This window comes from Nonomuraea sp. NPDC050680 (assembly GCF_040654555.1).
Lineage (GTDB): Bacteria > Actinomycetota > Actinomycetes > Streptosporangiales > Streptosporangiaceae > Nonomuraea.
In genome coordinates, this window is sequence record NZ_JBFAIF010000010.1 from 284,016 (window position 1) to 341,094 (window position 57,079).

52 protein-coding genes and 1 pseudogene (2 of these 53 only partly in view) are annotated in these 57,079 nt (G+C 70.5%); 27 read left to right on the top strand and 26 right to left on the bottom strand.

Annotated features, from left to right (window positions below):
• Positions 1-561 carry the 5' portion of a nucleoside hydrolase gene (locus tag AB0H88_RS30665; protein ID WP_357650518.1) on the bottom strand. 321 nt of this gene lie to the left of the window's left edge, so only the first 561 of its 882 coding nucleotides appear in the window; its start codon is at positions 559-561; its stop codon lies off the left edge, out of view.
• A 151-nt stretch (positions 562-712) separates the two neighbouring features.
• Between AB0H88_RS30665 and AB0H88_RS30670 the strand changes: the two genes are divergently transcribed.
• Positions 713-1,450 carry a haloacid dehalogenase type II gene (locus tag AB0H88_RS30670; RefSeq protein ID WP_357650520.1) on the top strand — a complete coding sequence of 246 codons (738 nt, stop codon included), beginning with the start codon at positions 713-715 and terminating at the stop codon, positions 1,448-1,450.
• Between the two features lie 85 nt (positions 1,451-1,535).
• Positions 1,536-2,717, top strand: a complete 1,182-nt coding sequence (locus AB0H88_RS30675; RefSeq protein WP_357650523.1) for an erythromycin esterase family protein — start codon at positions 1,536-1,538, stop codon at positions 2,715-2,717.
• Positions 2,718-2,769: 52 nt separating this feature from the next.
• On the opposite strand, the gene AB0H88_RS30680 is transcribed toward AB0H88_RS30675, so the two are convergent.
• From AB0H88_RS30680 to AB0H88_RS30695, 4 genes are all read right to left on the bottom strand, one after another.
• Positions 2,770-3,204 carry a TetR-like C-terminal domain-containing protein gene (locus tag AB0H88_RS30680; protein WP_357650525.1) on the bottom strand — a complete coding sequence of 145 codons (435 nt, stop codon included), beginning with the start codon at positions 3,202-3,204 and terminating at the stop codon, positions 2,770-2,772.
• Positions 3,162-3,695, bottom strand: a complete 534-nt coding sequence (locus AB0H88_RS30685) for a MarR family transcriptional regulator (protein ID WP_357650527.1) — start codon at positions 3,693-3,695, stop codon at positions 3,162-3,164. The genes AB0H88_RS30680 and AB0H88_RS30685 overlap by 43 nt, the downstream gene beginning before the upstream one ends.
• A 96-nt stretch (positions 3,696-3,791) precedes the next feature.
• The gene (locus AB0H88_RS30690) at positions 3,792-6,752 is read right to left on the bottom strand and encodes a glycosyl hydrolase (RefSeq protein ID WP_357650529.1); all 2,961 of its coding nucleotides are present in this window, start codon (positions 6,750-6,752) and stop codon (positions 3,792-3,794) included.
• A 280-nt stretch (positions 6,753-7,032) separates the two neighbouring features.
• The gene (locus AB0H88_RS30695; RefSeq protein ID WP_357650531.1) at positions 7,033-7,422 is read right to left on the bottom strand and encodes a RidA family protein; all 390 of its coding nucleotides are present in this window, start codon (positions 7,420-7,422) and stop codon (positions 7,033-7,035) included.
• Positions 7,423-7,489: 67 nt separating this feature from the next.
• Here AB0H88_RS30695 and AB0H88_RS30700 point away from each other — a divergent pair, with 67 nt between their 5' ends.
• Positions 7,490-8,161 (top strand): CGNR zinc finger domain-containing protein, encoded by a 672-nt coding sequence (locus AB0H88_RS30700; RefSeq protein ID WP_357650533.1) that lies wholly within the window; start codon positions 7,490-7,492, stop codon positions 8,159-8,161.
• Between the two features lie 60 nt (positions 8,162-8,221).
• Here the strand turns inward: AB0H88_RS30700 and AB0H88_RS30705 are convergent, their stop codons facing one another.
• Both AB0H88_RS30705 and AB0H88_RS30710 read right to left on the bottom strand, forming a co-directional pair.
• Complete coding sequence (locus tag AB0H88_RS30705; RefSeq protein ID WP_357650535.1) at positions 8,222-9,877, bottom strand: phospholipase A2; 1,656 nt, start codon at positions 9,875-9,877, stop codon at positions 8,222-8,224.
• A gap of 449 nt (positions 9,878-10,326) precedes the next feature.
• Positions 10,327-11,229, bottom strand: a complete 903-nt coding sequence (locus tag AB0H88_RS30710) for a LysR substrate-binding domain-containing protein (protein WP_357650537.1) — start codon at positions 11,227-11,229, stop codon at positions 10,327-10,329.
• Between the two features lie 79 nt (positions 11,230-11,308).
• Between AB0H88_RS30710 and AB0H88_RS30715 the strand changes: the two genes are divergently transcribed.
• The 3 genes from AB0H88_RS30715 (at position 11,309) to AB0H88_RS30725 (ending at position 15,548) form a co-directional block, all read left to right on the top strand.
• Positions 11,309-12,574 (top strand): MFS transporter, encoded by a 1,266-nt coding sequence (locus AB0H88_RS30715; protein ID WP_357650539.1) that lies wholly within the window; start codon positions 11,309-11,311, stop codon positions 12,572-12,574.
• 2 nt (positions 12,575-12,576) lie between these two features.
• The gene (locus AB0H88_RS30720; RefSeq protein WP_357650541.1) at positions 12,577-13,455 is read left to right on the top strand and encodes an SDR family oxidoreductase; all 879 of its coding nucleotides are present in this window, start codon (positions 12,577-12,579) and stop codon (positions 13,453-13,455) included.
• A gap of 65 nt (positions 13,456-13,520) precedes the next feature.
• Complete coding sequence (locus AB0H88_RS30725; protein WP_357650543.1) at positions 13,521-15,548, top strand: hypothetical protein; 2,028 nt, start codon at positions 13,521-13,523, stop codon at positions 15,546-15,548.
• 59 nt (positions 15,549-15,607) lie between these two features.
• On the opposite strand, the gene ftrA is transcribed toward AB0H88_RS30725, so the two are convergent.
• Complete coding sequence (gene ftrA / locus AB0H88_RS30730) at positions 15,608-16,576, bottom strand: transcriptional regulator FtrA (protein WP_357650545.1); 969 nt, start codon at positions 16,574-16,576, stop codon at positions 15,608-15,610.
• Positions 16,577-16,674: 98 nt separating this feature from the next.
• Here ftrA and AB0H88_RS30735 point away from each other — a divergent pair, with 98 nt between their 5' ends.
• Positions 16,675-17,133, top strand: coding sequence for a rhodanese-like domain-containing protein (locus AB0H88_RS30735; RefSeq protein ID WP_357650547.1), 459 nt, complete (start codon positions 16,675-16,677; stop codon positions 17,131-17,133).
• Positions 17,134-17,142: 9 nt separating this feature from the next.
• On the opposite strand, the gene AB0H88_RS30740 is transcribed toward AB0H88_RS30735, so the two are convergent.
• From AB0H88_RS30740 to AB0H88_RS30755, 4 genes are read right to left on the bottom strand one after another with little or no spacing between them, the layout of a single operon-like run.
• A complete protein-coding gene (locus tag AB0H88_RS30740; RefSeq protein WP_357650549.1) occupies positions 17,143-18,360 on the bottom strand; it encodes an SGNH/GDSL hydrolase family protein in 1,218 nt (405 codons plus the stop codon).
• A gap of 16 nt (positions 18,361-18,376) precedes the next feature.
• A complete protein-coding gene (locus AB0H88_RS30745; RefSeq protein ID WP_357650551.1) occupies positions 18,377-19,681 on the bottom strand; it encodes an FAD-dependent oxidoreductase in 1,305 nt (434 codons plus the stop codon).
• Between the two features lie 40 nt (positions 19,682-19,721).
• Positions 19,722-20,426, bottom strand: coding sequence for an SDR family oxidoreductase (locus tag AB0H88_RS30750; protein WP_357650553.1), 705 nt, complete (start codon positions 20,424-20,426; stop codon positions 19,722-19,724).
• Entirely contained in the window at positions 20,420-20,872 is a 453-nt protein-coding gene (locus AB0H88_RS30755) for a carboxymuconolactone decarboxylase family protein (protein WP_357650555.1), read from the bottom strand. Before AB0H88_RS30755 ends, AB0H88_RS30750 begins: the two co-directional genes overlap by 7 nt.
• A 157-nt stretch (positions 20,873-21,029) precedes the next feature.
• On the opposite strand from AB0H88_RS30755, the gene AB0H88_RS30760 reads away from it, so the two are divergent.
• Together AB0H88_RS30760 and AB0H88_RS30765 are read left to right on the top strand one after the other, a co-directional pair.
• Entirely contained in the window at positions 21,030-23,834 is a 2,805-nt protein-coding gene (locus tag AB0H88_RS30760; RefSeq protein WP_357650557.1) for a tetratricopeptide repeat protein, read from the top strand.
• Between the two features lie 202 nt (positions 23,835-24,036).
• Positions 24,037-24,423 carry a pyridoxamine 5'-phosphate oxidase family protein gene (locus AB0H88_RS30765; protein ID WP_357650559.1) on the top strand — a complete coding sequence of 129 codons (387 nt, stop codon included), beginning with the start codon at positions 24,037-24,039 and terminating at the stop codon, positions 24,421-24,423.
• Positions 24,424-24,559: 136 nt separating this feature from the next.
• Here AB0H88_RS30765 and AB0H88_RS30770 read toward each other — a convergent pair whose 3' ends face one another.
• Complete coding sequence (locus AB0H88_RS30770; protein ID WP_357650561.1) at positions 24,560-26,053, bottom strand: phosphoesterase; 1,494 nt, start codon at positions 26,051-26,053, stop codon at positions 24,560-24,562.
• 332 nt (positions 26,054-26,385) lie between these two features.
• On the opposite strand from AB0H88_RS30770, the gene crcB (AB0H88_RS30775) reads away from it, so the two are divergent.
• The 4 genes from crcB (AB0H88_RS30775) to AB0H88_RS30790 all read left to right on the top strand — a co-directional run bounded on the left by crcB (AB0H88_RS30775) (position 26,386) and on the right by AB0H88_RS30790 (position 28,159).
• Entirely contained in the window at positions 26,386-26,877 is a 492-nt protein-coding gene (gene crcB / locus AB0H88_RS30775; RefSeq protein WP_357650563.1) for a fluoride efflux transporter CrcB, read from the top strand.
• Positions 26,874-27,227, top strand: a complete 354-nt coding sequence (locus AB0H88_RS30780) for a DUF190 domain-containing protein (RefSeq protein WP_357650565.1) — start codon at positions 26,874-26,876, stop codon at positions 27,225-27,227. Before crcB (AB0H88_RS30775) ends, AB0H88_RS30780 begins: the two co-directional genes overlap by 4 nt.
• A gap of 20 nt (positions 27,228-27,247) precedes the next feature.
• Positions 27,248-27,610 carry a fluoride efflux transporter CrcB gene (crcB, locus tag AB0H88_RS30785; protein WP_357650626.1) on the top strand — a complete coding sequence of 121 codons (363 nt, stop codon included), beginning with the start codon at positions 27,248-27,250 and terminating at the stop codon, positions 27,608-27,610.
• 120 nt (positions 27,611-27,730) lie between these two features.
• Positions 27,731-28,159 carry a DUF1232 domain-containing protein gene (locus AB0H88_RS30790; RefSeq protein WP_357650568.1) on the top strand — a complete coding sequence of 143 codons (429 nt, stop codon included), beginning with the start codon at positions 27,731-27,733 and terminating at the stop codon, positions 28,157-28,159.
• A gap of 159 nt (positions 28,160-28,318) precedes the next feature.
• Here the strand turns inward: AB0H88_RS30790 and AB0H88_RS30795 are convergent, their stop codons facing one another.
• The 4 genes from AB0H88_RS30795 to AB0H88_RS30810 form a co-directional block, all read right to left on the bottom strand.
• The gene (locus AB0H88_RS30795) at positions 28,319-29,611 is read right to left on the bottom strand and encodes an ArsB/NhaD family transporter (protein WP_357650570.1); all 1,293 of its coding nucleotides are present in this window, start codon (positions 29,609-29,611) and stop codon (positions 28,319-28,321) included.
• Positions 29,608-30,051 carry a CBS domain-containing protein gene (locus AB0H88_RS30800; protein ID WP_357650572.1) on the bottom strand — a complete coding sequence of 148 codons (444 nt, stop codon included), beginning with the start codon at positions 30,049-30,051 and terminating at the stop codon, positions 29,608-29,610. Before AB0H88_RS30800 ends, AB0H88_RS30795 begins: the two co-directional genes overlap by 4 nt.
• A gap of 83 nt (positions 30,052-30,134) precedes the next feature.
• Positions 30,135-31,121: an adenosine deaminase gene (gene add, locus AB0H88_RS30805; protein WP_357650574.1), complete on the bottom strand. Its 987-nt coding sequence runs from the start codon at positions 31,119-31,121 to the stop codon at positions 30,135-30,137.
• Entirely contained in the window at positions 31,118-32,092 is a 975-nt protein-coding gene (locus AB0H88_RS30810; protein ID WP_357650576.1) for a nucleoside hydrolase, read from the bottom strand. Before AB0H88_RS30810 ends, add begins: the two co-directional genes overlap by 4 nt.
• Before the next feature lie 69 nt (positions 32,093-32,161).
• Here AB0H88_RS30810 and AB0H88_RS30815 point away from each other — a divergent pair, with 69 nt between their 5' ends.
• Positions 32,162-33,157: a LacI family DNA-binding transcriptional regulator gene (locus AB0H88_RS30815; protein ID WP_357650578.1), complete on the top strand. Its 996-nt coding sequence runs from the start codon at positions 32,162-32,164 to the stop codon at positions 33,155-33,157.
• 91 nt (positions 33,158-33,248) lie between these two features.
• Here the strand turns inward: AB0H88_RS30815 and AB0H88_RS30820 are convergent, their stop codons facing one another.
• Positions 33,249-33,818 (bottom strand): hemerythrin domain-containing protein, encoded by a 570-nt coding sequence (locus AB0H88_RS30820; RefSeq protein ID WP_357650580.1) that lies wholly within the window; start codon positions 33,816-33,818, stop codon positions 33,249-33,251.
• A 196-nt stretch (positions 33,819-34,014) separates the two neighbouring features.
• Here AB0H88_RS30820 and AB0H88_RS30825 point away from each other — a divergent pair, with 196 nt between their 5' ends.
• From AB0H88_RS30825 to AB0H88_RS30835, 3 genes are read left to right on the top strand one after another with little or no spacing between them, the layout of a single operon-like run.
• Positions 34,015-34,452 carry a hypothetical protein gene (locus tag AB0H88_RS30825; RefSeq protein WP_357650582.1) on the top strand — a complete coding sequence of 146 codons (438 nt, stop codon included), beginning with the start codon at positions 34,015-34,017 and terminating at the stop codon, positions 34,450-34,452.
• Positions 34,449-35,672 (top strand): divalent metal cation transporter, encoded by a 1,224-nt coding sequence (locus tag AB0H88_RS30830; RefSeq protein ID WP_357650584.1) that lies wholly within the window; start codon positions 34,449-34,451, stop codon positions 35,670-35,672. Before AB0H88_RS30825 ends, AB0H88_RS30830 begins: the two co-directional genes overlap by 4 nt.
• A complete protein-coding gene (locus AB0H88_RS30835; protein WP_357650586.1) occupies positions 35,669-36,481 on the top strand; it encodes a hypothetical protein in 813 nt (270 codons plus the stop codon). The genes AB0H88_RS30830 and AB0H88_RS30835 overlap by 4 nt, the downstream gene beginning before the upstream one ends.
• A 126-nt stretch (positions 36,482-36,607) precedes the next feature.
• Here the strand turns inward: AB0H88_RS30835 and AB0H88_RS30840 are convergent, their stop codons facing one another.
• Positions 36,608-37,195 (bottom strand): helix-turn-helix domain-containing protein, encoded by a 588-nt coding sequence (locus tag AB0H88_RS30840; protein WP_357650588.1) that lies wholly within the window; start codon positions 37,193-37,195, stop codon positions 36,608-36,610.
• Between the two features lie 294 nt (positions 37,196-37,489).
• Between AB0H88_RS30840 and AB0H88_RS30845 the strand changes: the two genes are divergently transcribed.
• Positions 37,490-38,332, top strand: coding sequence for an LLM class flavin-dependent oxidoreductase (locus AB0H88_RS30845; RefSeq protein WP_357650590.1), 843 nt, complete (start codon positions 37,490-37,492; stop codon positions 38,330-38,332).
• A gap of 131 nt (positions 38,333-38,463) precedes the next feature.
• Positions 38,464-39,378 (top strand): alpha/beta fold hydrolase, encoded by a 915-nt coding sequence (locus AB0H88_RS30850; protein WP_357650628.1) that lies wholly within the window; start codon positions 38,464-38,466, stop codon positions 39,376-39,378.
• Positions 39,379-39,398: 20 nt separating this feature from the next.
• On the opposite strand, the gene AB0H88_RS30855 is transcribed toward AB0H88_RS30850, so the two are convergent.
• From AB0H88_RS30855 to AB0H88_RS30880, 6 genes are all read right to left on the bottom strand, one after another.
• Entirely contained in the window at positions 39,399-39,533 is a 135-nt protein-coding gene (locus AB0H88_RS30855) for a hypothetical protein (protein WP_357650592.1), read from the bottom strand.
• A gap of 270 nt (positions 39,534-39,803) precedes the next feature.
• Positions 39,804-41,600, bottom strand: a complete 1,797-nt coding sequence (locus AB0H88_RS30860; RefSeq protein ID WP_357650594.1) for an ABC transporter ATP-binding protein — start codon at positions 41,598-41,600, stop codon at positions 39,804-39,806.
• Positions 41,597-42,085, bottom strand: coding sequence for a hypothetical protein (locus tag AB0H88_RS30865; protein WP_357650596.1), 489 nt, complete (start codon positions 42,083-42,085; stop codon positions 41,597-41,599). The genes AB0H88_RS30860 and AB0H88_RS30865 overlap by 4 nt, the downstream gene beginning before the upstream one ends.
• Positions 42,086-42,157: 72 nt before the next feature.
• The gene (locus AB0H88_RS30870) at positions 42,158-42,352 is read right to left on the bottom strand and encodes a hypothetical protein (protein WP_357650598.1); all 195 of its coding nucleotides are present in this window, start codon (positions 42,350-42,352) and stop codon (positions 42,158-42,160) included.
• Between the two features lie 74 nt (positions 42,353-42,426).
• Positions 42,427-45,369 carry a BTAD domain-containing putative transcriptional regulator gene (locus AB0H88_RS30875; protein WP_357650600.1) on the bottom strand — a complete coding sequence of 981 codons (2,943 nt, stop codon included), beginning with the start codon at positions 45,367-45,369 and terminating at the stop codon, positions 42,427-42,429.
• A 9-nt stretch (positions 45,370-45,378) separates the two neighbouring features.
• Positions 45,379-45,816 carry a S26 family signal peptidase gene (locus AB0H88_RS30880; protein WP_357650602.1) on the bottom strand — a complete coding sequence of 146 codons (438 nt, stop codon included), beginning with the start codon at positions 45,814-45,816 and terminating at the stop codon, positions 45,379-45,381.
• Positions 45,817-45,957: 141 nt separating this feature from the next.
• Here AB0H88_RS30880 and AB0H88_RS30885 point away from each other — a divergent pair, with 141 nt between their 5' ends.
• Entirely contained in the window at positions 45,958-46,566 is a 609-nt protein-coding gene (locus AB0H88_RS30885; RefSeq protein WP_357650604.1) for a universal stress protein, read from the top strand.
• 15 nt (positions 46,567-46,581) lie between these two features.
• Here AB0H88_RS30885 and AB0H88_RS30890 read toward each other — a convergent pair whose 3' ends face one another.
• Complete coding sequence (locus tag AB0H88_RS30890; RefSeq protein ID WP_357650606.1) at positions 46,582-47,223, bottom strand: response regulator transcription factor; 642 nt, start codon at positions 47,221-47,223, stop codon at positions 46,582-46,584.
• Positions 47,224-47,425: 202 nt separating this feature from the next.
• Between AB0H88_RS30890 and AB0H88_RS30895 the strand changes: the two genes are divergently transcribed.
• The 7 genes and pseudogenes from AB0H88_RS30895 to AB0H88_RS30925 form a co-directional block, all read left to right on the top strand.
• Positions 47,426-48,688: an MFS transporter gene (locus AB0H88_RS30895; RefSeq protein WP_357650608.1), complete on the top strand. Its 1,263-nt coding sequence runs from the start codon at positions 47,426-47,428 to the stop codon at positions 48,686-48,688.
• Positions 48,685-49,521, top strand: coding sequence for a polyphosphate kinase 2 (gene ppk2, locus AB0H88_RS30900; RefSeq protein ID WP_357650610.1), 837 nt, complete (start codon positions 48,685-48,687; stop codon positions 49,519-49,521). The genes AB0H88_RS30895 and ppk2 overlap by 4 nt, the downstream gene beginning before the upstream one ends.
• Positions 49,522-49,538: 17 nt before the next feature.
• Positions 49,539-53,192: a nitrate reductase subunit alpha gene (locus AB0H88_RS30905; RefSeq protein ID WP_357650612.1), complete on the top strand. Its 3,654-nt coding sequence runs from the start codon at positions 49,539-49,541 to the stop codon at positions 53,190-53,192.
• Positions 53,192-54,844 carry a nitrate reductase subunit beta gene (gene narH, locus AB0H88_RS30910; protein WP_357650614.1) on the top strand — a complete coding sequence of 551 codons (1,653 nt, stop codon included), beginning with the start codon at positions 53,192-53,194 and terminating at the stop codon, positions 54,842-54,844. Before AB0H88_RS30905 ends, narH begins: the two co-directional genes overlap by 1 nt.
• A complete protein-coding gene (gene narJ, locus AB0H88_RS30915) occupies positions 54,841-55,470 on the top strand; it encodes a nitrate reductase molybdenum cofactor assembly chaperone (RefSeq protein WP_357650616.1) in 630 nt (209 codons plus the stop codon). Before narH ends, narJ begins: the two co-directional genes overlap by 4 nt.
• Positions 55,467-56,183, top strand: coding sequence for a respiratory nitrate reductase subunit gamma (narI, locus tag AB0H88_RS30920; protein ID WP_357650618.1), 717 nt, complete (start codon positions 55,467-55,469; stop codon positions 56,181-56,183). Before narJ ends, narI begins: the two co-directional genes overlap by 4 nt.
• Before the next feature lie 195 nt (positions 56,184-56,378).
• Positions 56,379-57,079, top strand: a pseudogene (locus tag AB0H88_RS30925) (GAF domain-containing protein) (its annotated part continues 730 nt past the right edge of the window); the annotation flags it as partial.

Below are 57,079 nucleotides of genomic sequence, written 5' to 3' on the forward strand. Positions count from 1 at the left end.
CACCGAGACCTTGGTGTAGACGTCTCTGGGCACCTGCCACACGGTCATACCGGAGTCGAACACCACGTTGGCGGCGTGGACGTCGTTGGAGAGGTTGAACTCGATCCGCGTGCCTTCGTCGTAGCCGCGATAGCCGGAGCCGCCGATCCAGATCACGACCAGCGGCCGTCGTACGAGATCGGGGTCCAGGAGGATCGCGGTGGCCATGTCGGTCAGCGGCCCGAGGAAGGCCACATAGAGCGGGTCTTCCTCGCTCGCGAGCTTCGACTCCTCGATGATCAGCCGGGCGCCGGGGGAGTCCACCGCGGTGTACTCGTCCGGCAGCGGCGTCGCCGCGCCGTTCGCGACGGTGACGGAGCCGGTCAGGCCGAGCAGATCCAGCAGGAGGTCGATCTCCGCACGGGACTCCTCCATGCTCCGCTGCGATCGCCAGGTGCCGAAATGGGCAGGGATCAGCCCGCGCATGTCGAGAGTCGGTGACAGCAACCCGTGGACGATGGCGAACTGGTCATCCGCCTCGTTCTTGGCGTCGGTGTTGATGATCACTCTGCGCTTGCGCATAGCAGCTCCCATTGCATAATTATGCACTGCCGCATAATCTTTCGTTACGGTAGGTTGTCTGACCTTCGGGGGCTCTGTCAATGCTGCTGGCCCGCGCACGCCGTCGGCGACGTTCGATCTCGGCCCCTGACTGCCTGTTATACGGTTAACCGTGTCGATTCATATGGTTACGAACTTCAGCGACTTCGATGCCCTCAGCTTCGACTGCTACGGGACCCTCATTGACTGGGAGACCGGCATCGCGGCCGTGCTGCGTAAGTGGGCGGACGCGCACGATCTCCGGATGACTGACGAGCAACTGCTGACGGCGTACGCGCCGCGCGAGGCGCAGGCTGAGGTCGAGCACCCCGGCGACCTCTACCCGCGAATCCTGGCGCGGGCGATGCGTGGCCTGGGCGCCAAGCTCGGCGTGCCGGTCAGTGACGAGGAGGCCGAGCGGCTGGCGGTCTCCGTGCCTGACTGGCCGGCCTTCCCCGACTCGGCGGCGGCGCTCGAGCGGCTCGCGCGCCGGTACAAGCTCATCATCTTGTCCAACGTGGACCGGGCCTCCTTCGCCGGCTCCAACAAGCGCCTCGGCGTCACCTTCACCAGCATCCTCACCGCCGAGGACATCGGCTCCTACAAGCCGTCTCCCCGCAACTTCGAGGCGCTGGCGCGCGAGGTCGAGCGGCTCGGGGTGGCCGAGGGCAGGTTGCTCCACGTAGCGCAGAGCATGTTCCACGACCACGTGCCGGCCAAGGCCGCGGGCCTGCCGACCGTGTGGATCAACCGCCGTCACGGCAACCCGGGCGGGGGAGCGACGCCGGCGCCGTCGGCCGATGTCACCCCGGACTGGACCTTCACGTCCATGGGCGCGTTCGCGGACGCGGTCGACGCCGAGAGCACGTGATCCGCTGTTTGAAGGTACGCCCTCGTGAACAGCCAGAAATGCCGCCAAAGTCTACACAAAAGGTTCAACGATACAGTCGAATGACATGACAGCTTCCAGCTGGGACGCCGCCCGTCCTCTCACCGGCGGCGCCCTCACCGCGCTCCTGTCTCCCACCACCCGCCTGCTCGGCCTCGGGGAGCCCACCCATGGCGTCGAAGCCTTCCTCGAGCTGCGCAACGAGCTCTTCCATCACCTCGTCGAACACGAGGGCTACCGCTCGATCACCCTGGAGAGCGACTGCCTCGCGGCCCTGACCGCCGACGCGTACGTCACCGACGGCACCACGACCCTCGACGACGCGATGAGCCGCGGCTTCAGCCACGGCTTCGGCGCCTCACCCGCCAACCGTGAGCTCCTGCGCTGGATGCGCGCCTGCAACGAGCAGCGTCCCCCGCACGAGCGGCTCCGCTTCTACGGCTTCGACGCCCCCTTGGAGGTGGCCGGCGTCGCCAGTCCCCGCCCGGCCCTGACCGCACTGTACGACTACCTCGCCGCCCACCTCGAGCCGGCGTGGAGTCGCGAGACCCTCGACGAGCTGCTCGGCTCCGACGAGCGCTGGACCGACCGGGGCGTCATGGATCCCACCCAGTCCGTCGGCCGCACCCCCGAGGCCAAGGAACTGCGCCTGATCGCCGACGACCTGCGGGCGCTGCTCACCGCGCACGCCCCCCACCTGACGGCCACCACCTCACCCGACGACTGGTGGCGCGCCGACCTGCACGCTCGCACCGCCGCCGGGCTCCTGCGCTACCACGCCGGCCTGGCCGACACCGCGCCCACCCGCCTCGGTGTGCTCATGTGCCTGCGCGATGCGATGATGGCCGACAACCTCGACGCCATCGTCCGCCGTGAGGCCCGTCGCGGCCCCACGCTCGCGTTCGCCGGCAACCGCCACCTGCAGCGCGACAAGAGTCACTTGTGTTTCGCCGGTCAGCCGCTCCAGTGGTGGAGCGCGGGCGCCATCATCGGCACCCACCTCGGCGACCAGTACGCCTTCGCCGCCGCCACCTTCGGCACCCGCGGCTCCGACGTCCCCCCTTCCGACACTCTCGAAGGGCTCCTGTCGACCCTGCCCCACGCCCGCGCCGTCATCGATCCCGGCCGTCTCCTCGCGACCCTGGAACGGAAGCCGGCGCCCCGCGTGCCGGTCGACTACACCTACCTCTCCCTGGACCCGGCCACCATCGACGAGATCGACGCCATCGTCTTCGTCAAGGAAATCTGACCGCCTCGGCCTGTCCTGGCTGGGTCCCTTCCGGGGGAGATAGCCGACCCCCTCACGCGTGGTGGGTGGGCGTGCCGCCGTCGACGTGGTGGAGAGCGGCGAGCAGGGGCCACGTCGACGCGGCCATCTCGGCCGGTGTCCGCGGGCATCCGCGCTGGAGCCAGTCGGCGGCCACGCCGATGAGCGCGCCGGCGGTGAACGCTGCGGGCACGTCATGCGGGACCTGAGGGGCCGCGACCGGTGACACGCATGTGGCGAGGTGAATGGTCGCGGTGATCCGGCGGCGTACGTGGTCGATGACGCGCGCGCTTCCCTGCGGTCCCAGCAGGCTGCGATAGAGACCCGCGTACTCGGCGAGGTTGGCGAAAAACGCCGCCAGCGACTGGATCGGGTCCGGCGCCTCGTCCGCCGTCTCGCCGACGAGGCCGTGGGGACCAGGAGACCTCAGCCCGACCTGGCGTAGCCCTTCGGCGTGGGCAGCTTCCACGTCGTGTCGCGGGCCAGGCGGGCGAGGAGGCGTTTGAGCGTGTCCACGTCCTCGTCGCTCCAGTCCGCGAGGAGCGATTCAAGATCTTGCTGGACGCACTCCATGATCCGCTCCCCGATCTCCCGGCCGCGGGGGGTGAGGGCGAGCAACACGCCGCGTTCGTCCGATGGCTCGCGAACACGCACGATGAGGCCGGCGTCGTGCAGGCGATGAGCGATCTTGGTGAGATTGGCCCGCCCTGTTCCGAGGGCCAGCGCGAGGTCGCTGGGGCGCATCGCTCCCCGGTAGCTGAGCTGGTTCACGACGAGGAACATCGGCACATCGTTGACGGGGAAATCGACGGCCGTCATGAGCGCCAGCCGTACCGCATGACTGTCCGCCCAGTGGACGATCGAGGAGAGCGAGACGCGCGGATCAAGGAGGTCCGGGGCGATGACGGATGACAGGTCGATGTCCTGATCGTCCAGCTCGTGGCGTTGCGTCCGCGTCACGATGTGCCTCCCCTCGCCCGTTGTATCCCCGGGAACCCTACTGCCGGTCGGGCGGGCGGGCGACCGGATCCAGCGGCCCCCGCCCTCCCGGTCGGCTCAGCCCGCCGTCGCTTCGCGTAGGAGCAGCAGCCGCACCGGTCCGAGCAGGCCGTGATCGTGTACCTCGGTCTGCTGCATCCCGGCGCCTCCAGCGAGTTGGGCGGCGATGTCGGGGACCGAGTCGTAGTAGCCGCGGGCGAGCAGCCGGTTGTTCAGCGAGCTCGACACCCGGACCGTCACCGTGTTCTCCCCAGGCCGCAGGTCGGAGGTGACGTCCACGTTCGGGCGGGAGGTGTCGAAGCCCTTGACCGGGCCCTCATTGACCTGAACAGAGCCGAGAGCACCCGCCGTCGATCCCAGGTCGAGCACGTACCTGGCTTCCGCGACGGGCGCCTCCTCCAGGACGAACGTCGCGTCGTACGCGCCGACGCCGCTGACGTCGGGACCGACCTCAGGGAGGTCCTTCCACGGGCGGAGCGGGCCGCGGCCACCGTCGAGGCGGGTGATCGCGGTGGTGGGCCGTACCTCGCGGGTCTCGTAGCCGAGCCCGCGATCCTCTCTGATCACCTCGAACTCGCCGGCGTCCCAGCTCTCGACCGTGGTCGTCCACTCCGTGATCTCCTGGAGGAGGTACGGCTTGACGGGCTCGGAGCCCGCCGGCTCCCGCACCGAGCGGTCGATCGTGAGCAGCGCGGTCTCGCCGGGTGCCAGGGTCACGGTGATGAGCGTCCGTCCCGCTTCGTGCCGGATGCCGGGGTGGGGGCGGATGTCGCCGGTCCAGGCGTCGATCCGGTGAGCCGTCCCGGTGCCGGGGAGGGCGACCTCGACCGTGGTCGGCTCACCGGTCTCGTACAGGAAGTGGTACAGGTACAGGTGCAGCAGGTCGCCGTCCTCACGCAGGTGACTGAGCAGGCTGCGGTCGTCGCCGGTGAACTCGCCGCGTCCGGCCATGCCGAGCTCGCGCAGCGCCTCGACGGTGCCGGACGGGTCGCTCACCTCGGCGACGGTCGGCAGCTCGCGAAGCCGCGCCATCGTCTGGGCGAGTTCCTCGTCGCGGCCGTCGAGTCCCGGGGTGCGGGCGGCGGCATGGGCGTGGGTGGTGTACTGGCCGGTCATGAGCCACTTGAGCTCGGTGGCACCGTTGACGATGAGCAGCTTCAGGCCCTGCCGCGCCCACTCCAGGAGCTTGACCGCCACGTCCGGGTCGAGCGTGTCCTGGTAGACGACGAGCGCCTGGTAGCCCGGGCCGTGCGGTTGCACGAGCCCGTCCGCGAACGACACCTCCTCGCGCAGCAGCAGCGACCCGTCGAAGAACTCGTAGGTCCACCCGGCGTCCTGCATACCCAGGTCCTGCCACCAGTGGTTGTGCCGGTCGCGCATCCACATGCGCCCGTAGGCGTCCTCGTCCGGGATCCGCCGCCCGTCCGGGTCGAGGAAGACCAGTCCCGAGGTGTTGTCGGTGAAGTGGTCGGTACGGAGGATCCCCACGTCGATCCGCGGCCTGCCCTGCCGCAGGACGCACTGATAGCGGCCGATCGCCTTGTTCCACAGCGGGTAGAACTCCGCCGCGGGCTGGCGCGTGTCGAACCGCTCGGAGAACATCGGCCACATGCCCTCATGTCCGGGCCAATGGGTGACGCCCTCCGCGCCCGCGGTGCTCGCCCAGCCGTGCAGCACGGTCTTGGTGATCCCCGCCGCCAGCTGGGTGGCGATGATCTGGTCGTAGAAGCGGTGGTCGAGGATGTGGTTGCGGGTGGTCGCGCCGGTCTCGGAGGAGTACTGCTTGCCGAACAGGTGAGCCGGCCCGGCCAGCAAGCGATAGGCGTCGATCTGCGCGCCGAACTCCAGCGACTCCGTCTCGATGCCGTCGACCTCCGGTCCCGGGCGGGTGAGCTCGAACGGCAGTCCGTAGCTGATCTCCGCGCGGAGCGAGATCGCGTTGTCGTGCAGGAACGCGGCGAAGGGGCGCAGCATGTTCTCGATGTAGAGGTCGGTGAGCGTACGTACGTAGTCGAAGCGCACCTTCTCGACGGTGACGCGGTGCTCCTCGCGTACGTCGTTGTGGTAGGTCGTGCTGACAGCCATGAAAGGCGCGGACCGGACCAGGAAGGGCAGCCAGCGGGTGAGGTCGTACCCGCGACGGGCGCGGAACTCCCGCGCGACAGTACGCCCCCAGAACATGCCACCGGCGCCGTAGACGGACAGTTCGAGGGAGTCCATGTACATCTGCGCGCGGGGGTTGCGGCTGATCTGCTTGCGCAGCTCCGGTGTGAGGACGACCGAGTCCCAGTAGTCGATGACCGCGTCGACCCCGTCCCGGTCCAGGTAGTTGACGGTGTAGTTGACCGACGCCGAGGGTGAGGCGGTCTGTCCGGTGCCGTGCATCCAGAAGACGAAGAGCCGCCAGTCGCCGTCGGCGGGCGCGCTCCACTCCAGCGCCTCGTCCCGCACCTGGTCGGAGAGGTCGATGATGGAGTCGAGGTCGAGGATCGCGCCCGTCGCGCCGGTCTCCAGCGAGCGGGCGGCCACGACGGCCACCAGGTGCTGCTCGGTGACCTTGCCGCGGTGGCCGGGAATGTGCAGCGTGGGCGGCTCGGCGTCGAGGTCGATGCGCGGCAGCGCCCCGCTGCGCGAGCCCGAAGGGGCGAGGTCCTCGAACACCACGTCGAGCTCCTGGGCCGCGGCCGGGTGGTCGGGGGTGATCGTGGGGAGGTTGGCGTTCGACCAGTTCGTGCCGGAGGTGAAGCTCACCGACATGTTCCGTTTGGTGGTCTCCTCGACGACCACCTGGGAGTCGTGCACCCACTCCTCCGCGCCCCAGCCATAGCGGGAGTGGTCGATGTCGCCCTCGTCCATCGCGAGGAACTCCATCCCGCCGAAACCCAGCCGGTGCGCGCTGTCGATCTCCCGGACCAGCGTCTCGTCGGTGTGCAGGCCCTCCGCCAGCCACCAGCGCAACTCGGGACGGTACTCGATCGAGGGGTCGGCGATCATACGGGCGAGGTCGTCGAGTGACACGCGTTTCTCCCTGAACGTCAACGAGCACCTGGGCCCGCGGCCGGGTGGTCGGCCCGGACCGACACTAGGGTGCGCAGCAGCAGAAAACAATGTCGCCAGGAAACAATAAATTGTCCTGAGGAAACTTACTGCCTCTCGTGTACGCCTCGGATCAACGGACAAGTAGTCGCTTGCCGCCCCACATCACCGCACCCGCCCGGCCTCGTAGTCGACCTGTTCCCGCTGCGGCCGGTCGGTCAGCGCGTGCGGGCGGCGGGTTTTCGGCGTGCCACTCGCGGGCTCACACGACGGCGACGGCGTCGATCTCGACGAGGAAGCCGCGACCCAGACCGGCGACGACGTGGACCGTGATGGCCGGCGGCGGGTCGGCCCGGTTCCACACCTCCTGGAAGGCGGCCACGCCCTCCTCGAAGGTGTGGCCGTCCACCACGGCGATGCGCCAGTGCACGATGTTCGCCAGGCTCGCCCCTTCGCTCTCCAAGATGGCCGCGAGGTTGCGGAACGCCTGCCTGGACTGCTCCCCGACCGTGGGACCGACGACCTTGCCGTCGGCGCCGACGCCGTTCTGCCCGCTGATGTAGATCGTCTTGGCCGGCTGTTCGACCACGACGGCCTGGCTGAAGGCCGGGCTGCGGTGGAGTCCCTCGGGGTTGATGTGCCGTGTGCTCATGTGTCGCCCTCCTCTGACTCGAACACCAGTATTAGTGGTTACGTTCGACACCAGTTATAGTGGTTTCATGCGAGCGAGTGCAACCGGCCGGATGCTGCACGACCCCAAGGGAGGGTCGTTCTCGTTCGACGCCGGCGCCGTCTGCCTGGACTTCGCCCACACGGGCGGTGAGGGCCGTTACGCGGTGTTCGAAACCCTGCACGAGCCTGCCGACCTGGGAGAATGGCTGGCCGAGCCGCCGCTGGCCGCGGTCATGACGGTCCCCGTGACGGCCGGCGAGCTGAGCGCGGCCAAGGCCCTCCGCCTGGCGATCTGGGACGCGGCGCACGCCCAGGCCGCGCGTCGCCCCCTCCCCGCCGGGGCGGTCGCGATCATCAACCGGGCCGCGACCGCGGCGCCGCTGATCCCCGAGTTGGTCGCCGAGCTGGTTCCCGACTTGGGCCCCCAGCTGGGTCCCGAGTTGGGCCCCGAGCTCGTCGCCGGCGGCACGACAGCGGGGTGGGTGCCGCCGGTGCGGGCGACGCAAGCGCTGTCGACGCTGGCGCGGGAGATGATCGAGCTGCTGTCCGGGCCACTCCGCGAGCGCATTCGCGAGTGCGCGAGTGACGACTGCCCGCTCGTGTTCGTCGACTCCTCCCGTCCCGGCGCCCGGCGCTGGTGCGCGATGGAGCGTTGCGGCAACCGCCACAAACTCCGGGCCCACCGCGCCCGGCGGACCACGGAGCCGGATGGCGGCTGATGCCACCATCCGGCCCGAGGAAGGTCACTGCGCAGGTTTCACGGCTTGCTCACGCCGTTATCACGGCATGCCGAAGGCGAGGACTGCCGCGTAGTAGACCGCCGCGATCTTTCGGCAGGCGCCACGGACCAGGAAGAAGTAGCCACCGCACACCTTGTCCTTCAAGGTGATGTAAAAGCGGGTGTCCACGTCGAGCTTTCGCACGGTGTTGCGGTCGAGGTAGTACTTGTAGTGCTTCTTCTGGTTGGTCATCAGGCCGTACCCGTAGTCGTGGGAGTCACAGGCCGGTCGGAAGTCGAACTTGGAGGGGCGGTCCGGAGACTTCGTGCAGTGGTCGTAGACGATGCCCCGGACCTTGAAGCCGCTGGCGGTCCGCTTCCAGTCGGGCTTGCGCCATTTGCCGCCGTGGTAGGCCCAGGCCGAGCAGCCCGACTTGGTGTACCACATCCAGGTTTTAGCAGTGTTGCACTTCTTCGGGTAGGACTGCGGGGGGTCCACGCCGTCCGGCAGGAAGTCGCCGGCCGGCGGCTCGGTGGCGTTGGGGTCGTCGAGGCCGGCCGCGCCCTCGGTCGCTCCGCCGTTGGCGGGCAGGTCGGTGCTGGTGAGGGTCACCTGGGGAGCCGCGGCGCCCGCCGGGAAGGACAGCTGCCAGCCGCCATTGCTGACGGAATCGATCGACGACAGACGTCCCACCGGGTCGTAGGCGTAGGTCGCCTGGGTGGCGCCGACGCTGGGGTCCGTCACGGTCCTTAGCAGGCCGTTCGGGTCGTAGGAGTAGCTCGCCTCGGTTTGCGGTGACTGGGTGCCGTAGGTGACCGTGGCGCTCTTGAGCCGGCCCGCGTAGTCGCCGAAGGAGCTGCCGGTGGCCGTGGTGGTCGTGGCGTAGGTGAACGTGGTGACGGACTCGGGCGACTCGGCGTTTGCCGGTTCCTTGACGCTGCTGACCCGGCCCTGGGCGTCGTAGGCGATCGAGGACCTGCCGAAGGCGGTGGTGCCGACACTGGTCACCCGCCAGGGGTCGGCGCTCGGCGCCCCGGCCGGCCGCGACCAGGTGTAGGTGAGCTTGAGGTCGTTACCGCTGATGGGTGTGCCGTCGGCGTTGGTGAAGGTGTCGTCGTCCGCCTCCTGGGCGCCCAGGTCCGTCACGAACGTCTCGGTCGTCGTGGTGCGCATCGCTCCGACGGCCGCGTCCCACTTGGTGGTTTCGGTGATCTTGGATCCGTCGTCGGCTTCGTACGTCTGGATACCGCCGCCGTCGGGAGTGGAGACGCTGCTCTTCAGCGGGTAGCGGGTCGATGTTCCGTCGTCGAGCTCCGTCACGACAAGGGTGCCGTTCTGGTTCTCGAGCTTCCGGTTGATCTCCCCGCCGGCGAACTCGGCCTGCCAGCTCGCGCCGAAGACGCCCAGCTCAGGGCGGGTGGCCGGAGCCGACTGCGGCCGGGCCAGATCGCCACCGGCCAGGGCCACACCGTGCTTGCGGCTGATCGCGCCCGCCGACACGTCCAGCTCGGTGAGCCTGAAGGTCTGGGTGTCGGAGGAGTACTGGCCGGGGCCGATCTCCTGCACGTCGGCCGGCGGCGGGTCGGCGAGCACGGTGGCGGAGACCTTCTGGGCCGCGGTGGCGGAGACCTTCTGGGCCGCGGCGGCGGAGACCTCTGGGGCGAGGAAGGGGAGGAGCATCGCCGCGACGGCGACGGGGAGCGCTAATCGGCGCAAGTGGTGCCTCCAGGAATAAGAGAAAAAGTGATTTGATCACCTGGAGGATAAGTGCCGATAAATCGATTTGACAAGAGCTTGACGATTTCGCAGAACGATGTTCAAATCGCCCATGGAGCTATAATTTGGAGGTGATTCATTCATGCGTTTGCGCAGTTGGGCGGGCTGTATGGTGAGTTTATGGCGAATTTGTGGCGATGCTGTGGGGGGTTTGATGATAATGACTCGACTTTGGTTATTGGCAATTGTGCCGGCGCTTCTCCGGGGATCGCGACGATGTCGTTCCATCGTCTCGTCATGGGCCGATCGCTGCGGTAGGCCGGGGGGCTCCTGGCCGGACGGGACGAAGTAAGGGGCGAGCTGCCGCAGCCTCTCCTTCGCGCATTCTCCCGATCAGGGCAGGTAAGGAGGAATGCTCGACGCCGAAAGCCGTTGAGCGCTTTCTTGACCTATTCGGCGGGAACCACCGCCGCGGATTCCGCTGCCGAGATGCCGAGCGTGGACAGGAACGCCGTGGCGACGGGGGAGGGAGGGAAGCGACTCCAGATGAGGTGCTCCATGCGGGCGGGAGCGTCGCGGAGTTGGAGGATGGGCAGATCGGGGAGTTCGGCCGCGAAGGCGGCGGGCAGCATCCCGACGCCCAGGCCCTGCCGGATCAGGCGAGCGATGAAGTCCACGGTCGTCACTTCGAAGGCGACCTCGCGCCGCACTCCGGCCGCCGCGAACGCCTCGTCCGACTGGGCCCGCGCGGCGGTGCCCGGAGGGAAGTCGACGAACGGTTCGTCCGACAGTTGCCGCAGGTCCACGCACTGCTCGTCGGCCAGCGGGTGGTCGGGTGCCACCATGGCGACGAGGTCGCCGCGCGCCAGTTCGCGGCCGCGGACTCCCTTGGGGCGTACGCCCAGGGGAAGCCCCAGGAAGGCGGCGTCCAGGGTGCCCTGCTGCACCCGTTCGATGAGATCCTCGCTCGCCCCCGAGCGGAGGCTGATCCGTACCTGCCGATGCCGCAGGTGGAACTGTTTCAGCGCGGCCGGCAGATCGACCGCCGCGACGGTGGGGATGGCGCCGATGGCGAGCCGGCCGCGGATCTCGCCGGCGGCGGCCGACACCTCGGCGCGGGCTCGTTCGGCGGCGTCCAGAGCCTGCCGGGCCGCGGGCAGGAACGCCTCACCGGCGGGGGTCAGCCGGACGCGGCGGCTGGTGCGATCGAACAGCTTGGCACCCAGCTCACGTTCCAGGCGGGCGATCTGGTGGCTCAGCGCGGACTGGACGACCAGGCACTGCTCGGCGGCGCGGGTGAAGTTGCTCGTCTCCGCGACCGCGACGACATAGCGCATCTGCTGCAGTTCCATGGATCAATCGTGATACACGATCGGTTCGATGACAAACATGCGTTGGACTCATTGATCGCCTGTCGCCCAAGGTGGGGGCATGACGGCGATGAGACCTCACAACACGGACGGCGGCCTGTCGCGCGGGCTGCTCTTCCTCATGTCGGTGGCGACCGGGCTGGCCGTCGCGGGCAACTACTTCGCGCAGCCGCTGCTCGACCTGATCGGCCGGGAGCTGGAGATGGGGCCGTCGCGGGCGGCGCTGGTGGTGACGGCCGCACAGATCGGGTACGCACTGGGGCTGATCCTGCTGGTGCCGCTCGGCGACCTGGTGGAGCGGCGGCGGCTCGCCATGTCGCTCTACGCGGCGACCGCGGTGTTTCTACTGGTCTCGGCCAATGCCCCTAACGGCACGGTGCTCTTGGCCAGTACGGCCCTCACCGCGCTGACCTCGGTGGGAGCGCAGGTCGTGGTGCCGTTCGCGGCGACGCTGGCGGCCCCGGCCGAGCGTGGCCGGGTGGTCGGCACGGTGATGACCGGGCTGATGCTCGGCCTGTTGCTGGCGCGTACCGCGTCCGGAGCATTGTCGGAGCTGGGCGGGTGGCGGACGGTCTACTGGGTGAGCGCGGTCCTGATGGCATCGATGGCCGTGCTGCTGCGCATCTTCCTGCCCCGGCTCGGCGGAGACGGCGGAGACGGCGGACACCGGTCTTACGCCGGTCTGCTGCGCTCGACGGTGGCGATGTTCCGGTACGAGCCATTGCTGCGGTGGCGGGCGGGGATCGGCGCGCTGAGCCTCGCCTCGTTCAGCGTGCTGTGGACGGCGCTGACCTTCCTGCTGGCGGGCTCGCCGTACGGCTGGTCGGAGTCGGCCATCGGCCTGCTCGGGCTGGCCGGTGCCGTGGGCGCGCTGACCGCCACGGTGGCCGGGCGGCTGGCCGACCGCGGATACGTACAGATCGTGACCGGCGCCGGGACGGTCCTGCTGGTGGCGTCCTGGTCGGCGATCGCGGCCGGGGCGCACTCGCCGGCCTGGCTGCTCGTCGGCGTGCTCGTGCTGGACCTGGCGCATCAGGCGGTGCTCAACAGCAGCCAGAACGTCCTCTACGCGCTCCGGCCCGAGGCCCGCAACCGGATCAACTCCGCCTTCATGACCGCCCTTTTCGTCGGCGGCGCGGTGGGGTCCGCGCTGGCTTCGGCGGTCTGGGCGCACAGCGGCTGGCCCGGCGTGTGCGTCTTGGGCGCCACCCTCTCGGCCGGGACCGTCGTGCTGTGGGTCCTGGAGCGCATCACCATCGCCCGGGTGACAGGCAAGCCCCCGAAGGTCGTCCGCGACCTCATCCGTACCCCCACCAAAGGAGAATGAGCATGTCGCGTACCGTACTGATCACCGGCGCCACCGGAGCCGTGTCCACCGCACTGATCAACGCGCTGGAAGGGGCCGAGGTGGACCTCCGGGCTCTCGTCCGCGATGGGTCCAAAGCGGCCGGCCCGCGCGAGCGGGGCGCCGAGGTCTTCGTCGGTGACCTCGATGACGCTCGGTCGCTGCCGCCCGCCTTCGAGGGCGTACGGGATGTGTGGCTGCTCACCCCGAACGGCCCGCGCGCTCCGGAGCACAACATGAACGCCGTGTGGGCCGCGCGCCAGGCCGGTGTGGAGCGCGTCGTGCGCCTGTCCGTCGTCGGCGCGGCACACGACGCGCCGAACCGCAGCGGCAGGCTGCACGCGCTGTCCGACCGGGAGACCGAACGGTGCGGCATGCGCTGGACGATCCTGCGTCCCCACTGGTTCATGCGGAACCTGCTGAACGAGGCGGGCGACATCGCCGCCACCGGCACGTTCTCGCTGAACATGGCCGCGGCGCGGATCGGGATGATCGACGTCCGCGACATCGCCGAGTGCGCCGCCCGCGTGCTGCTCGACGACCCGGATCGCCACCACGGCCAGACCTACACCCTCACCGGCCCGCGCTCGCTGACGTTCGACGAGGTCGCCGCCCACTTGAGTCTCGCTCTCGGCAGGCCCATCACGCATGTGCCGGTCAGCGACGACGCCAAGCGCAAGACACTGCTCGGCTACGGCGTTCCGCGATGGATCGCCGACATGCTGGAGGAGTACGCGCAGGCGTACGAATCCGGCTGGGGGGACTTCACCACGGATACGGTCGCCGAGCTTCTCGGCCGCCCGGCGCGCGACATCGCCGACTTCGCCCGCGACCACGCCGCCGCGTTCGTCTCGGCCGACTGACAACTACGGCCCTAGCCGTAATAGGAGTACTTGACCGCCAGCGGCCTATTTCTTAGATTTCGGCCATGACCTTAATCAGGCGAATCCTGGCGGCGGGGCTCAGCGCCGCCATGCTGCTGAGCGTGGCGCCCCCCGCCCACGGCGCGGCCGGCCGGCACCCGACGGGCCGGGTGACCGATCTCGGCGTCCCGCTGCAGGACGTGCTCCTCCTCGGCGGCGTCGTGGCGCCCGGCCCCGACGGCCAGGCGGCGCTCTGGGGCGCCTCCTCCGGCACCCCCGCCCACCTCAACGCCGTCGACCCCGCCACCGGCGCCGAACGCGGCCGGTTCGACCTGCCGGGCGCCGCCGGGGCCTGGGCGGTGGACGCGACGCCCGACGGCAGCCTCTACGCCGGCACGTACGGCGACGGCCGCCTCTACCGCTGGACCCGCCAGGGCGGCGTCTCCGACCTGGGCCGCCCCCTGCCGTCGGAGAACTTCATCTGGTCCGTGGCGGCCGGTGAGAACGCGACCGTCTACGGCGGTACGTCACCGGGCGGCCGGTTGTTCGGCTACGACCCGGCCGGCGGCGTCCGGGACTACGGCCGGCTGTCCCCGTCGCACGCCTACGTCCGCAGCGTCTCCTACGCCAACGGCAAGATCTACGCGGGTACGGAGGCCCCGGCGGCCGTCTTCGAGGTCGACGCCGCCACGGGCGTGGCCGAGCGACTGCCCGCCCCACCGGGACTGGACCTCACCGACAAGTGGGCCTACGACGTCAACGCCGTCGCAGGCTTCCTCTACGTCAGGTTCGGCAGCGCCTTCCCGGGGCCGTTGCACGTCTGGGACATCGCCGCTCATGCCTGGACGGACGCCGTCGAGTCGGCCCACGGCCTCGACGTCTCGCCGCCCGACGACCAGGGCCGCGTCTACTTCGTCAAGGCCGCCGAGCTGGTGTGCTACGACCCGCGCACCCGTACGGTGACCGGGACCGGGATGCCGTTCACGGGGCGGGTGGCGAACACCCGGGGCATCGGCTGGGCGGAGCTGGGCCTGCCCGACTATCCGGGCAAGAGCCTGGTCGGGCTGCTGTGGCGGGGGCTGATGTTCCGCTACAACCCGCAGACCGGCGCGCGCTCGTTCGTCCAGACCGGCATCAAGGGTGAGCCGATCGACATCACCGCTATCGCCGACGGCCCGGACGGCCGCGTCTACACCGGCGGCTTCCTCAACGGCGGGTTCGCCGCGCTCGACCCGAAGACGGGGGAGCGGACCCAATTCCACACCTTCTCCCAGAGCGAGGCCATGACCGCGCACGCCGGCAAGCTGTACATCGGCGCCTACCCCGAGGCCAGGGTCTACGCCTACGACCCCGCGCTGCCGTGGAACAGCACCGAGTACTCGCCCAGCCCGGATCCGGGACCGGCGCCCAACCCGGCCAGGCTGTTCGACCTCGCGGCCGACAAGCAGATCAGGCCGCGCGCCCTGGTGTCGGCGGGAGGCTACCTGGTCGCCGGCACAATGCCCGACCTCGGTCAGCTCGGCGGGGTGCTGGCGGTGTGGGATCCGGAGAAGGGCGAGCTGAAGCACGCCGCGCGCAACGTCGTACAGGACCAGAGCATCGTGTCGCTGGCCTACCGTGACGGCGTCGTCTACGGCGGCACCTCGATCTACGGGGGCCAGTCGGCCACCCCGCCCACCCAGCCCGAGGCCAAGCTGTTCGCCTGGTCGGTGCGCGAGAACCGGCTGCTCTGGGAGATCGTCCCCGCGCCGGGCAAGCCGGCCATCCCGGCGCTCGCCTTCGACCGCCGCGGGCGGCTGTGGGGGATCGCGGGCGGCGAGGTGTTCGCGGTGAACGTGGCGGCCCGCAAGGTGGTCTCCAAGCTCACCCTCTCGTCGAGTAAGAGCGCGAGCGGCGCCCTCTCCCTCAACAGGAGGGACGGCCTGCTGTACGGCGCGCACGCGGGGACGGAGGTGTTCGCGCTGGACCCGGTCTCCGGGCGGCGGATGGTGCTGCGGCAGGGACCTGTGCACCAGCTCGCGGTGCACAGGTCCGGGGACGTCTACTTCGCCGAGGGGCCGCGGCTGTTCAGGTATCAGCCGCAGAGCCGGTAGGTGTAAAAGTTCTCGAAGCGTGACAGGTACATGTGCTGGTCCGGGCCCTTGAGCACGGGTCAGCGGCCGAATGCCTTCCGGTACGCGGAAGGGGAGGTGTGCATCGAGCGGCTGAAGTGGTGGCGGAAGGTCACCGGGCTTTCGAAACCGACAGCGGCCCCGACCTCCTCGACCGGCGCCGTGGCCGACTCCAGCAGCGGCAGGCTGGCCGCGATCCGCTGCGCGATCACCCAGCGCAGCGGGCTGGTCCCGGTCCTGCGGTTGAAATGCCGGACGAAACTGCGCTGCGACATCCCGGCGACACGGGCCAGCGTCGCCACCGTGATCGGGCGGGAGAGATTGGCCAGCGCCCATTCCATCGTCCTGGCCACGGCGTCATCGTCCTCGACGGGGGTGACGGCGGCCTCGATGAACTGCGCCTGGCCGCCCTCCCGGTGCGGCGGCACGACCAGCCTCCTTGCCACCGTGTTGGCCACGCCGGGGCCATGGTCTCGGCGGATGAGGTGGATCAGCAGGTCGATGCCGGCCGCGCTGCCCGCGCTGGTCAGAACATCGCCGTTGTCCACGTACAGCACGCCGGGATCGACGCTGACCTGCGGAAAACGCTCCTGGAGCAACTCGGCGTACCTCCAGTGCGTGGTGGCCGACCGGCCGTCCAGGAGACCGGCCGCCGCGAGGACGAAGACCCCTGAGCAGATCGACACGATGCGGGCGCCCCGCTCGTGCGCCCGTCGTACCGCGCCGATGAGGGCGGGGGAGACCTCGGCGCGGACGTCCGGCACGCCCGGGACGATCACCATCCGCGCCTCGGCGAAGACGTCGAGCCCGTACGTCGCCTGGATGGTGAAGCCGCCGACCGCCCGCAGCGGGCCGTCGTGCTCGGCGCAGACCACGAGGTCGTACCACGGGACGTCCAGCTCCGGCCGGGCAAGCCCGAAGACCTCGACGACGCACCCCAGCTCGAAGGGACTCATACCGTCGAAGGCCAGGACCGAGACGGTGCGGTTGCTGTCATAGCGCTGGAGCATGGCTGGATATTAGCGACATTAGGCATTCATGCCACTCGTGGGGGTGCGGGGGTGCGCTGCACCATTCATGGCAGGAACGAGTTGGAGGTAGTACCGAAATGTCAGCAGTTCTTGCTACTCAGGCCGCCGACCCGGCCGCCGCCGTCGCTCATTTCTCGGCCCGTCTGGCGTTCGAGACGGACGTGTCCGATGTCCATGCCGATCTCAGCGCGGGTGATGCGAGCATCGTCGTGGTCGACTCGCGCAGTGTGGAGAGCTGGCTTCAGGGTCACATCGAAGGCGCGCTTCACCTGCCCACGGCGGAGATCGCCGCACGCGCGCCATCGGTCGTCTCCCGCGACGTGATCGTGGTGACGTACTGCTGGGGGCCCGGGTGCAACGGCGCGACGCGTGCGGCGCTGGAGTTCGCCAAGCTCGGCTATCGCGTCAAGGAGATGATCGGCGGCTTCGAGTACTGGGCGCGCGAGGGCTTCCCCGTCGTGACCGGCTACGGCGTGGAGAGGCGGCCCGCCGACCCGCTGACGGCTCCCGTCCACGCCGACGCATGCGGCTGCTGACTCCCGGTTTTACAGCGCGCGCAGGTCGATGGCGTCGGCCATCGCCTGGTAGCCGGCCGGGTTGGGGTGGAGATGGTCTCCGCTGTCGAAGCCGGGCCGAATCCGGTCGGGGTCGGCGGGGTCGGCCACGGCGCGCTCGAAGTCGACGACCGCGTCGAACGCGCCACTGGTCCGGATCCAGGCGTTGACCGCGTCACGGATCCGCTCGGCCTCATCCGTGAGGTACGCGTACCCCTTGGCGGGCAGGAGGGTGCCGCCGACGATCCGCACGCCGCGTGCGTGGGCGGCGCGGATGAGCTGCCGGTAGCCGCCGATCAGGTCGTCGGCACCGACCTTGACCGCGGGCGTGGTGCAGGGCGTCGGTTCCTGCAGGCCCAGGAGGATGTCGTTGATGCCCTCCAGTACGATCACGCTCTTGACGCGGGGCCGGTCGAGCACGTCCCAGCGGAAGCGTGCCAGTCCCCGCTCGCCCAGGCACGCCGAGTCGTTGAGCAGGCGGTTGCCGGCGATGCCGAGGTTGAGCACCGGTCGCCGGCCGGCCAGCCTGCGGGCCAGCGCGTCCGGGTAGCGGTCATCGGCGTCCAGGGTGGCGCCGTACCCGTCGGTGATGGAGTCGCCGAAGGTCGCCACCGCCGGCGCGCCGCCGTACACGTCCACTTCGGACAGGTAGAACCAGGAGCTGTTGGTCTCGGCGAAGGCGGTCGCGCCGAGGTCGCGGAGGTGATCGCCGCCGGCTCGGAAGGAGGTGGCCTGCGCGAGGTTGTGGTAGGTGGCCGGGCCGGTGGTGCCCTGGAGGTACAGCGTCACGGTCAGCCGCTCGCCCGGCTTGACCGCGAGCCGGACGGGATCGCCGACGGCCTGCCCGCCGGTGGGGATGCTCACGGAGGCGGAGCGCCCGAAGGTCAGCGGCCGGAGGGTGCCCGCCTGCACGGCGGCGCCCGTGCCGGCCTTGCCCACGCTCGCGCCGGTCAGCCGGAGCGGGGTGCTGCCGTAGCGGTTCGACAGCCGGATCCGGAGCTTCGAGCCGCCGGCGGCGACCCGCACCACCTGGCGGACGGAGTGGTCGGCGAAACCTTTCTCCGCCCAGGTGGGATACCAGACGTCGGCCGACGGCTGCTGGACGGCGCTCGCCCATCCAGCTGTCCATGTGCCGGTTTCCGCGTCGGCGGGTGCCGGTAACGCGGTCGATGCGGCGATCAGGGCGGCGGCAGTCGCGATTCTCAACACGTGAGTGCTCTTTCTGTCAATCCAGGACGGGGAAGTTGGCGCGGAAGACGCCATAGGGATCGCGATGGCGCTTGAGCTCGCGCAGCCGGGCCAGGGTGCCGGCCGGGAAGGCTTGGGCGGCGTTCTCCGCCGGCGCGAGGAAGGTGTACGGTTTGCGCCCGCTGACCGCCTGGCCCAGCGCCTCGATCAGGGCCGCCTGCTTGCCCTGCACCGCATCGGACAGGTGGGGCAGCCGCAGGCCGAGCAGATAAAGCATGTAGGGCTCGGCGAGCGCGCCACCCGCGCCGCCGGCGGGATCGGCCTCGGCCAGCGCCCCGCCCAGATGCCGGACCTGCAAGTTCAGCAGCGGCGCGAGGTCGGCGTCGGCGAGCGTCGCCAGCGTCGCCTCGTCCAGGCCGGTCAGCAGTTCGGTGCGGGCCAGCATCGGGCTGGGCTCGATCGGCTCGGCCGCGATCGTGCCCAGGTCGGCCAGGTCCATCAGGCCGCGACTGTCGGAGAGGCTGCCGCCGATCTCGTCGAAGCCGGCCAGCAGCGCCTTGGCCTCCGCCTCGCCGCCGAGGTAGGTCACGTCCACGGTGACCATCGGCGGGGCGGGCGGCGGCGGGGCCACGCGGTTGATCCACACCGACAACTCGCGCGGCGCGTCCGCGGTGATCTGGCGGAAGGCCTCGAACACCGCGGCCGTGCGGGCCGCCGGCCAGACGATCCGTCCGCCGTACACGCTGGGCGCCGGATACAGCGCCAGCTCGATCGAGGTGATCAGCGCGTAGTCGCCGCCACCACCGCGCAGCGCCCAGAACAGCTCGCTGTCGGAGTCGGCGGTGACCCGCACCTGCTCGCCGTCGGCGTCGACGATCTCGAAGGCGCGCACCGAGTCGGCGGCCCAGCCGTACCTGCGGCCGAACCACGAGATCCCGCCGCCGGCGACGAACCCGGCGACCGTCACCGCCGAGCTGCTGCCGGCCGGCCCGGTGAGGCCGTGCTTGCCGGTCTCGGCCAGCACCCGGCCCCACCGCACTCCGGCACCGACCCGGGCGACGCGCGCCTGCGCGTCGACCTCCACCCAGTCCAGGCGGCCGGTACGCAGCAGGATCACACCCTGCACATCGCCCGAGGCGCCATGGCCCGACGGCTGGGCGGTGACCGTCAGCCCGGCTTCGCGGGCGTATCGCGCCAGCGCCGCCACATCAGCGGCGTTCTCGGCCTCCACCACGGCGGCCACCGGCTGGTGGACGCCCACGGCCCACGGCCGGGCCGCCTCGTCGAACCCGTCCTCGCCGGGGAGCAGCACGCGCCCCCGGACGGCATTACGCAGATCCATAGCTGTCGTCTCCTTCAGGGATTACCAGGGAATGCGGGGACTACCAGGGAAGGGGGCCTTCGTGCTGGACGAAGGTGGCGGTGGGGCCGTCGGCTTCCAGCAGGGCCATGGCCACGATCGGTGCGGCGCCTTCTTCAGGGGTTTTGATGCCTGAGTTGTGGTTGATGTCGGTTTTGACCCAGCCCGGGTCGACCGTGTTGACCTTGATCGGGGTGTCCCACAGCTCTTTGGCGTAGGACACGGTGATCATGTTCAGGGCGGCCTTGGAGGAGCAGTAGGCCAGGTTGAGCATCGGCCACAGCGGATGGCTCCGGTCCAGGGTGCGGCCGATCGAACCGCGCTCGCTGGAGACGTTCACGATGCGTCCCGCCGACGAGCGGCGCAGCAGCGGCAGCATCGCGTTGGTGACCTCGATGACGCCGAACACGTTCGTCTCGTAGACCTGGCGGGCCTGCTCGAGCGAGGTCTGGCTGGGCGCCCCGTCGGCGAAGGTGATCCCGGCGTTGTTGACCAGGATGTCGAGCCTGCCGTACTCCTGCTCGATCCACGTGGCCGCGGCTCGGATGCCGGCCGGATCCGTGACATCGAGCCGCACGTACGGCAGGCCGAGCAGTTCGGCCCCGGCACGTCCCCGCTCCTCGTCACGGGCACCGATGATCGCGGTGATGCCCCGGTCGCCGAGCTGACGGGCCACCTCGAAACCGATGCCCTTGTTCGCGCCGGTGACGAGGGCGACCGCTACCATGCCGCGCCCGCGACCTGCCGGGTGGTGGCGTTGAGCCTGTTCCACAGGTTGACGGTGGAGACCGTCATGATCAAAGCGGCGAGCTCGGTCTCGGAGTAGTGGTCGGCGGCCTCGTCCCACACGTCGTCGCCGACCTGGCCGCCGTCGGCGAGCCGGGTGACCGCCTCGGCCAGTGCCAGCGCGGCGCGTTCCGCGTCGGTGAAGTACGGGGCCTCGCGCCAGGCGGCCACGGCGAAGAGCCGCTCGTCGCTCTCGCCCTGCTTGCGCAGGTCCTTGGCGTGCATGTCGACGCAGACACTGCACCCGTTGATCTGGCTGGCCCGCAGCAGCACCAGGTCGGAGGTGACCTTGGGCAGCCCGGCCTGGTCGGTGGCCTTCTGGAGGTTCATGAGCGCCTGCATGGCGCCGGGCAGGATCATGGCGGGGTTCTTCATGCGTGCTTGCATGGTCGTCTCCTGGAGAGTTCTGATCGTTGTCGCTTACCTGACTGAGGCGAGCGGGGAAATGTGACCGCCGCGCCGTACGATCAGCATCTCGGGGGCGATTGATACATCCGCGATGCATCGACGATGTGGTGATTCGCCGTGGATATAGACTCCTGCGGTGCACGGCGGGAATGTACGGTTTGCGGTCCTGGGTGCGGTGGAGCTGTCGGCTGAGGGCCTGGTGCTTCCCTCGCTCGCCCCACGTCACCGTGCGTTCCTGGGGTATTTGCTGCTGCATTCCGGCACGGTGCTGAGCGTCGAACGGCTGAGCGAGGCGATGTGGGGGCCGACGCGGCCGGACACCGCCAGGGCGCAGGTGCACGCCGCGCTGACCGCGATCCGGCGGACGCTGCGCGTGGCGGAGGCGGGCCACCTGGTCCAGACCCGGCCGGCCGGATACGTGATCGCTCCGGAGCCGGGACAGCTCGACCTGCGGGAGTTCACCACGCTCGTGGCCGAGGCGGGGCCTGAGCCGGCCGCGGCCGTACGGACGCTGCGCGGAGCGCTCGCCCTGTGGCGCGGGCCCGCCTTCGCCGACGTCCAGGCCCATTTCGCCGAGAGCGCCAGGGCACGGCTGGAGGATCGGCGGCTGGCCGCGATCGAGCGGCTGGTGGAGCTCGAGCTCGCCGCCGGAAGGCACGAGGAGCTCATCGATCAGCTGACCGCCGAGCTGACCACGCATCCCTTGCGTGAACGACTGGCCGGGCAACTGATGCTGGCCCTGCACCGCGCCGGGCGCCAGACGGACGCGCTGGCCATCGGCCGTGGCTACCGCCGCAGACTGGCCGATGAGCAGGGGCTGGATCCGGGCCCTGCCTTCCTGGCCGTGGAGGAGACCGTCCTGCGCGGTGAGCCGCCCGCGGCCGACCCGATCCGGCGCACGGAGGCCGCTCTGCCCGCCACGGCCAGACCTGAGGAGGCCAGGCCCGAGGCGGCTTTTCTGCCCTACGACATCGCCGACTTCGCCGGCCGCTCCGTCCAGGTGGAGGAGCTGTGCGAGCCTGCCTCCCAGGCGGTGACCATCTCCGCGATCGACGGCATGGCCGGCATCGGCAAGACGGCACTGGCCGTCCATGCCGCGCATCGGCTCGCCGGACGATACCCCGACGGTCAGCTCTTCATCGACCTGCACGCTCACACAGCGGGCCATCGGCCGCTTGAGCCCGGGGAGGCGCTGGAGGCGCTGCTGCGGCAGCTCGGCGTGCCGACCGAGCGCATCCCCGCGTCCATGACGGAGCGGGCCGCGCTGTGGCGAGCCGAGCTGGCCGGCCGCCGGGTCCTGCTGGTGCTGGACAACGCCGCCGACGCCGCCCAGGTCCGGCCCCTGCTGCCGGGCGCTTCACACAGCCTGGTGCTCATCACCAGCCGCCAGCGGCTCACCGACCTGGATGGCGCGCGGGCCCTGTCCATGGACGTGCTGCCCCTGCCCGACGCCTTGGCGCTCTTCACCGGCATCGTGGGTGAGCGCGCGGCTGCCGAGCCCGAGGCGGTCACAGAGGTCCTGCTGCTGTGCGGGTTCCTGCCGTTGGCCGTACGCATCGCCGCCACCCGTCTGCGGCACCGCCCTCGCTGGAGCGTGGACCACCTCGCGGAACGCCTGCGTGATGAGCGCCGTAGGCTCACCGAGCTGGCCAGGTCGGAACGCGGCGTGGCGGCCGCGTTCACCCTGTCCTACCGCCAGCTCACCGCTGACCAGCAGCGGCTCTTCCGCCTGCTCGGGCTGCATCCCGGCCGCGACATCGAACCCTACGCGGCCGCCGCGCTCGCCGACCTGCCCACGGAGCGTACCGAGGACGTACTGGAGGACCTGCTGGACGCGCACATGCTCCAGCAGCGCGCCTTCGGCCGCTACGTCTTCCACGACCTGCTCCGCCGGTACGCCGCGGAGTTGGTGGCCGAGCAGGAACCGCCGCAGGCCAGGCACGCGGCGCTGACCCGGCTGCTCGGCCACCAGCTGACCACGGCGTCGGCCGCCATGGACGTGCTCTACCCCGACAGCGCCCACCGGCGACCGCGCATCGAACCAGCCACGTCCCCATCGGTCCTCCTCCATGACGCGCCGCAGGCGTTGGCCTGGCTGGACGCCGAACGGGCCAACCTCATCCTGGCCGCCGATCGCGACGTGGCGCACACCAGCCTGCTGGCCACCACGCTGTACCGCTATCTCTACGACCACGCCCACCACGACGATGCCCTCGCTCTGTACGGCAAGGCACTGCGGTCCGCCCGACGCCGTAAGGATCCGGCCGACGAAGGGCGGGCGCTGACCGATCTCGGCTGGGTGCATCAGGTGCAGGGGCGCCATGACGTCGCCCGTGACCACTTCGACCGGGCTCTTGCCGCCTGCCGTACATCTGAAGACCGGCGAGGTCAGGCGCGGGCGCTGCTCGGCTTAGGCCGGGTAGGTACGGACGAGGGCGACCACGAGCGGGCCAAGGAGGCCGACCTGCGCGCCCTGGAGCTGTTTCGCGACATCGGCGACCGGTTCGGCGAGGCCGTGACGCTGGATTACCTGGGCATCGTCCACGAGCGGCTGGGCCGGTACGCGCAGGCGGCCGACCTGCATCGCCAGGCGCTGCAGCTGTCCCGGGAGATCGGCAGCCGAGGCGGGGAGGCCGACGCCCTGGACAACCTCGGCGTGGCCTGCACCCGGCTGGGCCGGCCCGCCGAGGCGCGCGATCATCACGAGCAGGCGCTGGAGCTGTATCGACTCTTCGGCTACCGGCGGGGCGAGGCCAAGGCGCTCAACAGCCTGGCCGAGGTCGCGGCGGCCATGGGAGACCTCGCCCAGGCCGTACGCCTGCACAATGCCGCTCTCGACCTGGCCGTGGAGCTGAACAACCGGAGCGAGGAGAAGCGCGCCCGCGAGGCCATCGCCCAGCTCCTCGCCACCCCGGAGACCTCTCGCCGAAAACGATCCTGAACCGGTACCCGTCGGCTGTCGACCACCCCACGGGGCCGGTCGCCGGCGTCTATGACACCCATCGCGCGGCGGCCCAGGCGCGGGTCAGTGCTGCTTTGACCACGTGGCTCCCGCCTCAGCGGTCCGTACGGGGGAGGCGGCGCAGCACTTGATCAGAAGGCCGGCTATACGATATGCCTCCGCAATCCCCTCGAGGAGGCTCGTGAATCTGGTCGAGCAGGGCGCCGCTTTCGCCGCGTTCTGGCAGGAACGGCACCTGTGCACGCTCTCAACGGCGCGTCCAGGCGCGCCGCCGCACGCGGTGCCGGTCGGCGCGACGCTGGATCTGGAGACCGGCATCGCCCGGGTGATCACCTCCGGCACCTCCTACAAAGCCCGGCTCATCGCAGCGGACGGCGCGCTGGTCGCACTCTGCCAGGTGGACGGCCGGCGGTGGTCGACGCTGGAGGGGCGGGCCGTGGTGCGTACCGAGCCGGAGCAGGTGGCCGACGCCGAGCGCCGTTACACCGCCCGCTACAAGCCGCCCCGGCCCAACCCGGCGCGGGTGGTCGTGGAGATCCAGGTGACACGCGTGCTGGGCAACGTGTGATCACCGTCGCCGGCATCGGCGCGGGCCGGCTGGGACAGACTGCCGGAGGAGCCGCGACGCGTACTGGAGGCGGTGCCCGCGCTGCCCGAGAGCGGGCGGTCCCGCGTGGCATGCGGGACCGCCCCAGGTCAGCGGGCTAGCGTACGCGGATGAAAACCGGGTTGGAGTAGAACCACAGGTCCTGCCACGGGCTCTCCTTGCCGTCGGCCGCCGGCTCCATCTCGTCGGTGCTGGTGCCGCGTACCCGCAGGTAGCTGTCGCTCTGTACGTCGCGCAGCGTGTGCCGGATGACGTAGTCCCGGCCCTGCCGGCGCCAGTCGCCCGGGCCGAAGCGCGCCACGACCTTGGTGGTGGGGTTGGTGTCGGCGTCCAGATTGGCGCTCACGCCGCTCACCTGCCCGGTGATGAGGTCGACGCGCCGCACCTCCGGGCGGTCGCCGTTGCCGTTCTTGCCCTCCAGCGGCCGGAACCGGATCTCGACCTCGACGTCGGTGCGGTCGCGCCGGTTGACCACCAGCGTCTCGCCCACGGTGGCCTGGCGGCCCTGGTTGCCGGCGGTGACGTCGAGAGCGGTGATCAGGTCCCCGGTGGCGACGAAGATGCGGCCGTTGCGCAGGGCGTCCATGATGTCGCCGTAGTCCTGGCGCGCCATCACGTACGTCTTGCTGTACTCGCCCGGCCAGAAGTCCGAACCGCCGCGGGTCCAGTGCACGTGCGAGTCGGAGGTGGCCGTGATCCACCAGTGCCGGCCCTCACCCAGCAGAGAGTCCCACAGGCCGCCGACCCGCGCGGTCATCTGGTCGAAGCCGCCGTAGGTGGGGTGGTTGCCGTACCCGCCGCGCGCGCCACCGTTCAGCGGGGCCGCCTGGTGTCCCGGGGCGCCCTCGAATCCCACGTACACGTCGGGGGCGGTGTTGTTGCCGTTGCGGAACTCGCGCGGAGTGTCCTGACCCCACACCCCGAGCCCGGTGGCCGAGCGCGCCGCGTGGTGCGCGATCACCAGCGGCTTGTGCCGCATGTCGCGGGCGGCCTTGAGGAACTCCACCATCTTGGCCTCGGTGTCGCGGCCCGCGTCGGCCGGGAAGGCGTCATGCTTGGCGAAGCGGCTCTCCAGCTCGAACAACTGCTGTGCCTCGTCGGCGTGGTGCGGGATCATCAACGTGTGGTGGTCCAGCGCCGGCGCGTCGAACTCCATGCCCCAGAACTGCAGGACCTCGGGTACGAGCACACGCGAGCGCAGCAGGTCGGGATAGGCCTGTTCCAGGTTCACCTTGGAATGCGTCGGGCCGCCGTGGTCGGTGCACATCGCCCAGGTCAACCCGAAGTACTTGGCCATGATCGCGTTGGTGACGATCGGGTAGACCGCGTCGGCGCCCTTGTGGAAGGTCGGCGGGTTGGTCTTGGTGTCGAACTCACCGCTGTACTCGGAGTGGACATGGTGATCGCCCGCACGCCACATCCGGCCGCTGCCGGCGCCGTTGCCGAAAGAGCGCTCGTCGTCGGCCTGCGCGGCGGTGCCGCCCACCAGGGGTGCCGCGGCGGCCAGCGTCGCGCCGACACCGGCGTACTTGACCAGCCGCCGCCGGGAGAGCCCGGCCGACTCGGCCTGCTCGCCCTTGTTGTTCCTCACGATGAAGCCTTTCGTGGTGCGGATAGGGTGCCGACCCGCAAGCCTCGAAGAGTCCACTGAACGCCGTGTGAACGCCGTTCGGGACGCGCAAGAACAGTGCGTTGATCCCATCCGGAACCCGCCCGAGCCCGGAGCCGCCGGTGCGGGGCGGGCCGAGGTCGCTGCCAGGTCCTGTTGGGGCCGGTCGGTATAGTCGAGGGGAACCTCCCTGGAGGAGGTCGCGGTGGTGGGGCCCACCGCCTCGCCGCCGATCCGGTGGCGGGCAACCGTGGCACCCAGCCGCCAACGGTCCCTACCAGAGGTGACCATGTGCTGCTGGTAGGAGGCTCTTCATGTCCCGTCCTGAAGCGGAGCGTCCCGTGGACGCCGACGTCGACCTGCGCGTGCCCGCCCAGCGTGCCGAGCTGCGCCGGGCACCGTGGGCGACGCTGGGGGTGATCGCGCTCGGCGGCGCGGCGGGTGCGCTGGCCCGCTACGGCCTGGGCGTGGCCTTTCCGCGCCAGGCCGGGGCTTTTCCGTGGACGACACTGGCCATCAACACCGCCGGGTGCCTGCTGATCGGGGTGCTCATGGTGGCCATCACCGAGGTCTGGTCCGCGCCCGGATGGGTGCGTCCGCTGCTGGGCGTCGGCGTGCTGGGCGGGTTCACCACCTTCTCCACCTACATCCTGGAGACCAGCCAGCTGCTGGCGGGCGACGCGGCTCGCACGGCGCTGGCGTACCTGGCGCTGACCCCCGTGCTGGCCCTGACCGCGGTATGGGCCGGCAGCGCCGCGGCCCGCGCGGCGGCCCGCCGGTGCGTGCGAGAGAGCAGGCGAGCGTGAAACTGGCCGGAGCGGCGCTACGGCTGACCATCTTCGTCGGCGACACCGACACCTGGCACCACAAGCCGCTGTATCACGAGATAGTCCACCGCGCGCATGCGGCCGGGCTGGCCGGGGCGAGCGTGTTTCGCGGCATAGAGGGCTACGGCGCCTCCAACCACATCCACACCGCGCGCATCCTGTCGCTGTCGGAGGACCTGCCGGTGTCGATCGTCATCGTCGATGCCGCCGAACGGATCCGGGCCTTCCTGCCGCGGCTCGACGAGCTGATCTCTGAGGGGCTGGTCATCTTGGAGGAGGTCGAGGTGATCCGTTACGTCGGCCGCCCCAGCGGCGAGCAGGCCCGGTGAGCGGCCCGCTGGCCGGGCCGCTGACCGTGGCGCTGGTGGTGCTCGGCGCGGCGATCGGCGCGCCGCTGCGCTACCTGGCCGACCGGCTCGTCCAGGCGCGCCACGATTCCCTGTTCCCGTGGGGCACCTTCGCCGTCAACCTGGCCGGTTCGGCGCTGCTGGGCTTCCTGGCCGGGCTGCCCGCCGACGGCGCGGTGATGGCCTTCGCCGGCGCCGGGTTCTGCGGTGCGCTGACCACCTACTCCACCTTCAGCTATGAGACCCTGCGGCTGGTCCAGGACGGCGCCCGCTTCGTCGCCTGGGCCAATGTGGTGGCCAGCGTGGCCGGCGGCCTGGGCGCGGGCGTGTGCGGGTTCGCGCTGGCCCATGCCGTGACGGGCTGAGCCCGGCGGGTCCCCGTGGTGGCGGCTTTCCGCAGGAAGCTATCGTTGCTGTCACTTGTTACGGCACCCGCCACCCGAGAGCGGTCTCACCGTGGCGGAGCACGGAACGGGGGAGCGGGCATGACCGGCTGGTGGGGATGGGATCTGCTGATCGGGATCGCCGTCGCGCTGCTGGTCACCTGGCTGGCGCTGATCGCGGCGCTGGCCGTCCTCCGGCCGCGCGGCGGGCTGCTGCGCGAGGCGTTGCGGCTGTTGCCCGACGTGCTGCGGCTGGTGCGCCGCCTGGCCGCCGATCGCGAGCTGCCACGCGGGGTGCGGGTACGTCTGGGACTGCTGCTGGCCTACCTGGCCATGCCCCTCGACCTGGTACCCGACTTCATCCCGGTCCTGGGCTACGCCGACGACGCGATCATCGTCACCGCGGTGCTGCGCTCGGTGGTCCGCCGCGCCGGGCTGCGGGCGGTGCGCCGCCACTGGCCCGGCACCGAGGACGGGTTCACCGTGCTGTGCCGGCTGACCGGCCTGGCCGAGCGCGGCTCGGCGTCCTGAGCCTCGCTGAGCCGTTGAGACCGAGCAGGGCGTAGATCTGCCCCTGCTCCACGCGCAGGGTGACGTCTTCGACGGCCGTCACGTCGCGATAGCGCTTTATCCCTCTTGGTTCACCCCAAATAGTGGCGCTTCCGGACATATTTGCGGACTTGGCCCCGGTCACATGAGGTAGCGCAGCCACAGGTAGGGCGCGACCAGCGTGACGGTGACCGCGGTGACGATCAGGCCGTACTTGGTGAACTGCCAGAAGCTGATGGGAGTGCCGTTACGGGCGGCGATGCCGAGCACGACCACGTTGGCGGCGGCACCGACGGCGGTGGCGTTGCCACCCAGGTCGGCGCCGAAGGCCAGCGCCCACCACAGCACCTGTCCGGGCCCGTTGCCACCGCCCGCCTGAACGAGGTCGGACACGATCGGGCTCATCGTCGCCACGTAGGGGATGTTGTCGACGATGGCCGACAGCCCGGCCGAGGCGCCCAGTATGCCCATGGTGGCCAGTCCCAGCTGTCCGCCGGTCGCCGCGACGGCGGCCTGGGACAGCCGGCCGATGACGCCGGTCTCGACCAGCGCGCCGACCATGACGAACAGCCCGGCGAAGAACACCAGCGTGGGCCACTCCACCTCGGCGATGGCCTGCTCGGTGGTCACCTTGGTCGCGGCCACCAGCACGCCCGCGCCGAGCAGCGCGACCACCGACGGCTCGTAGTGCAGCACCGGGTGCAGCACGAACGCCGCCATCACCAGCGCCAGCACGACCAGCGACTGCCACAGCAGCCGGCGGTCGGCGATCGCCTCCCGCTCGTCCAGCGCCATGATCTCACTGGCGCGTTCGGGGTCGTAGCGGAACGAGCGGCCGAACATCAGCCAGCACAGCCCGACGAACACCGCCATCAGCACGATGACCATCGGTGCCATGTGCAGGAGGAAGTCGTTGAAGCTCAGGCCCCCGCGGCTGGCGATGATGATGTTCGGCGGGTCGCCGACCAGAGTGGCCGCGCCGCCGATGTTGGAGGCCATCGCCTCGGCGATCAGGAACGGCACCGGGTTGACGGCGAGCCGCTCGCACACCAGGAAGGTCACCGGCGCGATCAGCAGCACCGTGGTCACGTTGTCGAGCAGCGCGGAGAGGCCGGCGGTGATCAGCACCAGCTGCACCATCAGCCGGAACGGCCGCCCGCGAGCGCGCTTGGCAGCCCAGATCGCCAGGTACTCGAAGACGCCCGTCTCCTTCAGTACGCCGACGATGACCATCATGCCGAGCAGCAGGAAGATGACGTTCCAGTCGATCCCGGTGCGCTCGGAGAAGAACGCCGCCCGCGCGCCGGTGGCGTGGACGGCCAGCATGATCCCGGCACCGCCGAGCGCGGCGGCGACCCGGTGCACCTTCTCGGTGGCGATCAACGTGTACGCGGCCAGGAACACCGCCACGCTCACCCAAGCCGGCACGTTCACGCCGCGAGCACCCGGTCCAGCAGCGCCTGCAGCGTCACCGCGCCCAGCAGGCGCCCATCGGCGACGATCGCGACCAGCGGGCTGTGGGTGCGGGCCATCAACGCGGCCAGCTCCAGGACGGTGGCATCGGGGTCGGTGACCGGCAACTCGCGCTGGTCGCGTGGCAGGACCTCGCGTATGGTGCGGCCCTGCAGCGCGTTCAGGAAGGCGTCGGCGTGCGCCTCGTCCACCACCCGGGCCAGCGCCGGATCGTCCTGGCAATAACGGGGCACGGCCAGCCGCAGCACCTCGGTGCCGGGCAGGATGGTGAACGGCGCGCCGTCGTCATCCACCACGATGATGCCGGGCAGATCCTGCTCGGCGAGCATCCTGGCCGCATCGACCACGGGAGAGTCGAGACCGACCACGGGAAAGGCGGCAAGCAGGTCGTGGGCGCGCACCGGGCACATCCTTCGGGCTCAACGGGATAAGGACCTGCCGACCAGACTTCCCGGCGCACCTGTAGGAAAGGTATCAAGAACCGTCAAGATCGCATAGGCCGGGTCGCCCCGCTCGTGCCGGGACGGGTGGTGGCGAAGGCCGCGCCGGCCGCGTGATCCTGCGCGAGCTTGTCCTGCTCAGCCGTCCACCCGGCCGCCGCGCGCAGACGGTCGAACTCCTGGGACAGGGTGGTCGCCGAAGTGGTACGTGCGTCGGTGCTGATGGTGACGGCCAGCCCGTCGGCCAGGAGCCGGGCCGCGGGATGCGCCCGGAGGCTGGAGACCGCGCCGGTAAGCACATTGCTCGTCGGGCACATCTCCAAGGCGATGCCGTCGCGCCGCAGCCGATCCAGGAGCGCGTGCTCGCCGACGCACCTGACGCCGTGGCCGATCCGGCGCGCGCCGAGCACGTCGATCGCCTCCCACATGCTGTCGGCGCCCGCCGCCTCACCGGCATGGACCGTACACGGGAGTCCGGCCGCGTGGGCGAGATCGAAGGCGGCCCGGTGCGGGGTGGCGGGGTGGAGCCGCTCATCGCCCGCGAGGTCGAGTCCGGCCACCTGGTCGCGATGCCGCAGCGCCGTCTCGGCGACGGCGAGGCTCTCCTCGGGTGTCTGGTGCCGCAGACAGCACAACAGCAGCCCGGTGCGTACGCCGGTGGCCCGCCGCCCCGCCGCCAGCCCCTCGGCGACCGCTTGGACCGCCTCGTCCTGAGTCATGCCGCGACGGCCGTGCAGCTGCGGGGCGAAGCGCGTCTCGCCGTAGACCACGTCGTCGGCGCTCCAGTCTTCGACCAGCTCGCGGGCGGCCCTGCGGAGAGCGTCGGGGGTCTGCAGTACTCGCAGCGGCAGGTCGATGTAGGTGAGGAAGCGGGTCAGGCTGCCGCAGGAGGCGGGTGCCGTGACCAGTCGCTCGACGGGGGCGTTCAAGGCGATGCCCTGGTGGCGTGCCAGGTCGGCGACCGTGCCGGGGCGTACCGATCCGTCGAGATGACAGTGCAGTTCGTGCAGGGGCACGGAAGCGGAGGTCATCGGTGCTCTTTCACGTCATGTCGGCTTTGGCCGACTCCGGCGCAGGTGGTGAACAGCAGGTCCTTGAAGCCGGCCTCGCTGACCCGGCGGACCAGCGTCAGATTGGGCGGCGGGGCCGAGCGTCGGCGGTCGATGATCAACTGGCCGCGGGTCTCGTCGCCCAGGGCGATGTCCACATGAGCGTGCTCCCGTTCGGTGATCAGCTCGGGCCGCAGCGCCACGGCCATGGCGATGGGGTCAGGGAGGTCATAGCCGGCCAGGCCGGTCACGTCGCGGGCCCAGTCGGCGAGCGTACGGTTCACGCGGTGGGCGAAGGTGGCCATCGGAGTGCCGAGCCGCTCCAGCCGGGACTGGTCCGCGGGCGTCATGACGGCGTCCCGGCGGGAGACGTCCCAGCCGATCCAGGTCACCTTGCCGGGCGTGGCGCTGCGCAGCACCACCCGGGCCGCCTCGGGGTCGGCCCAGGCGTTGAACTCGGCGGTGGCCGTGATGTTGCCGCTCAGGTCCGCGGCGCCGGCCATGCAGTACACATGCCGGTACCGGGTCAGCAGCTCGCGGTCGCGGACCAGCGCGGCCGCGAGGTTGGTGAGCGGGCCGAGCGTGACCAGCGTCAGGTCACCGGGGTGCTCGCGCGGGGCGGACAGCAGGACCTCGACGGCGTGCCGCGCCTCGGCGGGCCGCAGCGGGTCGGGCAAGCCGATGTCGCCCATTCCGTCCTGGCCGTGCACCTGCTGGGCGGTGGACAGGGGACGGGTCATCGGGCGTTCGCATCCCAGGTGGACGGGGACGTCGACGCGCCCGGCCACTTGCAGGGAGAAGAGCGCGTTTCGGGTCCCCACCGCCACGGGCACGTTGCCCGCCACCGTGGTCACGGCGCGGATGTCGCCCAGACCGCTGGCGGCGGCCAGCAGCAGCGCCACCGCGTCGTCCGACGCGGTGTCGGTGTCGATGATCAAGGGAAGAGCCGGCACTGCTCACCTTTCATCTAATCGTTTAGATCACGACTATCTAATCGATTAGATGGCAGGATGTAAACCGCTATGACGAAACGCGCAGACAAGCCCATCACGCTCGCCGATGTGGCCCGCCGAGCGGGGACCTCGACGGCGGTGGTCAGCTACGTGATCAACAACGGTCCGCGCCCCGTCGCCGCCGCGACGCGCGAACGCGTCCTGGCGGCCGCGGCCGAGCTGCGCTACCGGCCCAACCGCATCGCCCGGGCGCTGCGCTCGCGTACGACGGGCGTGGTCGGCCTGGTGCTGCCCGACGCGTCCAATCCCTACTTCGGCGCCTTGGCCAGACACATCGAGCAGGCGCTGGAGAAGCGCGACCGGCTCACGCTGGTCGGCAACGCCGGATACTCCGCGGATCGCCAGCGGCATCTCACCGAACGCTTCCTGGCCGCCCAGGTCGACGGGCTGGTGATCGTCGCCGCGGACGGAGGCGGCGATGTGGCGGCCCAGGCCCAAGCGGCAGGCGTGCCGGCCGTGTACGTCCATCACGGGCACCCCGGCGGGCACGCGCAGGTGGTGGCGGCCGACAACCAGGCCGCCGTGCACGAGGCGATCGGGCACCTGCGCCGGCACGGGCACCGCAGCCTCGCCTTCCTTACCGGCCCCTCCGACGAGGGGCCTGTGGGGGTGCGGCGCGCGGCATGGGCCGCGGCCGTGACCGGCGACCCGGACGCCGTACTCCTGCGCTGCGACTACTCACGCGGCGCGGCGGACGCCTTGACCCGCCACCTCGTCGCCGAAGGCGCCATGCCGCGCGCCTTGATCACCGCCACGGACGAGCACGCCATCGGGGTCCTGTCCGGGGCGTGGGCCTGCGGGCTTCCGGTGCCCGACCGGCTGGCGCTGATCAGCCTCGACGGGACGCCGGAGAGCGCCCACACCGCTCCAGCGCTGAGCGTCACCGAACAGCCGCTGCGGGCCATGGCGGAGCAGGCCGTCGAGCTGCTGTTCGGCGACATTTCCGCGGCGCTTGCCGCGCATGCCCCTTTGGTCGTCAGACGCAGCTGCGGCTGTGCGGCTTGATGGACGCCACGCGGTTATGACCACCTACGGGGGGTGCGTCCGGCGATGATGGAAGCCGGCCCGCCCGCGTCGAGGAGGTGCATGAACATTGTCAGTCCTTGCCTCGGCCGGTGATGGCGTCGCGGATGCGGTCGACCAGTCCGGCGCCTGGGGCCAGCAGCTTGTTGGCGGGCGGGGTGTCGGGCGCCGAAGGGTGCGGCCTGGTCGGGGCGACCTTCTTGATCGCGTTGATCTGCGAGCCCAGGTGCCGGAGCTCTTCGGCGTCGGCGTGCTTGGCCAGCTGCGGGAACAGCTCGGACTCTTCCTCGAGGACGTGCTGGCGGATGGCCGCCATGAACGTGGTCAGCAGATTCTCGAACGCGGGGTCGTGGGTGTCGGTGCTTTCCAGGTCCTTCATGAGCTGTTCGGCTTCGGCGTGCTCGGCGATCTCGCGGTCGGCGAGGGCGTCGCCGCCGGGTAGATACTTGCGGGTGGCCGGATACAGGTAGGCCTCCTCCGCCACCGAGTGCTTGACCAGCTCGATGATCACCTTCTCGGTGACGTCGCGGATCTGCTCGTGCTTTCCGGTGCCGCGCAAGGTCTCCAGCTCGGCGAACATCTGCTCGACCTCGCGGTGGTCGGTAGTCAGGATTGTGATGACGTCATCACCATGATCGGCCATGTCAGGCGCCTCCTTCGCTGATGCGCTGCCCCTACCCGGCCGCCCTTGGGCAAACGTCCGTCGCCGGGTGCATGATCGTTGGACCGCTGGGCAGGTGCACGCTCGTGCAAGATGAGGGGTTGGTGTTACTCGCGGCCTGGGGGCAGTTCCTGGTGCTGCTGGTGCTGCTGGGCTATTTCCTGCTGCGGCGCCATACATGAGGGTCTCGTCGCGCGTCGCGCTGATCCTGGCTGTGCTGCTGCTGAGCGGCTGTACGAGTCCTGCCTGGGATGACCACGACTACGGGCTGAAGGCCGCCCAGTCGGCGGAGTCGGCCGCCTCGAGTCTGGAGATCGTACGGCTGGCCGTACGCCATGAGGGCCGCCTGACCACGCCCTACCTCAAGACGCTGTTCACCGAGACGGTCAAGGACCTGGGCAGCGTGAACAGCCAGTTCGGCGGGGTGCAGCCGCCGTCCGCCGCCGCCGATGAGGTGCGCGGGCGGCTGCTCGACCTCACGGGCGAGGCCGAGGACCAGGTGGCGTCGCTGCTCATCCAGCTCAGGCGGGACGGAATCGAGGATCCGGCGGCAGCCGAAAAGGATCTCGAAGGGGTCGCCACGAAGCTGAGAGCCTTCGAGGAGGCACATCAGTGAAGAAGCTCTTCGCGGTGACGCTGGGCATCCTCACCGCCTTCGGAGGGTTCGTCGACATCGGCGACCTGGTCGCGAACTCACTGGTCGGCGCCAGGTTCGGCATGTCGCTCGCCTGGGTGGTCGTGGTCGGCGTCGTCGGGATCTGCCTGTTCGCCGAGATGTCGGGCCGGATCGCGGCCGTCTCGGGGCGGCCGGTGTTCGACCTGGTCAGGGAGCGGATGGGGCCGCGGGCCGGCCTGGTCAACCTGGGGGCGTCGTTCTTCATCAACGTCCTTACTCTGGCCGCCGAGATCGGCGGCGCGTCGCTGGCCCTGGAGCTGGCCACCGGGATCAACTACCTGCTGTGGGTGCCGGGGGTCGCGCTGGTGGCGTGGCTGGTGATGTGGCGGGTCAAGTTCGAGACGATGGAGCGGGTCTTCGGGTTGGCCGGGCTGGCGCTGGTGGCGTTCGCGGTGACGCTGTGGCAACTCGGGCCCGACTGGCACGAGCTGGGCCGCCAGCTCACCCAGCCGCCGGCCGACGAAGGCGCGCCGACGTACTGGTACTACGCGATCGCCCTGCTCGGCGGCGCGATGACGCCGTATGAGGTGTTCTTCTTCTCCTCCGGCGGGGTTGAGGAGAAGTGGACCCGCAAGGACCTGCTCACCTCACGGGCCAACGTGTTCATCGGCTTCCCGCTGGGCGGGTTCCTGTCGCTGGCCATCGCGGGCTGCGCGGCGGTGGTGTTCTTCCCGGTGAAGGCGGAGGTCGACACGCTCGGCCAGATGCTGCTGCCCGCCGGGATCGGGCTGGGGCAGCTCGGCCTGGCGGCGGTGATCTTCGGGGTGTTCGCGGCGACGTTCGGCGCGACTCTGGAGACCGCGCTGTCGTCGGGCTACACCATCAGCCAGTACTTCGGCTGGCAGTGGGGCAAGCTGGTACGCCCCCGTGACGCCGCGCGCTTTCACTCCGTGGTGCTGGTGGTGGTCCTCATCGCGACCGCGCTGATCCTGACGACCATCGATCCGATCATGGTCACCGAGTACTCGCTGGTCTTCTCGGCGGCGGCGCTTCCCCTGACGTACCTGCCGGTGCTCATGATCGCCAACGATGCCGATTACATGGGCGACCAGGTCAACGGCCGGTTCAGCAACACCCTCGGGACCGCGTACATGATCCTCCTGCTGGTGGTGGCCGTGGCGGCCGTCCCGCTGATGATCGCGACGAAGGCGGGGCAATGAAGGCCAGGCACCTGCACGCGAACCTGCACCTGCTCGACCGGCAGGTGATCAGCGCCGACGACGGGCACCCGGTGTGCAAGATCGACGACCTGGAGCTGACCTTCGACGAGCAGGGGCGCCCCTACGTCGTGTCGATCCTGACCGGCCCGCTCGCGCTGGGCCCGCGCCTCGGCGGCCTCGTCGGCCGCCTGATGGTGGCGGTCACCGAGCTGTTCCGTCCCGAGGAGGATCCGGGCCCGCAGCGCCTCCCCATGCGCCTGGTATCCGACATCAACAGCGCTGTCACGGTGGGCGGCACCCCTCAGGAGGCGGCCCTCGAACACTGGGCCCGGGTCAACCTCATCGCCCCGCTGCCGGGCAGCGGCGCCGAGCCGGTCGCCCACGACCGGCGCCCGGCCAGGATCGGCGAGGTCACCGGCGAGCTGCGGATGAGCGCCCTGCTCGGCCGCCGCGTCGTCGATGCCGACGACAGGCCGGTCGGGCAGGTGGCCGACGTACGGCTCCGCCAGGACGGGCCGATGCTCGGCGACGTACAGAACGCTTTTCGCGTCGACGGCCTCATCGTGGTCCCTCGTCACACCGGCCGACTGTTCGGCTACGAACGCGGCCCGCACGGACCCGGGCCGGCACTCGTCCGGGCCCTCATCAGAGGACTGCACCGCGACAGCCGCTACGTCACCTGGGACCAGGTGGACACCCTGGGGCAGGACGTGCGGCTCAGCGCCGGCAAGGACGCGCTCCTGCCGCTCGCCGACCTCTACCGGCCCGGCTCAGCAGATGAGGGGCAGCAGAACGGCCCGACGTCCTGAATCCCTCATCGGCCGCGATCGACAAGGCCCGGGAGCTCGCCGGGGAGCGGACCGAGGATCCGCACACGGTCAACCAGGGCGACGGGGTGCCGCACCTGAGTTTCAAGGTGGGCCGCTAGACCCCAACTAGCGCGGTAGGCGGAGCCCCGCGATGAGGAATGCGACCAGCCGCCGCGCGTCGTAGCGGGGATCGTTCTCCGCGCCGATGCAGAGGTTCCCGACGCCGCGCATGAGCTCCAGGGCGTCGACGTCGGAGCGGATCTCGCCGGCGACGGCCGCGGCTTGGAGCAGTTGGCCGCACACAGGTACCAGCCGGTCGAGGAAGTAGGCGTGCAGGGCCTCGAAGCCGGCCTCGTCGGAGCGGAGTACGGCGGCGAGTCCGTGCTTGGTGACCAGGAAGTCGACGAACAGGTTGATCCATCGCCCCAGCGCGGCGTAAGGACTCGCGACGCCCGCCAGCAGGGCCGGCCCAGCCTCGGCGCAGGCTTCGACCTGGTGCCGGTAGACGGCGATGATGAGATCGGCTCGGGTCGGGAAGTGGCGGTAGATCGTGGCCACCCCGACTCCCGCCCTGGCCGCGATGTCGCGCACCGGCGCCTCGACGCCCGAGGTCACGAAGACGGCCGCGGCGGCGTCGAGCAGCGTCCTCTCGTTGCGCCGGGCGTCGGCCCGCTTGCGGGGCCCCGCGCCTCCGTCGCCGTCGTTCACCGTCACCGTTCCCTCCACTGCTGGGTTGCGAAGCGGAACCGTGTTCCTTATAGTAGTCGGAACAGGATTCCGTTTACCCATGATGCCAGAGCGCCGACCGATGACCAACCCGCGCATCGACATCGCGTTACATCCATGCCCGGGATCGCAGGGGATGCAAGTATGTCGATGCTATGGGCGTCGGCTGCGCATATCGGAAACCTGTTCCGTTTAGCCTTTGGCAGCGCCTAGTCAGCGCGGCCGGTGTCGAAAGGACCAAAGCCCTCAATGTCGCATACCACCCGGCCTAGCTTCGGGATCATGACCGCCCCGTCGCAGGTCGACTACCACGACCTCCTGCGGGTCTGGCGCGAGGCGGACACGATCCCCGAGATCGAACACGCCTGGCTGTTCGACCACCTCCAGCCCATCTTCGGCGACCCGAACGGAACGATCTACGAGGGCTGGACGCTGCTCTCGGCCCTCGCCGCCCAGACCCGACGACTGCGGCTCGGCGTGCTCGTGACCAGCAACCGCATCCGACCGCCCGCGATGCTGGCCAAGATCGCCACGACCGTCGACATCATCTCCGGCGGACGGCTCGACTTCGGCATCGGCGTCGGCTCACGACCCAGCCACCCCTTGGCCCGGCGCGAGTACGAAGCACACGGCCTGCCCTTCCACGACACCGCCCACGCCGTGGGCAGCCTCGCCGAAGCGTGCACGGTGATCAGGCGATTGTGGACCGAGACCGAACCGTTCGACTTCGACGGCACGTACGTCCAGGTCACCAACGCGTTCGGCAACCCCAAGCCGGTCCAGCGCCCCCACCCGCCGATCGTCATCGGCGGACGCTCGTCCGCGACGCTGCGCGTGGTCGCCGAGCACGCCGACCTGTGGAACATCCCCGGCGGCGACATCGACGACGTCGTCAGCCGCAGCGCGCTGCTGGACCGCTACTGCGCCGAGATCGGTCGCGATCCCGCCTCGATCACCCGCTCGATCCACCTGCCCGTCTCCTATGACCAGCCCGGCACCACCCGGGGCGCGATCGGCGAAGCGATCGACGCCGGCTTCCGGCACATCGTCCTGGGGCTGTCGGCGCCCTATCCCGCCGATGTCGCACGGTGGGTCGCCGACCAACTCATCAACGACAATCGCTGAAGGAGCCTCCAATCATGATCGAAACAGACATGGCCGTCACGGTCGCAGGCCGTGGAGAGAGTGCGGGAGGCGACAGTGACATGGCCGTCACGGTCGCAGGCCGTGAAGGGGGTGCGGGAGGCGACGGTGACATGGCCGTCAGCGTGCCCACTCCGGTCGTCTCGGTGAAGCCGGTGGTGCTGTCGGCCCCGGGCCGTGGTGAGGATCTGCGGGTGCGCGTGTCCGCGCCGGCGGTCGGGCGAGAACTGCCGGTCATCGTCTTCTCGCACGGCTTCGGCTGGTCGGCTGACGGCTACGCCCCGTTGGCCGACTTCTGGGCCGCTCACGGCTTCGTGGTGATCCAACCCACCCATCTCGACTCGCGGACGCTGAGCCTGCCGCCGGAAGATCCCCGTACCCCACTGATCTGGCGTTACCGGGTCGAGGACCTGAAGCGCGTCCTCGACCGGCTCGATCTCCTCGAAGCCGCCGTTCCCGGCCTCGGCGGGCGTCTCGACCGCGGCCGCATCGCCGTGGCCGGGCACTCCTGGGGCGGCCAGACGGCGAGCATGCTGCTGGGCGCGCGAGTCCTCGATTCCGAGGGCGAACCGGGGGAGGACATGTCCGACTCCCGGATCAAGGCGGGGGTGCTGCTCGCCACGCCCGGCCGGGGCGGAGCCGAGCTGAGTCCGTTCGCGGCCGAGCACTTCCCCTTCATGAATCCGAGCTTCGCGGACATGACCACGCCGGCCCTCGTGGTCGCGGGGGACCGGGACCAGTCCCACCTGACCGCTCGGGGGCCGGAGTGGTTCACCGATCCCTACTTCCTGAGTCCGGGCGGCAAGAGCCTGCTCACGCTGTTCGGGGCGGAGCACTCGCTCGGCGGAATCTCCGGCTACGACGTCGCGGAGACGACGGACGAGCATCCCGGCCGTGTCGCCCTGATCCAGCGGCTCACGTGGGCCTACCTTCGCCATGTCTTCTATCCTGAAGAGGCCGGCTGGCTCGCGGCGCGCTCCGCCCTGGCGGACGAGCCCGAGCCGCTGGGACGGGTCGAGAGCGACTGAGGCGGCCCGGGGGCGCCGGCCTATCGGTAGACCAGGTGCGCCCGGTAGCCGCCGGTTGCCGCCTGCACCTGAGCGGAAAGGACGGTGTAGCCCTCCTGGACGACGATCTGGTATCTCACCAGCAGGAGCTGGGTGGCGATCAGCTGTGTCGTCACTTGCGAATTCCAGGTGCAGGAGGGGTTGCATATCTGCGGCCGGGCCGAAATCGCGGCCGTGGACGATGCTGCGATGGCTGCTGAGGGTAAGAGCGCTGAGCCGGCGAGACCGCCGAGAATCAACGCCAGCCCGATAGCGGTACGTCTGCTGCGCACGGGACATCCTTTCGCGCGAAGGGATCACTGAAGGATCGGCTCGACTCTATGCGTGAGAAGAACCCTGTCCCAGGGCGCTGGCAGGGCATTCACCGGGCAGATCGGCGGTGAGCGCTACGCCTCGACGCGGTAGCCGCTGGCCTGGGTCTCGAACAGCCGGGCGTAGCCGCTGTCCGCGGCGATGAGATCGCCGTGGGTACCCTGCTCGACGATCCGCCCGTCGCCGAGCACCACGATGAGGTCGGCGTCCCGTACCGCGCCGAGCCGGTGTGAGACGAGCAGGCTGGTACGCCCCGCCCGGTGCTCACGCAGCCGCCGGTGCACCTCGTATTCGGCCTCGGCGTCGAGTCCCGAGCTGGGTTCGTCGAGGATGAGCAGGTCGCGCTGTTCGCGGACGAGCGCGCGGGCCAGGGCCAGCCGTTGCCACTGCCCTCCGGAGAGCACCACTCCGGTGTCGTCCTCCGGTCCGAAGAAGATCCGGCTCAGCATCGTGTCGTACCCGTGAGGCAGGGCCCGTACGGTCTGGTCGGCTCCGGACATCTCGGCGGCGGCCTGGATCCTGGTCCGGTCGGACATCGACTCGATCTCGCCGACGCCGATGTTCTCCGCCGCGGTGAGGTCGTAGCTCATGTAGTCCTGGAAGAGCACGCCCATCCGGGCGCGGAGGTCGGCCGGCGGTACGTCGCGGATGTCCACGCCATCCCAGAGGATCGCCCCGCGGGAGGGATCGTAGAAGCGGCACAGCAGTTTGATCAGCGTGCTCTTGCCGGCTCCGTTGAGCCCGATCAACGCGACCGACGCGCCGTGGGGGATGGTCAGGTCGACGCCGCGCAGCACCCAGGGGTGGCCTTCGGCGTACCGGAACCAGACGTCGCGCAGTTCGATGCCGCGCCGCAGGGCGGGCAGCGCGGCCGGCCGGTGCGGCGGCGGGAGGTCGTCGGACAGCGACATCACCCGCTCGTGGTGGTCGAACAGGAGCAGTGAGTGGCCGGCGTTGGCCGCGTTCTCCACGGTCGCGATGAGGGCGGCCTGGGTGCCGGCCACCGCGGCGGCGAAGGCCGTGACGTCGCCCAGGGTCAGCCGCCCGGCCAGGGCCGAGTACACCGCCCAGACCAAGCCGATGCCGCTGACCAGGGCGGACAGGGTCGCCAGTGACGACTGCGTGAGCGCTTCGCGCCGGTCGAGGCGCCGCTCGGCCGTCTGCATCGTGGTGAGCTCGCCGATGACCCGGCGCCGGAGGAAGTCGCCGAGCCCGAAGAGCCGTACCTCCTTGGCGGCCTCCACGTCGGTCAGCAAGGAGGAGTAGAAGATCTGCCGGCGGGCCGCCGCCGACTGCCCGGCGAGCATCTTGGTCCGCCGCTTCTCCAGGGACATCCTGGCGGCGAGGGTCGGCAGCGCCGCCACCGCCACCAGCCCGGCCATGAGCGGGCTCAGCACGGCCAGAGCGCCGAGGAGCCCGGCCAGGGCGATGACGTTGCGGCAGAGGTCGAACAGGCCCGAGGTGATCGGCCCCATCGCGCCGCCCGTGGCCTGCGTGGCCATCCGCAACTCGTCGAGGAAGGCCGGGTCCTCGAAGCGTGACAGCCCTTGGAACTGGTTCACCCTCGTGTACAGGCGGTCCTGGAGCATCAGGTCGAGCCGGCGGTCCGACTCGCCCCGCAGGTATCCCGTGACGTGCGGCAGCACCCCGGAGGCCAGCCCCAGCGCGACGAGCCCGGCGACCGGGCCCAGCGCCCGTTCCGCGAGGCCCGTCGCCAGCCCGTCGATGAGCAGTTTCGTCGCCCACACGGCGCCCGTGGGCAGCAGCCCGGACAGGACGGTGACCACCAGCTGGGACACCGCCAGCACAGGTCCCGTCCGCCAGCACAGCAACCCCAGGGTGGCGGCCCGCCGCAGCCGGTCCGAGGTCATCCGGCGCTCGCCATGGCGGCGAGTTCCGTGTCCGCGGCCAGCACTTTGCCCTCCTGGTCGGCCCGCAGGAAGGTGGGGAAGGCCTCCACGCCGAGGGCGTGCGCGAGCCGGTCGGCCTCATCGCCCGTGATCACGCTCGACACGCCGCCGACCACGGTGACGAGGTCGGCCACCTTCGCGCCGTCGCCGGTGATGACCGCCAGGGCGGGCTGCTTGCCCGCCTCCTCGGCGAACTGCGGTGCGCGCTCGTGACACGTGCTGCAGCCGACGTCGAAGAAGCCGACCAGCCGCGCGCCCGCCGCGGCCTCGGGCAGCGTGCGACCGACCAGGACGCCGGGATCGTACGGCATGAGCATCGCGTGTCCGGCGAGGCGCTCCAGCTCGGCGGTGTGCTCGCGGAGCCGGCGCAGCACCCCCAGGTTGAGCACCAGGTTGAACAGGCACAGGAGGGCGACGAACACGACAGCGGCAACCAGGAAAGCCATCAGGCAACAACCTCACTTGAGCGAGCCGGGGGTCTGGCGGCGGGTGACCGCCGCCAGACCTGCGTGTCCTACCTAGCCGCCACAGATTCTGAACGCGTAGCAGGCTCCGCATCGGGTCGTGCCGCCGGCGGTGGTGCAGAGCTTGCGGAAGTCGGAGCGCTCCCGGCAGTAGCAGTGGACGTACCACTCGGCGGCTGCCTTCGCGGACGCCTTGGGCACCAGCTTGCCGAGAATCCGGTCGCCGAGCCGGCCAAGAACAGCAGTCATGGACTCGTTCCTTTCGTAGCGATGCGGTTAGCCGAAACCTATTCGGGCGGCATACAGCACCCCATACAGCCGCGCTACAGCCGGGCGGTGAGCAGCCTTTCCAGCACCGGATCGCAGCGCGTCGCGGGATCGGCGAACAGTCCCGCGGCCTTGCCGGCGTCCGCCGCGGCACGCGGGTCGCCGAGGGCCGCGCGTGCTCTGGCGAGCTGGCGGAGGCAGGCGGCGTGGCCGTACGCGTCGCCGATCTTGGTGGTCAGCTCCAGGACGCGGGTCAGGTCGGCCATCGCCGCGGCCGGATCGCCCTGCCGCAGACGGATCTCGGACCTGCTGAGCAGCACCTCCCACTGATCCTCCCGGTTGCCGGTCGCCTCGCAGTGGACCAGTGCTTCCGCCAGTACCGCCAGTGCCTTGTCCCGCTGGTCGAGCAGGCAGTGGGCGCGGCCGAGCGCGGCCAGGGTGATGCTCTCGCCGTACAGGTCGCGATCGGCCCGCCGGATGGTGAGGCACTGCTCGAAGCGGTCCACCGCCTCGGTGTGGCGGCCCAGCCGGAGCAGCACCTCGCCCAGGTTGTGCGAGACCAGCCCGACCCGGTTCGGCCGGTGCGTCTCGAGCAGCAGCAGGCCCGCGCCGATGTGGTCGAGGGCCGCGTCGAGATCCCCGGTCCGCATGCACAGCCAGCCGAGGTTGTGCAGCGCCAGCCCTTCCTCCCCGCGCTCGCCCACGGCACGCCAGAGATCGAGAGCGCGGTGCAGGAGGGCGCGGGCCGCCTCTGGCCGGCCGGACTTCCACTCCAGCAGCCCCAGCGTCGCCAGCGTGGCCGCCTCCGCGACGCGGTCCCCGTCACGCCGCGCGACCTCGATGGCGAGCCGCGCGATGGTCTCGAGCTCGCGCCAGTAGCCGCTCTTCATCGCGATGGCCTTGATCAGGGCCGTCAGCTCGATGACGAAGCCGGCCGGCTTTCCCTTCGCCGCCTGTACGGCCGCCGCCACCAGGCACGGCAGGTCCGTGTCCAGCCACCGTACGGCCGCGGCGAGATCCGGCAAACCCACATCGGAGGCGTTCTCGCCCCCGCCGGCGGGCATCAGATGCGGTTGCAGCAGGGTCTGCAGCCGGCGGAGGCGGTCGAGGTACCACTCCAGGGCCCGTCCGACCGCCCGCGCACGCTCCTGCGGCGTGTCATGGACGGCGGCCAGCTCCGCGGCGAACAGTCGCAGCAGGTCGTGCATGCGGAACCGGCCGTCGCCGACCGGTTCGAGCAGCCGGGCCTCGGTCAGCTCGTCGAGCGCGGCCTCCGCCGTCGTCTGGTCGACGTCGGTCAGCGCGGCGGTGAGTTCGACGCCGACTTCGGGCACCTCCAGCACGCCGAACGCCCGGAAGGCAGCCTTCGCGGTGCTGGTCAGCGTCCCGTACCCGACCTCGAAGCAGGTACGCACCCGCAGGTCGGCGGCCTGGAGCTCGTCCAGCCGCCGTCGCTGGTCGCCCAGTCGCTCGCCGAACCGGGCCAGCGACCAGTCGGGCCGGCCCGCCAGCCGGGCACCGGCGATGCGCAGGGCCAGCGGATGGAAGCCGCACGAGCGCGCGATCTGCGCGGCCGCCTCCGCCTCGGCGCTCACCCGCTCCGGACCGGCCAGCAACCTCAGCAGGCGTACCGACTCCACCTCGTCGAGCATGCCGACGGCTAGGGGCACGGCGTCCATGGTGGTCAGCGCGGCGCGGCTGGTGACCAGCGCCGCGCAGCCGCCGCCCGCCGGCAGCAACGGCGTCACCTGGGCGGCGCCGACGGCGTTGTCGAGGACGACCAGGACGCGCCGGTCGGCCAGCAGCGACTGGTAGTGGGTGGCCGCCTCCGCCGGCGCCGCCGGGACATCGCCGGGCGGCACCCCGAGCGCGCGCAGGAAACGGCCGAGCACCTCGGCCGGTCGCAACGGTGGCAGGCCCGGCGTGGATCCCTGGAGATCCACATAGAGCTGGCCGTCGGGATAGCGGTCGCTCACGCCGTGTGCCACCGTCAGGGCGAGCGCCGACTTGCCCGCCCCGCCGGGCCCGTGCAGCGCCACCACAGGCGGACCCGCTCCGCCGGGACCTTCCAGCGCCGCTGCGGGCGGGCCCGCGCTGGGACCGATCATGGGCGCGCCCGTCTCCCCGTACAGGACGGTGTGCAGGTGGGCCCGCTCGGCCGAGCGGCCCACGAACACCAGGGGCGCCCGGGGAAGCAGACGTGGCCGCGGGCGCCCGTCGTCGACGGGCACGGCCGCGCTGTCACGGCCGGCCGCCAGCAGGGCGGTGTCCCTGCGCAGGATCGCCTGCTGCAGCAGGCGCAGGTCCGGCCCGGGATCGATGCCCAGTTCGTCGGCCAGGACCCGGCGGGCGGCCCCGAACGCGTCCAGCGCGCCGACCACGTCGCCACAGCGGTAGAGGGCCGTCATGAGCTGACCGTGCAGCCGCTCGCGCAGCGGATACTGGCGGATCACCTCGCGCAACCGCGTGGCCGCGAGCTCGTTCCTGCCGAGGGCGAGCTGGATGTCGGCGTGTTCCTCCACCACGCCCAGGTAGTTGTTGGTCAGGCGGGCGACCACCTCGCGCAGCGTGGGCCCCAGCGGCACGTCCTCCGCCGCCGTCCCCTCCCACAGGGCCAGGGCCTGGGTGTAGGCCTGCTCGGCGGCGCTCGTGTCGCGCTTGGCCAGCGCCTGGCGACCGCGCGCGGACAGCGCCTCGAACTCCAGCAGGTCGAGCTCCTGCGGTCCGGCCCGCAGCAGGTAGCCGACGTCGGAGGTGACCAGCCGTTCCTCATCCGGCAGTAACTTGCGCAGCTGCATGAGGTACGTGCGCAGGTTCGCCACCGCCGACCGGGGTGGCCGCTCGTCCCACACCTCCGCCACCAAGGACCTGATCGGTACGACGTGACCCGCCCGGGCCAGCAGCATGGCGAGAACGGTACGTTGCTTGGGCGCCGTGATCCTGACCGGCGATCCGTTGACCTGGATCCGCATCGGCCCGAGAAGTCGAAACCGCACCATGGACCCGCTTTACAGCGCCGGTCCGCCCAACCGGCGCAGCGCGACACCGAGCAGGCGGTCGGCCTCGAAGAACCCGCGCTGCCGGGAGTCGACGCTGTCGATGTTGTCACCCAGGACGACCAGCGCGCCGGCGGGCACCCGGGCCACGCCGTCGCCGATCCCCGGGGGCACGGGGTCTCCGGGTAAGGCGACGGCGCGCTTGATGTTCCACTGCCGGCCGTCCGCGCCCGGCGGTCCGAGCCCCGCGGGAGTGAGCGGCGGTTCGAGCACGACCACGTCCCCCGTGGTGACCTGGTCGATGCGGCGTCTGCGTACCAGAACCCGATCTCCGTCGGAGAGCGTCGGGGCCATGCTCGTCCCCTCGACCGTGACCACCACGTAGCGCCTTCGCGCCCACAGGGCGCCCGCCACCGCCGCCAGTACGAACCCACCGATGATCATCTTCATGGCGCTCTTCCACGGTCAGCCCTGCGAGGAATGAGTGTTCCCGCGAAACGATCTACGTTGGGACGCGGCCCTGTCAAGGCGGCGAATTTTGAGAAGTGAATTCTGGGGATTAGTCCGCTACAGGACCAATGACAGTCATATTTGGGACTGATCGACGAGCTGATCCGTGAGTCGGAGTCGGCCGAGAGCCTGGTGCTGGGCAGCAGAGGACTCGGCGGTTTCAGCGGCATGCTGCTCGGCTCGGTCGGCACCGCCGTCGCGGGCCACGCGCGGGGCCCGGTGGTGATCGTCCGCGGGCGCGGCCAGGAAGAGCACGGCCGGATCGTCGTCGGCTACGACGGGTCCGCGCACTCCGAAGCCGCCATGCAGTACGCCATCGACCAGGCCCGTGCCCGCCACGCGCGGCTGCATGTCCTGTATGCCTGGCAGCTCCCGATATTCTCCCCGTACGCGGCCGCCTACGACAGCCTCCTGGAGAACGCCTTCCAGCAGGAGGTCCGTACGGCCGGCGAACGGGTGACCCCCTGGCGCGAGAAGTACCCCGACGTCGAGATCACCGACGCGCAACTGTGCGAGCACCCGGCCGGCGCACTGATCAACGCCGCGACCACGGCCGACCTGGTCGTCGTCGGGTCGCGGGGGCTGGGCGGCTTCGCCTCGGCGGTGCTGGGCTCGGTCAGCCGCGCCGTGCTGCACCACGCCACCTGCCCGGTCGCGGTCGTACGGCCCCACCGGGAAGCGACCCGCTGACCGTGGATGATGCCGTCAGTCGTGCCGATCTGCCCGCAGTCGTGCCGAGAGCGCCGCCGCCTGGGTACGGCGTTGCATGTCGAGCTTGGACAGCAGGTTGGACACGTAGTTCTTGACCGTCTTCTCGGCCAGGAACATCCGCTCGCCGATCTGCCGGTTCGTCAGCCCCTCACCGATCAGGTCGAGGATGTTGCGCTCCTGATCGGACAGTGCCGCCAGCGGGTCCTTCCTGGCGGCCTGCTCCCGCAGCCGCTGCAGCATCGCCGCGGTGGTCCGCGGGTCGAGCAGTGACTGTCCCGAGGCGACCGTGCGCACGGCGCCCACCAGGTCGGAGCCGTGGATCTGCTTGAGCACGTACCCGGCGGCGCCCGCCATCACCGCCTCGAACAGCGCGTCGTCGTCGGCGTAGGAGGTCAGCATCAGACACGCCAGCTGCGGCAGCCTGGAGCGGGCCTCGCGGCACACGTCCACGCCGCTGCCGTCGGGCAGCCGGACGTCCAGCACCGCCACATCCGGCTTGAGCACCGGAATGCGGGCGATCGCCGACTCCGCGGTCCCGGCCTCGCCGATCACCTCTATGTCGTCCTCGGAGTCCAGCAGGGCGGCCACGCCCCGCCGTACCACTTCGTGATCGTCGACAAGGAACACACGAATCATGCTCCGACGCTAACCGGCCAGACCAACCACGGAATAGGGGCCAAAGTCCCAAAAGCGGGTGAAGACCAAAGCACTCAATAGGCAGGACTTTCGCCACTAGGAGGCATGAAGCTTCTGCTATTGGATGCGAGGGGATGTGACAGGGCAAAAACACCAAGCGGCAGCGGGTAAACGATGGATCGGCGCGACAGGGACGGATGAGATGAGCACCGACAGGACCGACCGGCCAGTCCCACGCGGCGACACCCGCCGGCCGGCGCTGATGCTGGCGTTGGCGACCGTGGGATTCGCGGTGAACTTCTGGGCGTGGGCGCTGCTCAGCCCGCTGGGCCCGCGCTTCAAGGAGCTGCTGGGCCTGTCGGCCGCCCAGCAGGCGCTGCTGGTCGCGGTTCCGGTGATCGTCGGCTCGGTGGGCCGGATCCCCGTGGGGGCGCTGACCGACCGGTTCGGCGGCCGGGTGATGTTCCCGCTGATCTCGGCGGCCACCATCGTCCCGGTGCTGTTCATCGGCCTGGCCGGGCGGGGCTCACTGGCGGTGCTGCTGGTGGGCGGGTTCTTCCTGGGCATCGGCGGGACGGTGTTCGCGGTGGGCGTGCCCTTCGTCAGCGCCTGGTTCCCGCCCGAGCGCCGTGGCCTGGCCGTCGGTGTCTTCGGCATGGGGATGGGCGGCACCGCGATCAGCGCGCTGACCACGGTCAAGCTGGTCAGGGCCGGCGGCTCGGTCACCCCGTTCCTGCTCACCGCGGCCGTGCTCGCCGTCTACGCCGTTGTGGCCTGGTTCGCGCTGCGGGACGCCCCGGGTCGTACGGCGCCCGCCCAGTCGACCATGGCGCGGCTGGGCGCGGCCGTGCGCCTGCCGATCACCTGGCAGGCCTGCGTGCTGTACGCGGTGACGTTCGGCGGGTACGTCGCCTTCTCCGTCTATCTGCCGGTCTACCTGCAGTCGGCCTACGGCCTGGAGCAGGCCGACGCGGCCAACCGGATGGCCGGGTTCGTGATCCTGGCGGTCGCGATGCGGCCCATCGGCGGCTGGCTGTCGGACCGGATCGGGCCGATTCGCGTACTGGTGACCGTGTTCGCGGTAGTCGCACTCTGCGCCGCGGTAGAGGCGTTCACGCCCCCGCTGATGATGCTGGGCACGATCGCGTTCCTGGCCACGGCCGCGGCGCTCGGCGCCGGCAGCGGGGCCACCTTCGCCCTGGTCGCGGTGGCGGCCCCGGCCGACAAGGTCGGCTCGGTCACGGGCCTGGTCGGCGCCGCCGGTGGGCTGGGCGGGTTCGTGCCGCCGCTGGTGATGGGGTTCGTCTACGGCCTGTTCGGCTCCTATGGGCTGGGCCTGGCCCTGCTGGCTGGAGTCTCGGTGCTGGCGCTGGTGCTGACCGTCACCGCGGTCCGTGCCACGGCCATGCGACGCTCCGCCGGGCCGCCGGTTCCGTTCGGACCGTCAACCGAGGAAGCCCGATGAAGAGGCTGCCGCGCAAGACGTACGAGAAGGAACTCTTCCGCCTGCAGGGAGAGCTGGTGAAGCTGCAGGAGTGGGTGCGCGTGGAAGGCCGGCGGGTGGTCGTGATCTTCGAGGGGAGGGACGCGGCGGGCAAGGGGAGCACGATCAAGCGGGTCTCCGAGTACCTCAACCCGCGCGTGGCGCGCATCGCCGCGCTCCCGGCGCCGACCGAGCGCGAGCGGTCGCAATGGTACTTCCAGCGCTACATCGAGCACCTGCCCGCCGCTGGGGAGATCGTGCTGTTCGACCGCAGCTGGTACAACCGCGCGGGTGTCGAACGGGTGATGGGATTCTGCACCCAGGAGGAACACGCGCGGTTCCTGCACCAGTGTCCGATCTTTGAACGGTTGCTGGTGGAGGACGGGATCCTGCTGCGCAAGTACTGGTTCTCGGTGAGCGACGAGGAACAGGAACGGCGATTCCACGCCCGGCTGAAGGATCCGATGCGGCAGTGGAAGCTGTCGCCGATGGACCTGGAGTCGATCACCCGCTGGGAGGACTACTCCAGGGCCAAGGACGAGATGTTCGTGCACACCGACATCCCGGAGGCGCCGTGGTACGACGTGGAGAGCGAGGACAAGCGGCGGGCCAGGATCAACATGATCGCGCACCTGCTGTCCACGATCCCCTACGAGGAAGTACGGCGTGCGGAGCTGAAGATCCCGCACCGCCCTCCCGCCACCGGCTACCGGCGACCGCCGCGCAGGCCGGAGACCTCCGTGCCGGACCTCCGCTTGCCGTTACCTGACTATCGAAGCGCTGATGGAGGGGCATGTCCAGGTTCGAGAAGCTAGATGAGGGAGCTGTGCGTATGGCGGGTATGGACGGGCCGGTCAGCGACGCCCTGCTGAGACTCGGCCGGCACCTGCGCCCCGGCGCGGTCTCCGACGACCTGCGGACCCTGCACCAGATCGGCGGACGCCAAGGCGACGCCTTCTACCGCGACCGATGGAGCCACGACAAGGTCGTCCGCTCCACCCATGGCGTCAACTGCACCGGCTCCTGTTCCTGGAAGGTGTACGTCAAGGACGGCGTGATCACCTGGGAGGCGCAGCAGACCGACTACCCCAGCGTGGGCGGCGACCGGCCCGAGTACGAGCCACGCGGCTGCCCGCGCGGGGCCGCCTTCTCCTGGTACACCTACTCGCCCACCCGGGTCCGTTTCCCGTACGCCAGGGGCGTGCTGGTGGAGATGTACCGGGAGGCGAAAGCGAGGCTGGGCGACCCGGTCGCGGCCTGGGCGGAGATCACCACAGACCCGGACAAGCGCCGCCGCTACCAGTCGGCCCGCGGCAAGGGCGGCCTGGTCCGCGTCACCTGGGACGAGGCCACCGAGATCATCGCCGCGGCGCACGTGCACACCATCAAGACCTACGGCCCCGACCGGGTGGCCGGCTTCTCCCCGATTCCGGCCATGTCGATGGCCTCCCACGCGGTGGGCGCCCGGTTCGTGTCGTTGATCGGCGGGGCGATGCTGTCGTTCTACGACTGGTACGCCGACCTGCCGGTGGCCTCCCCGCAGGTGTTCGGCGACCAGACGGACGTGCCGGAGTCGGCCGACTGGTGGGACGCCGCGTACCTGATGCTGTGGGGCTCGAACGTGCCGGTCACCCGCACGCCCGACGCCCACTACATGGCCGAGGCGCGCTACCGGGGCCAGAAGGTGGTGGTGCTCGCGCCCGACTACAACGACGCCGCCAAGTTCGCCGACGAGTGGCTGGCCCCGCACCCGGGCACGGACGGCGCGCTGGCCATGGCGATGGGGCAGGTGATCCTCAAGGAGTTCTTCGCCGACCGGCCGACGGCCTGTTTCACCGATTACGTCAAGCGCTTCACCGACCTGCCGTTCCTGGTCCGGCTGCGGGAGCGGGACGGGTCGTACGTGCCGGACAAGTTCCTCACCGCTGCCGACCTGGGACAGGAGGGGGAGGAGGCGGCGTTCGCCACGGTGCTGCTGGACGCGGGAACCGGCGAGCCGGTCGTGCCGAACGGCTCGCTCGCCTTCCGCCACTCCGAGCAGGGGCGGGGCCGCTGGAACCTCGACCTGGGCGAGGTGGACCCGCTGCTGACCGTCCTGGGCGAGCAGGCGGTGACGGTCGCCCTACCGCGCTTCGACGGGCACGGCGACGGGGTGCTGGAGCGGGGCGTGCCGGCGCGGCTGGTGGGCGGCCACCTGGTCACCACCGTGTACGACCTGATGCTCGCCCAGTACGGGGTGGCCCGCGACGGGCTGCCGGGGCGCTGGCCGAGCGGGTACGACGACGCGGCGGAGCCGTACACCCCGGCCTGGCAGGAGGCGATCACCGGCGTGCCCGCGAACAAAGCAGCCCGCATCGCCAGGGAGTTCGCGCGCAATGCCGAGGAGTCGGGCGGCCGTTCGATGATCGTCATGGGGGCGGGGACGAACCACTGGTTCCACTCCGACACCATCTACCGCTCGTTCCTGGCGCTGACCACGCTGACCGGCTGCCAGGGCGTCAACGGCGGCGGCTGGGCGCACTACGTCGGCCAGGAGAAGTGCCGCCCGATCACCGGCTGGGCGCAGCTCGCCTTCGGCCTGGACTGGTCGCGCCCGCCCCGGCAGATGATCGGCACCGCCTACTGGTACCTGCACACCGACCAGTGGCGCTACGACACCTACGCGGCCGATGTCCTCTCCTCGCCGCTCGGCGACGGCGCGTTCACCGGCAAGGCCACCGCCGACCTGCTGGCGCAGTCGGCGCGGCTGGGCTGGATGCCGTCGTACCCGACGTTCGACCGCAATCCGCTCGACCTGGCCGACGAGATGGCCGCGGCGGGCGCGGAGGCGGGACCGTACGTGGCCGAGCAGGTCGCCTCGGGCCGGCTCGGGTTCGCCTGCGAGGATCCCGACGCGCCCGCGAACTGGCCGCGCGTGCTGACCGTGTGGCGGGCCAACCTGCTCGGCTCATCGGCCAAGGGCAACGAGTATTTCCTGCGCCATCTGCTGGGCACCGACTCGGCCGTGCGGGCCGAGGAGGCCGCGCCAGGACAGCGGCCGCAGAGCCTGACCTGGCCGGAGCAGGCGCCGCGCGGCAAGCTCGACCTGCTGCTGTCGCTGGATTTCCGGATGACCTCCACCACGTTGTTCTCCGACATCGTGCTGCCCGCCGCCACCTGGTACGAGAAGCACGACCTGTCCTCCACCGACATGCACCCGTTCGTGCACGCCTTCACCCCGGCGATCGACCCGCCCTGGCAGACCCGTACCGACTTCGCCGCCTTCCACGCCATCGCCAGGGCCTTCAGCGCCCTGGCCAGGACCCACCTGGGCACGCGCACGGACGTGGTGGCCATGCCGCTGATGCACGACACGCCCGACGAGCTGGCCACCCCGCACGGGCGGGTGCACGACTGGCGCGTGACGGGCCGGCCGCCCACCCCGGGACGCGACTTCCCCAAGATCGTCACGGTGGAGCGCGACTACGGGGCGGTGGCGGAGCGGATGGCCGCCCTCGGGCCGCTGCTGGAACGGCTCGGCGCCACGACCAAAGGGCTGACCTACGACGTCTCCGGCGAGATCGACCGGCTCGGCAGGATGACCGGCACCGTCCGCGGCGGCAGCGCCGAGGGCCGCCCATCCCTGGCCCGCGACAGCGACATGTGCGAGGCCATCCTGGCCCTGTCGGGCACCACCAACGGGCACCTGGCCGCCCAGGGGTTCGCCACGCTCGGCCGGCGTACCGGAACGTCGTTCGACGGGCTGGCCGACGAGCACAAGCAGATCACCTTCGCCGACACCCAGGCCCGGCCCGTGCCCGTGATCACCTCGCCGGAATGGTCGGGCAGCGAGACCGGCGGGCGACGCTACTCGCCGTTCACCATCAACGTCGAGCACCGCAAGCCCTGGCACACGCTCACCGGCCGCCAGCACTTCTACCTCGACCACGACTGGATGCACGAGGCCGGCGAGGCGCTGCCGACCTACCGGCCGCCCCTCGACATGACCGCGATGTTCGGCGAGCCCGGCGTCGGCGACTCCGGGGCAGACGGCATAACCGTGCGTTACCTCACCCCGCACTCGAAGTGGTCCATCCACTCCGAATACCAGGACAACCTGCTCATGCTCACGCTCTCCCGAGGCGGGCCGACCATCTGGATGAGCCCGGCCGACGCGGCCAAGGCGAAGATCCGGGACAACGACTGGATCGAGGCGGTCAACCGCAACGGCGTCGTCGTGGCCCGCGCGGTCGTCTCCCACCGGATGCCCGAGGGCACCGTGTACATGTACCACGCGCAGGAACGCGTCGTGGACGTGCCCAAGAGCGAGACTTCCGGGCGGCGCGGCGGCATCCACAACTCTCTCACCCGACTGCTGGTCAAGCCCACCCATCTCATCGGCGGATACGCCCAGCTCAGCTTCGCCTTCAACTACCTCGGGCCCACCGGCAACCAGCGCGACGAGGTCACCGTGATCCGCCGCCGCTCTCAGGAGGTCGACTACTGATGCGGATCATGGCACAGCTGGCCATGGTGATGAACCTGGACAAGTGCATCGGCTGCCACACCTGCTCGGTCACCTGCAAGCAGGCCTGGACCAACCGGGCCGGGGTCGAGTACGTCTGGTTCAACAACGTCGAGACCCGCCCCGGCCAGGGCTACCCACGCACCTACCAGGATCAGGACAAGTGGAAGGGCGGCTGGGAGCTCAACCGGCGCGGCCGGCTCCGGCTGAAGGCGGGCGGGCGGCTGAAGAAACTGCTCACCATCTTCGCCAACCCGCTCATGCCCTCCATCCAGCAGTACTACGAGCCCTGGACCTACGACTACGACCGGCTCTTCTCGGCTCCCGCCACCGAGGACACGCCCGTCGCGCGGCCCAGGTCGCTGATCACGGGTAAGCACACGAAGATCACCTGGAGCGCGAACTGGGACGACAACCTGGCCGGCGGCCCGGAGCTCACCGCCGCCGACCCGGTTCTCCGTAAGCTGTCGGACCAGGTGAAGCTGGAGTTCGAGCAGGCGTTCATGTTCTACCTGCCGCGCATCTGCGAGCACTGCCTCAACCCCTCGTGCGTGGCCTCCTGCCCGTCCGGCGCGATGTACAAGCGCTCCGAGGACGGCATCGTCCTGGTCGACCAGGACCGCTGCCGCGGCTGGCGCATGTGCGTGACCGGTTGCCCGTACAAGAAGGTGTACTTCAACCACCGCACCGGCAAGGCGGAGAAGTGCACCTTCTGCTACCCCCGGGTCGAGGTCGGCATCCCCACGGTCTGCTCGGAGACGTGCGTGGGCCGCCTGCGCTACCTCGGCCTGCTGCTCTACGACGCCGACCGGGTCGCGGAGGCCGCCTCCGTCCCGGACGAGAAGGATCTGTACGAGGCGCAGAAGAGCGTGCTGCTGGATCCGCACGACTCCGAGGTGATCGCCGCCGCCCGTGCCGCGGGCATCCCGGAGGACTGGCTGGAGGCGGCCCGGAACTCCCCGATCCACCAGCTGATCTTCGAGTACGGCGTGGCCCTCCCGCTGCACCCGGAGTACCGCACGATGCCGATGGTCTGGTACATCCCGCCGCTGTCGCCCGTGGTCGACGTGCTGGCGAAAACCGGCCACGACGGCGAGGACACCGGCAACCTCTTCGGCGCTATCGACGCCCTGCGCATCCCGATCGGCTACCTGGCCGAGCTGTTCACCGCCGGCGACCCCGGGCCGGTGCGGGCCGCGCTGCGCCGCCTGGCCGCCATGCGCTCCTACATGCGCCGCCTCAACCTCGGCCAGGACCCCGACGAGTCGATCGCCGCCGCCGTCGGGATGAGCGGCCGGCAGGTCGAAGGCATGCACCGGCTGCTCGCCCTGGCCCCCTACGCCGAGCGGTACGTCATCCCCAATGCCCACGCCGAGCAGGGCGCGCGGCTGGAGGAGAGCGCCACCGGCTGCAGCCTCGACTACGAGGGCGGCCCTGGCATGGCCGGCCCGTTCGGCGAGTCCTCCGGCCTGCCCGCCCCGGTGGCGGTGGAGACCTTCCACGCGCTGCGCGAGCGGCAGTCCGGCGACGACCTGGAGGACGCCGACGAGCTGCGCGGCCGCGTCAACCTCCTCAACTGGGACGGCAAGGGCACCCCTGAGGGGCTGTTCCCGAGAAGAAACCGGAACACATGATGAGAACTCTGGGAGAAGGCGAGCTGCGTACCGCCCACATGGTGGCCAGCGTGCTGCTCGGATACCCCGACGACCGGCTGTACGGCGCCCGCCAGGTGCTGACCGAGGCGGCGATCGCGCTGCCCGCCGGGGAGGTCCGCGACCGCCTGACCGCCTTCCTCGACCACGTCGCGGGCACCGCCCAGGCCGACCTGGCCGCCCACTACGTGGCGACCTTCGACCTCAAGCGGCGCTGCTGCCCGTACCTGACGTACTACGCCTACGGCGACACGCGCAAGCGCGGCGGGGCGCTGCTGCGTTTCAAGCACGCCCTGCGCGCCGCCGGCTTCGAGATCGCCGACGGTGAGCTGCCCGACCACGTGGCGGTGGTGTGCGAGCTGTCGGCCCGCGGCGCCGTGCGGGAGGCCCGGCGGCTGCTGCGGGAGCACCGGGCGGGCCTGGAGCTCCTGCGCACGGCGCTGGAGGACGAGCGCTCACCGTACGCCGACGTGGTGGCCGCCGTGGCCGCCACACTGCCCCCGGCCGGCCCGCGCGAGAAGGAGGCCGCGCTGCGGCTGGCGGCCGAAGGACCGCCCGCCGAGGAGGTCGGACTGGAACCCTACGCCGTCACGGAGGCATCCCGGTGAACGCCCTCGACATCCTGCTGTGGGTGGTGGCGCCCTACGTGGCACTCACCGTGTTCGTGCTCGGCCACGTGTGGCGCTACCGCTACGACAAGTTCGGCTGGACCACCCGCTCATCACAGATGTACGAGTCGCGGCTGCTGCGCGTCGGCAGCCCGCTGTTCCACTTCGGCATCCTGGTCGTCCTGCTCGGCCACATCGGCGGGCTGGTGATCCCCAAGAGCTGGACCGAGGCGGCAGGCGTGAGCGAGGCGGCCTACCACGCCGGCGCCGTCCTGCTCGGCACCATCGCGGGCCTGGCCACCCTGGGCGGCCTGGCGATCCTCATCTACCGCCGCCGCACCGTCGGACCGGTGTTCACCGCCACCACCCGCAACGACAAGCTCATGTACGTGGTGCTGAGCGCCACCATCGTGCTCGGCCTGGCCGCCACGGTGGCGGCCAATATCGTCGGCTCCGGCTACGACTATCGCACCACCATCTCACCCTGGTTCCGGTCGATCTTCTTCTTCAGCCCCGACCCCTCGCTGATGGCCGGCGCGCCCATCCTGTTCCAGTTGCACGCTCTCAGCGCGCTGGTGCTGTTCGCCATCTGGCCGTTCACCCGGCTGGTGCACATGCTCACCGCGCCCGTCGGCTACCTGACCCGTCCCTACATCGTCTACCGCAGCCGCGCCGACCAGCCGACCGGCTCCCGTACGCCCTGGCGCTCCTGACCGATGCGGCAGCACCGCTCGAATGCCGGCCGCGAGCTCGGGCGGCGCAGAGCGGGGCGGCCGTAGGGCGGAAGTCCTCTTCAGGCAGACCCGACGGCCGTGCCGGAGCCGCGGTCGCATCCGTACGTGAGCTTTACCGATCGAGCGTGCGGGGCAGAATATGCGAGTATGAGTGATGGATCGGTGATGCCCCCCATGCGGCTGGACGAGCTGCTGGCCGAGCTGCAGGTACGGCTGAACACTGTGCTCGCCACGCGTGACCGCGTCCACGCGCTGCTGGACGCGGTGGTGTCGGTGGGCAGCGATCTCGATCTGGAAACGGTGCTGCGGCGGATCGTGGAGACCGCGACCAACCTGGTGGACGCCAGTTACGGCGCACTGGGGGTGATCGGTCATGGGAGCACCCTGATCGAGTTCATTCCCGTGGGATTGAACGAGGAAGAGATCGCCAAGATCGAACACTGGCCGCACGGGCTCGGCCTGCTCGGCTTGTTGATCAAGGACGCCCGGCCGCTGCGGCTGGCGCGGATCTCCGATCACCCGGAGTCCTACGGTTTCCCGCCCGGACATCCGCCCATGGGCACCTTCCTGGGAGTGCCGATCCGGATGCGTGACGAGGTGTTCGGCAACCTCTACCTGACGGAGAAGCGCGGTGGCGGCGAGTTCGACGAGGAGGATGAGGCCGTCGTCATCGCCCTGGCCACCGCGGCGGGCGTGGCGGTGGAGAACGCGCGCCTGTACGAGCAGACCCGGCGGCGGGAGAAGTGGCTGCGGGCCTCCTCGGAGATCACCACCAGCCTGTTGTCCGGCACCGATCCGCGCGACGTGCTCGTCACGCTGACCAGCAAAGCCAAGGAGATGACGGATGCCGACCTGGTCGAGCTGATGATGCCCGC

Coding starts and splice junctions, on each gene's coding strand:
- AB0H88_RS30870 (WP_357650598.1), bottom strand. CDS start 42,352: ATGACTGCTGTTCTTGGCCGGCTCGGCGACCGGATTCTCGGCAAGCTG.
- AB0H88_RS30865 (WP_357650596.1), bottom strand. CDS start 42,085: ATGGCTTTCCTGGTTGCCGCTGTCGTGTTCGTCGCCCTCCTGTGCCTG.
- AB0H88_RS30890 (WP_357650606.1), bottom strand. CDS start 47,223: ATGATTCGTGTGTTCCTTGTCGACGATCACGAAGTGGTACGGCGGGGC.
- narJ (WP_357650616.1), top strand. CDS start 54,841: ATGATGAGAACTCTGGGAGAAGGCGAGCTGCGTACCGCCCACATGGTG.
- AB0H88_RS30835 (WP_357650586.1), top strand. CDS start 35,669: ATGAAGGCCAGGCACCTGCACGCGAACCTGCACCTGCTCGACCGGCAG.
- AB0H88_RS30710 (WP_357650537.1), bottom strand. CDS start 11,229: ATGGAACTGCAGCAGATGCGCTATGTCGTCGCGGTCGCGGAGACGAGC.
- AB0H88_RS30895 (WP_357650608.1), top strand. CDS start 47,426: ATGAGCACCGACAGGACCGACCGGCCAGTCCCACGCGGCGACACCCGC.
- AB0H88_RS30715 (WP_357650539.1), top strand. CDS start 11,309: ATGACGGCGATGAGACCTCACAACACGGACGGCGGCCTGTCGCGCGGG.
- AB0H88_RS30695 (WP_357650531.1), bottom strand. CDS start 7,422: ATGAGCACACGGCACATCAACCCCGAGGGACTCCACCGCAGCCCGGCC.
- AB0H88_RS30905 (WP_357650612.1), top strand. CDS start 49,539: ATGGCGGGTATGGACGGGCCGGTCAGCGACGCCCTGCTGAGACTCGGC.
- AB0H88_RS30700 (WP_357650533.1), top strand. CDS start 7,490: ATGCGAGCGAGTGCAACCGGCCGGATGCTGCACGACCCCAAGGGAGGG.
- AB0H88_RS30745 (WP_357650551.1), bottom strand. CDS start 19,681: ATGGATCTGCGTAATGCCGTCCGGGGGCGCGTGCTGCTCCCCGGCGAG.
- ftrA (WP_357650545.1), bottom strand. CDS start 16,576: ATGCTCCAGCGCTATGACAGCAACCGCACCGTCTCGGTCCTGGCCTTC.
- AB0H88_RS30720 (WP_357650541.1), top strand. CDS start 12,577: ATGTCGCGTACCGTACTGATCACCGGCGCCACCGGAGCCGTGTCCACC.
- crcB (WP_357650563.1), top strand. CDS start 26,386: ATGTCCCGTCCTGAAGCGGAGCGTCCCGTGGACGCCGACGTCGACCTG.
- AB0H88_RS30725 (WP_357650543.1), top strand. CDS start 13,521: ATGACCTTAATCAGGCGAATCCTGGCGGCGGGGCTCAGCGCCGCCATG.
- AB0H88_RS30820 (WP_357650580.1), bottom strand. CDS start 33,818: ATGGCCGATCATGGTGATGACGTCATCACAATCCTGACTACCGACCAC.
- ppk2 (WP_357650610.1), top strand. CDS start 48,685: ATGAAGAGGCTGCCGCGCAAGACGTACGAGAAGGAACTCTTCCGCCTG.
- AB0H88_RS30880 (WP_357650602.1), bottom strand. CDS start 45,816: ATGAAGATGATCATCGGTGGGTTCGTACTGGCGGCGGTGGCGGGCGCC.
- AB0H88_RS30845 (WP_357650590.1), top strand. CDS start 37,490: ATGACCGCCCCGTCGCAGGTCGACTACCACGACCTCCTGCGGGTCTGG.
- add (WP_357650574.1), bottom strand. CDS start 31,121: ATGACCTCCGCTTCCGTGCCCCTGCACGAACTGCACTGTCATCTCGAC.
- AB0H88_RS30825 (WP_357650582.1), top strand. CDS start 34,015: ATGAGGGTCTCGTCGCGCGTCGCGCTGATCCTGGCTGTGCTGCTGCTG.
- AB0H88_RS30875 (WP_357650600.1), bottom strand. CDS start 45,369: ATGGTGCGGTTTCGACTTCTCGGGCCGATGCGGATCCAGGTCAACGGA.
- AB0H88_RS30735 (WP_357650547.1), top strand. CDS start 16,675: ATGTCAGCAGTTCTTGCTACTCAGGCCGCCGACCCGGCCGCCGCCGTC.
- AB0H88_RS30675 (WP_357650523.1), top strand. CDS start 1,536: ATGACAGCTTCCAGCTGGGACGCCGCCCGTCCTCTCACCGGCGGCGCC.
- AB0H88_RS30860 (WP_357650594.1), bottom strand. CDS start 41,600: ATGACCTCGGACCGGCTGCGGCGGGCCGCCACCCTGGGGTTGCTGTGC.
- AB0H88_RS30790 (WP_357650568.1), top strand. CDS start 27,731: ATGACCGGCTGGTGGGGATGGGATCTGCTGATCGGGATCGCCGTCGCG.
- AB0H88_RS30815 (WP_357650578.1), top strand. CDS start 32,162: ATGACGAAACGCGCAGACAAGCCCATCACGCTCGCCGATGTGGCCCGC.
- AB0H88_RS30850 (WP_357650628.1), top strand. CDS start 38,464: ATGGCCGTCAGCGTGCCCACTCCGGTCGTCTCGGTGAAGCCGGTGGTG.
- AB0H88_RS30750 (WP_357650553.1), bottom strand. CDS start 20,426: ATGGTAGCGGTCGCCCTCGTCACCGGCGCGAACAAGGGCATCGGTTTC.
- narH (WP_357650614.1), top strand. CDS start 53,192: ATGCGGATCATGGCACAGCTGGCCATGGTGATGAACCTGGACAAGTGC.
- AB0H88_RS30755 (WP_357650555.1), bottom strand. CDS start 20,872: ATGCAAGCACGCATGAAGAACCCCGCCATGATCCTGCCCGGCGCCATG.